Origin of the sequence: Pseudosulfitobacter pseudonitzschiae, from assembly GCF_900129395.1 — a bacterium.
In the GTDB taxonomy this organism is placed as follows: domain Bacteria; phylum Pseudomonadota; class Alphaproteobacteria; order Rhodobacterales; family Rhodobacteraceae; genus Pseudosulfitobacter; species Pseudosulfitobacter pseudonitzschiae.
Genome location: NZ_FQVP01000003.1, coordinates 329,251 through 383,318, shown reverse-complemented (window position 1 = coordinate 383,318; position 54,068 = coordinate 329,251). Strand labels below are relative to the sequence as shown.

Here is a 54,068-nt window from a genome sequence, read left to right as displayed (position 1 = left end):
GCTGAAAAAGGCAGCACTTCAATGCTGCCCAAAACGGGACGCATACCAGCCAGCAGGTCGGGCAGGCGTGCCATGCGGTGAACAAAATGAGCGAATCCGCGATACCGCAGGCGTTTGGCCGCGACCTGAACCCAATCCTCCAGTGCCGTATCCTCGCCCAAGGCCCCCTCGCGGCCCACATAAGGCGATGGACGGCTGGCGCTGCGATCAAAGAACGGCGGGTTGGCAATCACATGGTCAAAGCTGCGCTCTTTCAGCGGCATCGGCAGGCGGGTCAGGTCGGCACATGTCACCTCAAGCCCATTGCGCCGGGCGAGATCCGCATAATAGGGCTGTCGTTCGACGCCGTGCAGGTCCAGCCCCGGCACCCGCGCCCCCAGACACAAGGCCGCTGCGCCCGCGCCACAGCCCAGATCCAGAACCGATTGCCCCGATTGCGCCGGAACGCTGGCCGCCAGCAGAACCGGGTCCAGCCCCGCACGATAGCCGGTGCGCGGCTGCCACAGCATCACCTGCCCGCCCAAAAAGGCGTCATGGGTCAGCTCGGCGCCTTCGCTCACAGGCCCAGCGGAATTTCGTTGTCGCGCATCACCCGGGTGGCCGCGTCATGATCATCGGCCCGCACCATCAAACGGCGCGGGAAAATCCCAATACCGCCTTCGAGTACGCTCATGTTTACGTCCAATTCAAAGCAGTCTATATCCTCGCCCGACAGTAGGGCCGAGGCAAAGGCGATGATCGTCGGGTCGTTGCTGCGCAAAAGTTCTTTCATGATCACGGATGTAAGAGAAGGTGGCCCTTAATGTACAGGGGCCAATGGGGGCAAGATGGACAGCACCGCACCGATGTTAAAGCCGCATGACCGGCTGGCCGCACGGCTGGCAGACGACATGGACGCGGTCAATACGCTGATCCGCACCAAGATGGCCTCGGAACACGCGCCGCGCATCCCCGAGGTGACCGCGCATCTGGTCGGTGCAGGCGGCAAGCGACTGCGCCCGATGCTGACGTTGGCGTCGGCACATTTGTGTGGCTACACAGGACCCTACCACGTGCATCTGGCCGCCACGGTTGAATTCATCCACACCGCCACGCTGTTGCATGACGATGTTGTCGACGAAAGCGAACAGCGGCGCGGCCGTCCCACCGCCAACTTGCTGTGGGACAACACGTCCAGCGTTCTGGTCGGGGATTATCTGTTCGCACGGTCCTTTCAGTTGATGACCGAATGCGGCTCGATGGAAGTCATGCGCATCCTGTCCAACGCCGCTGCCACCATCGCCGAGGGCGAGGTGCTGCAACTGACCGCGGCACAGGATCTGGCAACGGACGAAGCCGTCTATCTGCAAGTCGTACGCGGCAAGACAGCGGCGCTGTTTTCGGCGGCGATGGAGGTGGGCGGCGTCATTGCCGATGCCGACGCCGCGACGGTCAAGGCGCTTTTTGATTACGGTGACGCACTGGGTGTGGCGTTCCAGATCGTTGACGACCTGCTGGACTATCAGGGCCAGTCCGAAGCGACCGGCAAGAACATCGGCGACGATTTCCGCGAACGCAAGCTGACCCTGCCCGTGATCAAGGCCGTGGCCAAGGCCAGTGCCGACGAACGGGCCTTTTGGGTGCGGACCATCGAAAAGGGCAAGCAGGACGCGGGCGATCTGGATCATGCGCTGGCCTTGCTGAACAAGCACGGCACCCTGGCCGAAACACGCGTCGACGCGATCGGCTGGGCGGAACGGGCCAAGGCGTCGCTGGCCCCCCTGCCCGATCATGACATCAAGGATATGCTGGTTGATCTGGCAGACTTCGTGGTCGACCGGATCAGTTGAGGGGGCGTGGTGCAGCCTGGGCCCGCATCGACCCCAACGCACCGTCGCGCACCCACCAGCCCGGTCGCGCCGATGACAGGATCGCTGCCGCCTCTGCAGCGTCCTGTGCCGTGGCGAACACGCCGAAACAGGTTGCACCCGACCCGGACATCCGCGCCAGCAAACAACGCGGCAAAGCCGCCAGCGCCTGACAGGTCTGGGTGATCTGTGGTTCCAGCGCCTCGGCCGCCGCTTGCAGATCGTTGCGCTGCGTCCCCAGCCAGTCGCACAGGGCCGCAGCATCCGCGAACACGGGCAGCACGTCAGGCATCGGCGCATTGTCCTTGCGCGCCAGAGCCCTGAATATCTGCGGTGTGGACACGGCCACACGCGGATTGGCCAGCACCACGTGCAAGGCGGGCAATCCTGCCAGCGGTGTCACAGCCTCGCCTATGCCTTGCATCCGCGCCGCACCCGAAGGGACGCACACGGGAATATCCGCGCCTAGCTGCAACAACTGTGCTGCATCTGCGTCACGCCCTGCCATCTGGCAAAGGCCCCGCCAGACCGCCGCCGCATCGGCAGAACCGCCGCCGATGCCCGAAGCGACCGGCAGGTCCTTGGTCAGGGTCAGCGCCGCCGCCAGATCAGGAAACAGCCGCGCCACCCGCAGCACAAGGTTGTCGTCACCCGCAGGCACCTCGCCGCCCTCGGGACCATCCACGCGCAATGACCAGGCATCAGCAGGGTGCAGTTGAACCACGTCGCCCACATCGGCAAACACCACCAGCGAATCCAGCAGGTGATAGCCATCCGCCCGCTGCCCCGTCACATGAAGTGTCAGGTTGATCTTGGCAGGGGCAAAGACCCGCAGGCCCGCCATCGCCACAGGTTCAGCGGTCAAGGATCAACGGCCACTTTCAGGGGCGGCGCGCCCTCTTCGGCCAGCACCTTGTCCAGGCCGACCTCAAGCTTGCGGCGGATCCGGGCGGGATCGGCTTCACTGTTCTCCTCGGTGGCATCGACAAAGGACAGCGCCCGTCGCCACTGGAACCGCGCTTCGCGCTTGCGGCCCACGGCCCACAACGTGTCACCCAGGTGATCGTTGACAACCGCGTCAACCGGCTCAAGCTGGGCCGCGCGTTCCATGTGAACAATCGCCTCTTCGTAGCGTCCAAGCCGGTAAAGCACCCATCCGAGGCTGTCGATGATATAGCCACTGTCCGGGCTGGCCGCGACCGCCTGTTCGATCATCTCCAGGGCTTCGTCCAGATTGACCTGCTGCTCGACCATCGAATAGCCAAGATAATTCAGCACCTGCGGCTGACCGGGGTTCAACGCCAGCGCGTGACGGAAATCCGCCTCGGCCTCTTTCCACTGACCCAGACGTTCGTGTGCGATGGCGCGGGCATACAGCAGGAACCATTCGGCCCGCGCCCCCTCTGCCGTCAGTTCAAGCGCACGGTCATAGGCGGCAATGGATTCGGCAAACTGGTCCTGCTGGCGCAACACGTCGCCCAACGTGGAAAAGACCACCGGCAGATCGGGATAGCTGCGCGTCAGTTGCTCCAGCACTTCGATCGCCGCATCCGGCTTGTCCGCGCGGCGCAAGGCCGCGGCGCGCCCCAGTTCGGCGGCGTGAAAGGCCGGATCACTGGCGGGCACTTCCTTGTAGACAGCGATGGCCAGATCGTATTGGTCCAGTTCTTCCAGAAGCTCTGCATTCAACAGCAGCGCGTCCACATGGTTGGGACGCAGGTAGCGGGCCAGACGACCATAAAGCAACGTATAGTCCGCCGACGCCTCGCTGCGCAGCGCACCGGCCAGCGAATAGAACACTTCTGCCAACCCGTCGCGGGCCGAAGTGACATGGGTAAACGGCAGGGTTTCCCCCGCCTCAAGGGCCGTGATCACCCGTTCAAGCTCGGGGTCCAGGCTTCCGCCAAATGCCTCTTGCAGGCTCGCCACCGCATCGGCGTTGCGATCCAGCTGGCTCAGCACTTCGGCACGCGCCATGGCGCCACGTCGGGTGCGGACCATGGTGCCACTGTCGGTGCCCGAGAAAATCGCCTCAGCAGCCTCATATTCACCGCTCATCGCCAACGCCATCGCCTTGTGATAGAGCGCAAAGCCCTTCAGGCCCTGCTCGCGCGAAACCTTGTCAAAGCCCGCAAGCCCCGCTTTCAAATCTCCCGCGCCCACATGGGCCCAACCTGTCAGCAGACCATCGACCAGCGGCCCGATGCCTTGGGTGTCCATATCACGGTCCAGCAGCGCGTCGTAATCCTCGCGCTGCGCCATGTCGGCAATGATTGCCATATGCGCCGCCTGACTGCGCAGGCCCGCTTCTTCCATCTTCAGGGCGATCGGCAGCGCCTGTAACACGTCGCCCAGCAGCAAATGCGCCAGCGTCGCGTCCTCCATCAGGGCGGCGTTATCGGTGTCGTGCAACAGCGCGGTATCGTAATAGCGTGCCGCCATACCAAAATCGTTCAGATACGAAGCTTGCCGCGCCGCCAGATAGGGGCCTGCAACATCCTGCGCGGCCAGCGGCGTCGCCAGCGTCCAGATCAGGGCTGTGGCTGCGGTGCTTTTCAGAATGGTTCGGATCACGCGACTGCCTCGTCTGATTTCGTTTGGAATAAGGCTATCAGGTCTGCACGCGGGCGCAATGGGCCTGCGCGCGGGGTGGTAAACAAAGCTGTGAGTTACGGCGGCTAATTGCACAAGATGCGCGCAGGGTCATGGAGTCTCTTGTCAGATCACGGGAAATCTGAATACTTAGGAAAATGGCTAAGTATGATTCACACCTCGACCAGATATTCGCGGCCTTGGCCGATCCCACGCGGCGCGCCATCATGGACCGCCTGTCGCGCGGGCCTGCCACCACCAGCGAACTGGCCGCCCCGCATGACATGGCGATGCCGTCGCTGCTGGGACATCTGGCCAAGCTTGAAGGTGCCGGGCTGATCACCTCGACCAAGTCGGGGCGGACCCGCACCTATACGCGCACGGACGCCGCGTTCATGCCGGTGCAGAACTGGCTGGGCCAACAGTCCGACCTGTGGACCCGCCGCCTTGACCAACTGGAAGATTACGCAAGACAACTCGCAAAGGACCGCGCCAATGGAACTTGACCCCCAAACCGACCTGACCTTTACACGCAAAATCGACGTGTCCCCCGCCCTGCTTTGGGAATGCTGGACCACGCCGGAACACATCAAGGCCTTTTTCGTCCCCAAACCCCACAAGGTCACAGCCTGCGAGATCGACCTGAGGACCGGCGGGCGGTTCAACACCACATTTGAGGTTGAGGGCAACACGATGGAGAACAACGGCGTTTTTCTCGAATTGATCCCACAGCGCAAACTGGTGTTCACCGACACCTACAGCGAAGGCTGGAAACCCAACCCAGATCCATTCATGACCGCCATCGTCGAATTCGAAGACGACGGCGCAGGCGGCACGATCTACACAGCCACAGCACGCCACCGCTCTGCAGAAAGCCGCCAGAACCACGAAGATATGGGCTTTTTCGACGGCTGGGGCACCGTGGTCGACCAACTTGCGGCCTATGCCAAAACCCTCTGAACGCAAAAAGGCGGGCCTGCGCCCGCCTTTTTCTCACGCCACCAGGGGCATCACATGTTCGGGTAGTTCGGCCCGTCCCCGCCCTGCGGCGTGGTCCAGTTGATGTTCTGGCTGGGATCCTTGATGTCGCATGTCTTGCAGTGCACGCAGTTCTGGAAGTTGATGACAAAGCGCGGGTCCTTGCCGTCCTCTGTCACAAACTCGTACACACCGGCAGGGCAATAGCGCGCCGACGGACCGGCATAAACCGGCAGGTTCCGCTCGACCGGAATGCTTGGATCTTTCAGCTTCAGGTGCGCAGGCTGGCTTTCCTCGTGGTTGGTAAAGCTGAAGGCCACGTTGGTCAGACGGTCAAAGGACAGCTTGCCGTCCGGCTTGGGATAGCTGATTTCCTTGTGCTTTTCCGCAGGCTCGGTCGCATCCGCGTCGGACTTGCCGTGCCCCAGCGTGCCCAGCAACGAAAAGCCCAGCGTGTTGCACCACATGTCGAACCCGCCCAGCGCCAGCGATGCGGTCAGCCCGTATTTCGACCACAATGGCTTGACGTTGCGGACCTTTTTCAGATCCTTGCCGATGGCGCCGTTGCGCACCTCGTCCTCATATGCGGTCAACTCGTCGCCCGAGCGGTCCGCCTTGATCGCTTCAAACGCAGCCTCGGCCGCTGCCTTGCCGGACAGCATCGCATTGTGGTTGCCCTTGATACGCGGCACGTTGACCATGCCCACCGAACAGCCCAGCAGCGCCACACCCGGTGCCACCATCTTGGGCATCGACTGATAGCCGCCTTCGGTGATCGCCCGCGCGCCATAAGCCACGCGCTTGCCGCCTTTCAGCAGCTCGGCCACCATCGGGTGATGCTTGAACTGCTGGAACTCCATGTAGGGGAACACATAGGGGTTCTTGTAACCCAGGTGGACCACGAACCCGACATAGACCTGATTGTTATCAAGGTGATAGATGAACGAACCGCCACCCGCCTTGCTGCCCAACGGCCAGCCCATCGTGTGGGTGACGGTGCCTTCCTTGTGCTTGGCCGGGTCGATCTCCCAGATCTCTTTCATGCCAAGACCGAATTTCTGCGGTTCCTTGCCGGCCGACAGGTCGTATTTCGCGATGACCTCTTTCGACAGAGATCCGCGTACGCCCTCGCCCAGGAACACGTATTTGCCGTGCAACTCCATGCCCGGCTCATAGCTGTCCCCCTTGGTGCCATCGGCGGAAATGCCGAACTCACCTGCAACCACGCCCTTGACTTCGCCGTTTTCGCCGTAGACCAGTTCGGAACAGGCCATGCCGGGGAACACTTCGACACCCAGCGCTTCGGCCTGCTCGGCCATCCAGCGGCAGACGTTGCCCATCGACACGATATAGTTGCCGTGGTTGTTCATCAGCGGCGGCATGGGAAAGTTCGGGATACGGACCTGGCCCGCTTCACCCAGCATGTAAAAGTTGTCTTCCTTGACAGGGATCGTGACCGGCGCGCCCTTTTCTTTCCAGTCAGGGATCAGCGCATCCAGCCCGCAAGGGTCCAGCACCGCACCCGACAGGATATGCGCGCCCACTTCCGAGCCTTTTTCCAGCACGACCACGTTCAGATCGGCGTCCAGTTGTTTCAGACGGATCGCCGCCGAAAGACCCGCAGGCCCGGCCCCGACGATGACCACATCATATTCCATCGCTTCGCGTTCTGTATCGGCCATGCTCGGCGGCTCCTTGTGCAAAAGCGCGTGCAAACACCGCAACGCGCAACAATCTTTCGCGCTTGGCTAAACCACAGAGGCGGTCATTGCAATGGAAACACGTCGTCAACACGCCTCGGCTGCGACGGTTTTTCGCAGGACAGCGGCATGTGGGCAAAGCCTTCAGTCTGTCGGTCGATCACCCATCAAATACCGTGGCCCGGTGCCCTTCTCTCGCGCGCGGTCACCGGGGTTGTACAACGCACAGCTGTCCAGGCTCAGACAGCCGCACCCAATGCAACTGTCCAGCGTGTCGCGCATCCGCTCAAGCGTGTCGATCCGTTCATCCAGCGCCGCGCGAAAGCCTGTGCTGATACGGGCCCAGTCCGCCTTGGTCGGCACGCGGCCCTTGGGCAGAAGGTCCAGTTCGGCGCGAATCTGCGGCAGGGTAAAGCCGAACTGCTGCGCGATCATCACGAATGACAGCCGCCTGATATCCGCCCGCTCGAACCGCCGCTGTCCGCCTGCATTGCGCCAGGGGTCAATCAGCCCCTGTGCCTCATAATACCGGATCGCCGACACCGCCAAACCGGTCCGCGCCGCCAGATCACCAATGCTCAATCCATCTTTTGCCATGCTCAAAAAATCCCTTGACCTAAAGTTAAGTTTAGCAATTACGGTAGCAAAACACGGACCAAATCAAAAGGAAAATCCACCATGCCCGCCCACCTTGAACATGCCAATTTCACCGTCTCCGATCCTGCCGCCACCGCCGAGTGGATGTGCGACCTGTTCGGCTGGCACATCCGCTGGAAGGGCGACGCGATTGCAGGCGGTCACAGCATCCATGTTGGCACAGACGCGCATTATCTGGCGCTCTACAGCCCCGACGCGCCACAAAAGGCAAAGGAATCCAGCTATACCACCGTGGGCGGGCTGAACCACATTGCCGTCACCACCGACGACCTCGACGCGCTGGAAACCCGGATCAAGGCGCGCGGCTTTGTCACCAAGAACCACGCCGACTATGAACCGGGCCGTCGCTTTTACTTCCACGATTCCGACGGCATCGAATACGAGGTGGTGCAATATGACTGATCCTGCCATTCATCTTGCCAGGTAAACTCCGGGGGAACGCCGCAAGGCGTGGGGGTAGCGCCCCCCTCCAAAACCCGCGCATCAAGCCCGGCGGATCGGCGACATTCGTCCCCTCGACCACAGGCGGCCCTTGCAATCCCCCGCCGCAATAGGTCAGTTAGCATGCAACATTGACCGGCGGCCTCTTTGGCCGCCCAAATCTGCTGGACGTGACCTATGGAAAAGATCCCGATGACCCGCAAGGGTCACCAAGCCCTTGAGACCGAACTCAAGCACCTGAAATCCGTCGAGCGCCCTGCCATCATCAAGGCTATCGCCGAAGCGCGCGAACATGGCGACCTGTCGGAAAACGCCGAATACCATTCCGCCAAGGAAAAGCAGTCTTTCATCGAGGGACGCATCAAGGAGCTGGAAGGCGTTATTTCGCTGGCTGATGTGATCGACCCAACCAAGATGAAAGGCGCCATCAAGTTTGGCGCGACCGTCACCCTGGTCGACGAGGACACCGACGAAGAGAAAACCTATCAGATCGTGGGCGAATACGAGGCCAACATCGAGGCAGGCCTGCTGAACATCAAATCTCCCATCGCCCGCGCCCTGATCGGCAAGGAAGAAGGTGACAGCGTCGAGGTACACACCCCCGGCGGCGGCAAATCCTATGAAGTGCTGAAAATCGCGTTCATCTGATCGGAACTCCAGACATGGCCGACACGTCGCCCAGCGCAAACGCATCCAATCAGAGCCCGTCCCGCCCCGGGTCGCCGACATTGGCGCGCCCGACGCCGCTGGGTATCTATGACCGCCCGCGCTCCGAGGGCATCTCGGGAATCGAGATCGCCGCCATTGCCCTGTCTGCCATCTGGCTGCTGGGGTCGGCGGTCTTCTTTCTCAGCATGCCATCGGCGCCCGAGGGACAGGAGAGCGGCAACAGCGGACTGATGTTCCTGATGACCATGCTGGCCATCTTCATGCCGGTGGGCATGATCTGGGTCGCAGCCACGGCTGCCAAGGCCAGCCGCGTCATGCGCGAGGAAAGCCAGCGGTTGCAGGCGGCGATCGATGCCATCCGCCAGGCCTATATCGCTCAGCAGCACAGCCGCGATAAGTCGATTGAACCTTCCGTCGCGCGCAAGCTGGATGAAATCGCGGCGGCCGCCAAGAAAACCGAAACCACGTTGGCCACCTTCCACACCCGCCGCGACGCGGTGCAACCAGCCCGGCACACGCCCCCGCCCATGGCGCCGCAGGCTGCCGACGACCAGCCCAAGCTGGCCCTTGGCACCACGTCAGAAGAAACCGCGCCCCCCCTCGCGCGCGAGGATTTCATCCGCGCCCTGAATTTCCCTGAAACCGCCGAGGATGCCGCGGGCTTTTCCGCCCTCCGCCGCGCGCTCAAGGACCGGCCTACGGCCCAGATGATCCAGGCGGCCCAGGACATTCTGACCCTGCTCAGCCAGGACGGCATCTATATGGACGACCTGCGCCCCGACCGTGCCCGCCCCGAGATCTGGCGCAGCTTTGCCCAGGGCGCACGTGGCCGCAGTGTTGCCGCGCTGGGTGGCGTGCGGGACCGCTCTTCGCTGGCGCTCACTGCCGGGCGGATGAAACAGGACCCGATCTTCCGCGATGCCGCGCACCATTTCCTGCGCCGTTTCGACCGCAGCTTTGCCGCATTCGAGGCCGAAGCCGATGACGCCGATATCTCGGCGCTGGCCGACACCCGCACTGCGCGTGCTTTCATGCTGCTGGGCCGTGTGGCAGGGACGTTTGACTGACCAGCGGGACACCTATGTCCCGCGCAACCGCGCCGCGTGCGCATCAATCACGCCCACCAGATGATCCGCCACCACCCGCACCCGCTGTGAGGCCATCAGATCGCTGTGCATCACCAGCCAGATGTCCTGATCCACGCCCAATTCCACCGGCAGCCGTTCCAACCCTGCCTCCTGCGCCAGAAAATGCGGCAGCACGGCCAGTCCCAGCCCCGCCCTTGCCGCGCTCAGCTGTGAGGCGAGCGTAGACGTCACGACCACAGGCGCAGTGTCGCGAAAGCTGCGCGCCAGCCATTGTGCCGCCGGCAGGTCGCCAAAGCGGTCCGCCCAGCCGATATAGCTGTCCGCCTCGAACCCCACGCCCCCGCCGCGCTGCGCCATGTAGTCCACCGCGCCATACAGTCCAAAGCCCAGCGTTCCGATCCGCCGCACCGTCAGGTGCCCGCGTGTGGGCCGCACCATGCGCACCGCCAGATCCGCGTCCCGCTTGTGCAGGTTGACCGAGGCGACGTCCGTCGACACCTCGACCGTCAGCCCCGGATGCGCCGCCAGCAGCGAGGCCAGTGACGGAATCAGCAGCGGATTAGCCAGATTTTCCGCCGTCGCCAACCGCACGTGCCCGCGCACGCCGCGCCCCGCTTGAGCTGCACTTTGGAACCCTTCCATGGCCGCCTCCAACGCCTCGGCGCGGGGCATCAATGCGGTGCCCTCATCGGTCAACTGGTATCCGGTCTGTGCCCGCGCGAACAACGGCACACCCAGCGCCGCCTCCAGCCGTTCGATTCGCCGCGAAACAGTGGCCACGCCCGCGCCAAGGGACGCCGCCGCCCCAGTCAGCGTCCCGGTCCGCGCCACAGCCAAAAAGGCGGGCGTGTCGTTCCAGTTCAATGCATCTTCCATTTTTCGAAAACAGCCTTCTGATATTCTCTATATTTTTTCGAAATCAGAATACGCATCTTGTCCTCATTCCTCAACCGAAAGGACACGATATGCACCGCCGACATCTGACACCCGAATTTTCCGTCTCGGCCCTTGGCCTTGGCTGCATGGGGATGAGCGAATTTTACGGCCCCCGTGATGACACGCAATCGCTGGCCGTCCTGAACCGCGCCGCCGATCTGGGGGTTACGTTCTTCGACACCGCAGATACGTACGGCCCCCACCACAACGAGGAACTGTTGGGCCAATTCCTGCGCACCCGCAAACCACAGGCCGAGATTGCCACCAAGTTCGGCATCGTCCGCAACGCGGGCGAATACCGTCGCGAGATCGACAACAGCCCGGACTATGTGCGCCGTGCCTGCGAGGCCTCGCTAAAACGGCTGGGGGTCGAGCGGATCGACCTCTATTATGTCCACCGCATCAATCCCGCCCTGCCCATCGAAGAGGTGATGCACGCGCTGTCAGACCTGGTGGCGCAGGGCAAGATCGCCCACATCGGCCTGTGCGAGGTCAGCGCCCCCACCCTGCGCCGCGCTCATGCGGTGCATCCCGTGACGGCGGTGCAAACAGAATACTCCCTATGGACCCGCGAGGTTGAAGCAGAGGTTCTGCCCACCTGCGCGGAACTGGGCATTGGCTTCGTGCCTTACTCGCCGTTGGGGCGCGGGTTCCTGACGGGCGCGTTCGACAAGGAAACCACCTTTGGCAGCGGCGACTCCCGCGCGCACCTGCCGCGGTTTTCTGCTGACAACATGGCCAGCAACACCCGCATCGTCGACTGTGTCCGTCAATTGGCCACCGCCAAAGGCTGCACTCCTGCGCAGATCGCGCTGGCCTGGCTGCTGTCCAAGGGCGACCACATCGTGCCGATCCCCGGCACCAAACGGTTGAAATATCTCGAAGAGAACATAGCCGCCACCGACATCACCCTGAACACAGAGGAACAGACAACCCTCAATCGCGCCATCGCCGCACTGGACGTGGCGGGCGACCGCTATACCGCAGAAGGCATGAAAGGAGTGAACGCATGAGCACCCCCCGCACCGACCGGACCATCGCATTGCTTGAAACCCTGGAGAAAGGGGCGGCGGCCAAGGTGCAAGCCAACCTGAACAGCATGGCCCCTGACCTCTTCGACACGCTTCTGGGCTTCGGCCTGGTCGACGTGCTGGACCGCCCCGGCATCGACCTGCGCACCCGCGAGATGTTGACGGTGGCGGCGCTGACCGCGATGGGAACTGCGCCCGAGCAGCTTGAATTCCACATCCGCGCCGCCCTGAACACCGGCGTCACGCGAGAAGAAATCGTGGAAATCCTGTTGCAGATTGCGGTCTATGCCGGTGTGCCTGCCTGCATCAACGGCGTGGCGGCAGCGCGCAAGGCCTTTGAAGCCCACGGCATCTGATCACAGCCCGAAACCACCCCAGGGGATAAAGCGCACCGGATCACCGCGTTTGACCACCAGCGGGCCGTCGGGCAATTCCACCAGCCCCTCGGCCCAGCTCAGCCCGCTGATCCGGCCCGACCCTTCGGACCGGAACACCTCGGCCACGCCGTCCCGCATCCGGGCGCGCAAATATTCGCGGCGGCCCGGTTTCTTGGACTTTTCGAATCCCGCAGGCACCGTAAAGCCCTGCGGTTCCTGCCAACCGGACCCGGCCAGCAACGCCAGCGCAGGGGCGGCGAACACCAGCGTGCAAACCATCGCCGCCACCGGATTGCCCGGCAGCCCAAAGACTGGCGTGCCCTTCCACATCCCCAAGGCCAGGGGCCGCCCCGGCTTGACCGCAATGCGCCACAGCGCCAGCGCCCCCGCCTCGCGCAGCAGGGCCGACACGTGGTCCTCATCCCCCGCCGACGCACCACCGCTGGTCAGGATCGCGTCGACCTGCGCACCGTCCAAAGCCGCCGCCAGCGCGGCGCGGTCGTCTCGCACTCGGCCAAGGTCCACGGCCTGATGGCCCAGCCGCTTCAACAGCCCCAGCAACATCGGCCGATTGGCGTCGTAAATCTGTGTTTCGCCCGCATCCGTGCCCGCCTCGGCCAATTCGTCGCCCGTGGACAGCACACCAACCCGCAGGGGCGCGAATACCGGCACCGCACCGACACCCACCGCCGCCAAAAGCGCCAGATCGGCTGGGGTCAGCCGCCGCCCTTGCGGCAGCACCTCGTCGCCTGCAGCCACATCCTCGCCCGCGCGACGGCTGTTCGCGCCCGCCTTGACCGGCCCGTTGAACGCGATACGCCGCCCATCAACGGTCACGTCCTCTTGCAGCACCACGGTGTCCACGCCCGCAGGCAAGGCTGCCCCGGTCAGCACCCGCACAGCATGGCCCGCAGGAACCGCGCCGTCGAAATCACCGCCCGCCGCTGCACGCCCCGCAACCAGCGGCAATACATGAACGCCGGCCGCGCGGCCTCCGGCAAAGCCGTACCCGTCCACGGCGGTATTCGGACGCGGCGGGTTGGACCGCTGTGCCGTGACAGGGGCGGACAGCACACGACCCAGCGCGTGCTGGACGGCAACCGTTTCCACCTGTGCGACCGGCGTCAGCCGCTCTTGCAGCAAGGCCAAAGCCGCGTCCACCGGCGTCCAGTTCACACCGGGTGGCAAGGCAAAGCAGTCGTTGGACAGGGGCGGCGGCTGGGGGGCATCTACGCGCAGTGCACCGCGCAAGGCGTCCTCATGCCCCAGCCCCAAAATCCAGCCCTCTGCCGCATCGCCGTCAGCCAGCATCGCGGTCAACCGATCCGCTTTCAGCGCCGACAACACCTGCGCCAGAACCCGCACCTGTGCAGCATCCTTGATCTCGTCCGGCTGCGTCCGCGCCGCAATCTCGGGCGCAATCAGCGAGGGCCAGACCTCGACCAGCGCAATGCCTGCGTCCAACGGTTGAAACGGCCAGACCGCCAGATCATCCTCGAACCGCCGCCGCAACCGCGCCAGCACCGGCAAGCCCATCAGCGCCTGCGACCCCACCGACCCGGCGCCGCTGAGCTGCCAGACGGAAAAGGCCCCCTTCGCCAGCACCTCGGCGCGGCGACGCTCGGCAAAGGGGTTGGCGTAACCTGCCTTGGTGCGCGGCAACCCGTCCACGTCGCGTTTCAACCCATTGCCCCAGAACGGCCCCTTGCCGCCCAGCGACAGGTTGATCGCACCGGCCACGTCAAATCGGTTGTTGCCCTTGGGCGCATCCTCGATCCGTTCCGCGACCCAGTCCCACAAGGCCAGCGGATCATCCGTGCCCGCCGCAGCGCGCGCAAAGCCCTGCGGATAGCCAAAGGGGAAATCGAATCCGACCATCACCCGACGGCCCGCCGCCCGCTCGGCCAGCACCGTATCGCCAATCCAGCCCTCGGCCATCTGACGGTTGCGCAGATATACTGGTGCCTCTGCCACGCCCCGGCGCGCCACACAGGCCCAGATCGCATCGGCCCTGGGCGTCGGGCCACGGTCGTTGCCCCCGGACCAGTCCACCACGATCACTGTGTCGAACATCACAGACCCACCTGCGCCAGTATGAAATCGGCAATCGCTACCGTGTCGTCCAGATCGAACACAGGCACGCCCACATCCACCGCGCTGTCGCTGGCCACCGCCCGCACCGTCGGATCGTCGGGCGCGATCAGCGGATTGCCGGTCTCGGCCCTGTGTGCTTCGACCTTGGGGTGGGCGTCGCGCTTATACCCTTCGACCAGCACCAGATCGACCGGCGAAAGTTTTTTCAACAGCTCCGACAGCGGCAACTCATCCGCGCCGCGCATCTCGTGCATCAACGCAAAACGGTTGCGCGAGGCCAGCAGCACCTCGGATGCCCCCGCCACACGGTGCCGGTGGCTGTCCTTTCCAGGGTGATCCACGTCAAAGGAATGATGCGCATGTTTGACCGTGCTGACGGTGAACCCGCGCCCCGTGATCTCTGTCACCAGCCGTTCCATCAACCCTGTCTTGCCCGCGTTCTTCCAGCCGACAACGCCAAAAATCCTCATAGCATCGCCTCTGCTGCCGCCAGATCCTCGGGCGTGTTGACGTTGAAAAACGGATCGCCCGCGTCTGGAAACTCGGCCAGCCGCCCGTCGTGGGCGTCGGTCCAGATCACCACCTTGCGCAGTCCGCCGTTCAAGGCGGCGCGCAGGTCATCGCGCAGGGCCACGGGCCACAACCCGAACGTCGGGTGCCGGATCAGCCCACCCGTCATCGACCGCGTATCCGCATCGCCGCGCGGCGTCGCGGCCAACGCCAGCGGGTTGGCCATCCCTTCGGAGGCCCGCAGCAGACGCGGCACCAGATCGCAAGGAAAGAACGGCGTATCGCCAGCCACGGTCACAATTGCATCGGCCCCCTGACCGGCGGCCCAGTCCAGCCCGGCCAGCACGCCCGCCAACGGCCCTGCAAACCCGTCCACGCTGTCGGCCACAACCGGCAAGCCAAAGCCCGCAAACCGCGCCGCATCGCCATTGGCATTCAGCGCCAGCCCCGCCACCTGCGGCTCCAGCCGCGCGATCACCCGCGCCAACAGGGTCTGTCCGCCCAACGGCAACAGCGCCTTGTCACCGCCGCCCATCCGCGTGGCCAGACCACCGGCAAGGATCACGCCCAAGGGTTGCTTCATCCTTCGCCCCCCTTGCGGCCCGACTTGCGCGGTTCGTCCTGCACGGCAGCAGGATCAGCATCACGGATCAGACGATCCTCGCCCGCAAGACAGACAAACCGCTGCCCGCGCATCCGACCGATCAGGGTCAGCCCGACCTGCTGGGCAATCTCGACGCCCCAGGCGGTGAACCCCGAACGCGACGCAAGCACCGGAATGCCCATCATCGCGGTCTTGATCACCATTTCGGACGTTAAACGCCCTGTTGTGTACAAGATTTTGTCGTCGGCGCTCACGCCCTCGTCCAGCATCCAGCCCGCGATCTTGTCCACCGCGTTGTGGCGGCCCACGTCTTCCATATAGACCAGCGGACGGTCCTGATGGCACAGCACCGTCCCGTGGATCGCCCCTGCCTCAAGATACAGCGAGGGCGTGCGGTTGATCGCGGCACTTAGCGCATACAGCCAAGAAGTGCGCACGGGCGTGGCAGGCAGCACGACATCGTCCAGCCCCTCCATCATGTCACCAAAGACGGTGCCCACGGCGCAACCGCTGGTGCGGGTCTTTTTCTTCAGCTTGTCCTCGTGGTTGGTCTGACGCGCCGTGCGCACCACCACCACCTGCAACTCGTCATCGTAATCCACGCCGGTGACAACATCATCATCGCCCAGCATCCGCTGGTTGCGCAGAAAACCCAGCGCCAGATATTCGGGGTAATCGCCGATGGTCATGGCGGTGACGATTTCCTGCGCGTTCAGATAAATCGTCAGGGGCCGCTCCTCGACCACAGACAGATCAACCTGCGCGCCCGTATGGTCCCGCCCGGTCACGCTGCGGGTCAGTCCGGCACGTGCGGGCATGGGCGCTATCAGATAGCTGCCTGAATTGTCTTGCGTCGCCAATTGCATCCCCTGTCTTTGCCCGCTACCTCTAGACCAACACTAAGGTTTCACAATGTCCACCACCACACCGAAAACGGCCTTTTGGCGCGGCGTCCGCGACAGCGCCCCCTTTACACTTGTTGCAGGTCCCTTTGCCCTGCTCTTTGGCGTGATCGCCACCGAGGCGGGGCTGAACCTGTTCGAGGTCATGACCTTTTCGCTGGCCGTGATCGCAGGAGCAGCACAGTTCACCGCGCTGCAACTGATGCAGGAAAATGCACCCACCGTTGTCGTCATCATCTCGGCGCTGGCGGTGAACCTGCGGGTGGCAATGTATTCCGCCGCCCTCACCCCCTATCTGGGCCGCGCGCCGATGTGGCAACGGGTTTTTGCGGCCTATCTGCTGGTCGATCAAAGCTATGCGCTGAGCCATCAGAAGTTCGAGGCCGAGCCTGCGATGACCGTGTCCGAGCGGATGGGCTATTACATGGGCACCTGCATATTGGTGATGTCGGTCTGGTATGGTGCGAGCCTGGCTGGCGCGATCATCGGCAGCGCGCTGCCGCCACAGATCCCGATTGATTTCGCCCTGCCGATTGCATTCCTGGCCATGGTCGCCCCGGCCCTGCGCACCCTGCCCCATGTCATCGCGGCCTTTACGGCTGTCGTCGTCAGCCTGTTTGCCGCCTCTGTGCCGTGGTCGCTGGGGCTGATCATCGCGGGCGCCGCCGGCATGATCGCGGGCGCACAGGCCGAACTGTGGATGGAGCGCCGCACATGAGCACCCTGACCCTGTGGATTGTCATCATATCGCTGGGCGTGGGCAGCTTTCTGCTGCGCTTTTCGTTTCTGGGACTGGTCGGTGACCGTCCCCTGCCACCCTGGCTGCTGCGCCACCTGCGCTATACCGCGGTGGCAATCCTGCCTGCGATGGTAACGCCGCTGGTGGCCTTCTCGAACGAAGCAGGCACCGGACCCGAACCGGGCCGGCTGGTTGCGGCGCTTGTGGCTGTGGCGGTGGGTGCAAAAACCAAGAACGTGCTGGCGGCGATCGGGTCCGGTGCCGCGGTGCTGACGCTGTATATCCTGATCATGGGATAAGCGGCGGGCGGCTTTGTCACCGCCGTGCTGTGCGACGTCAGACGAAATTGACCTTTGCGCCATCGACTGACTAGAGACGCGAGCACCGGAGCGTCACGCAGATCGCAGCGAAGGGCAGGAAAGAGCCCTTTCCGCAATCCCCCGCGCGGGATCAAGGCCGCAGGCCGCCGCACAGCAAACCTTTGGCCCAAACCGTATTGAAGGACCGGTTTGGGCCAATATTGCGTGGCGCGGCGCGTTGATAGGATTCAGAAAACCTGGTGCATCGAGTCAATGGTGCGCGACGTTCGCCACCTGCCGCCAAGATCAAAGCTGGATATTGGCCACGCCGTCGACGATATCGCCTTCGTCGTTCTCGTAATATTTGTCAGTCACGACGCCCGGAAGCGCACCGAACTGATCCATCAGCTTGGCCGGGAACCACGTCGATTTGATGCCCTGGAACCCGGGGACCTGCGTCAGGATATCCGTGGTTGCCTGCGCACAGCGGGCGTCACCGACGTTGCCATAGCCACGCACCAGTTGCAGCACCCGTTCGGCCTGTTCGGCGGTCACGGGGACCGTCTGGCTGACCACATGATAGGTGCTGCGCGCATGGGCGCTTTTGTAGCTTTGCAGAACCGCAGGCGTGATCCCGTACAGAACGTCACCTTTTTCCGGCACGCGCGGATGCTTGTACGATCCAGCCGGGTCAAAGATCACCCGTTGCGAACCGTTCACCACCAATGCCGAATGCCCACCGCTGCCCGAGCGGTTGTTGACCACGGTCAACAGCGTCAATGACGGTGCCGAAGGGTCGCGATAGGCGCTGGCGGCAATCACTTCGGCTGGCGAATCGTTCACCGGCTTGATGGCACAGCCCGCCAGCCCTGCAATCAGCGACAGGGCAATCAGGATCGAACGCATGGGGTCAGTCTCCGGTGGTCTTGGCCAAGGGGTTCAAAGGCTCAGGAAATGAAAATCGCCATCAGAACCAGCACCGCGAGAATCACGATGACGCTCCATTTGGTCCATGCCATGAAGCCGTTAAACGTGTCTTCTTGCACCTTGATGTCCATCTCGCCGTGTTTATGGTCTGCCATCGGTCAGGCTCCTGTTTGTCTGGGTTGATCCACTTTGGCCGCTGGTTACTGCATTTGCGTGGCCCTGTCACGGTGTCAATGGCGCGCAGGGTGCATTCCCCTCAGCCCTGTTCCGTGCCTTCGTCCAGCGCCTGGGCCAGCCGGAAGCCGATGCGATTGGGGGCCTCTTGCTCGACGGCCTTGGGCAGGGCGCGCAACAGGACATTCAGCTGGGTTACATGCTGGATCAGTTGTGTGCGGGCCCCTGTGGGATCAGAGCCGTAAAAGGTAATCACGTCCGGGTCAAAGTACCCCATTCCCTCGATCCGCAGAACACCGGCGTCACCACCCGCAAAGCCCATGGCGACCTCGTGTTCGTTGTCCAGTTGCTGCTCGAAGTTCTTGATATAAAGCGCCAGCCGCTCATAGGCCCATTGCGCGGGGCTTTTCTGGCTGGCCGGTTTTCCGGTGATGCCCTTGGGGACCGGCTGGTCCTTGGCGTTCGCGGCATCAGGGTTGCTATGCACCTCATAGAGGCGAGGCATCACATCGGCCTCGATCGCCTCGGCGGTCGTCTTGATCTCGTCGTCCATCGTCACCCCTTACGCCTTTTGAAAGACCCAAGCCCCGTCGTCACGCAACGTGCGCGTGGCCAGTCCCGTCTGGTGAAGGTGCGACAAATGCGCAAAGGCTTCAACCATCGCAAGCCCGTATTCGCCCTCGCCGATCTTGCGCTTGAACAAAGGCGCATAGCATTCGGTGGCCGATTTGGGTGTGTCGATATACTCCAGCAGCCGTTTCAACGCGCCGTGGTGATTGTCGATCAACTGGCGCATCCGCGTGGGCAGTCCGGTAAAGGGCAACTTGTGCCCACCCAGAACCAGATGATCCGGCCGCGCCAACGGCTCCAGCCGCGCGCAAGCCTCCAGCCATTCGCCAATCGGGTCGGCCATGGGTTCGGTCGCGTGCACGCCCACATTTGGGCTGATCGACGACAGGATCTGGTCGCCTGACAGCACAAGGTTGTCGTCACGGCTCCAGAAGGTCGCATGTTCCGGCGCATGGCCGTTGCCCATGTGAATATCCCAGGTGCGCCCGCCGATGCGGATCGTCTGACCCTGCTGGATACGGGTATAACCCAGCGGGATGGGAGCGACGATATCGGCAAAGTTGAACGGCCGCTCACCCGCGCGTTTCTGGTACAGGTCCGGGTCCATCCCCGCGCTGCGATAAAACGCCAGCGTTTCGGGCAAGGGGGTCTCCTGAACATCCAGAACCAGCATCCGCGCCATCAGCCAAGCGGTCCGCGTTGTCACGACTTCGGCTCCGAACTCACTTTGGAACCAGCCCGCCAGCCCGATATGGTCCGGGTGGTGATGCGTGACGATCACGCGGCCCACAGGCTTGCCCCCCAAGGGACCGGCCATCATTTCCTGCCACAGCCTGCGGGTCTTGCCATTGTCTAAGCCGGTGTCGATCACCGTCCAGCTGTCGCCGTCATCCAATGCATAGATATTGACGTGATCCAGCTTCATCGGCAGCGGCAGACGAAACCACAACACGCCTTCGGCCACTTCGACGGCGGTGCCGTGTTCGGGCGGCTCGGGCCACGGATATCTCAGCCCCTGGGGCGCACCATCTGCCATCAGGCGGCCAACTCGTCAGCGCTCAGCGCCATCAGCGCCTTGGCACCCGCCTGGGCGTAAACCAGCAACCCTTCATGCTCGGGCAGCAAACGCTGGATGTAGAATCGCGCCAGCTTTTCGCGTGGCCCGCCGACTGCATCGGCCAGCGCCGCCTTCAGGTGCAAATGACCGCCCAGCACCCGCGCAAAGGCGCGCAGGTAAGGGACCGCACCGGCAAAGCGGTCTTCCATGTCCTTTTGCGACACCAGCCATTCGGTCGCCTCGCGCAGGTTCTCCGACGCCTGCCACACCGCCTCGCCCATACGGGGGAAGCGTTCGCGGGCCGCCTCGGCCTGTTCCTCGATCGCATCGATCAGCGCGTGGGCCGCCTCGCCGCCATCCATCATCTTGCGCGCGACAAGGTCCATCGCCTGAATGCCGTTGGTGCCCTCGTAAATCGAGGTCACGCGCACATCGCGGCAGAACTGCGCCGCGCCGGTTTCCTCGATAAAGCCCATGCCGCCGTGCACCTGCACGCCCTGTTGGGCCACATCGATCCCCACATCGGTGCCAAAAGCCTTGGCAATTGGCGTCAGGAACGCCGCGCGTGCCTTCCATTCAGGCGCGCCCGTGGCGGTGTGCATGTCGATCGCCACGGCGCAGGACAGCGCAATGGCGCGGGCGGCGAACACGTCCGCTTTCATCGACGCCAGCATCCGGCGCACGTCGGCGTGGTCGACGATGCTGCCAGTCGGGCCTTGGGTCTTGCCCTGCTTGCGGTCCAGCGCATAGGCCAGCGCATGCTGGAACGCGCCTTCGGCGATGCCGACGCCCTGCGTGCCGACGCCAAGCCGTGCGTTGTTCATCATGGTGAACATCGCCGCCATGCCACCCTGTTCGGGGCCGACCAGCCAGCCTTGGGCACCGTCATATTGCATCACGCAGGTGGGCGAGCCGTGCAGGCCCAGCTTGTGCTCCAGGCTGACCACCTTCAGGCTGTTGGCCTTGCCGGGGTTGCCGTCCGCGTCTGGGATATACTTGGGCACCAGGAACAGGCTGATCCCCTTGGTGCCCGCAGGTGCGCCCGGCAGACGCGCCAGCACCAGATGGCAGACATTGGCGGCAAAGTCGTTGTCGCCCCAGGTGATATAGATCTTTTGGCCCGTGATGCTGAACGACCCGTCGCCGTTGTCCTCGGCCTTGGTCGACAGCGCGCCCACGTCCGATCCCGCTTGCGGCTCGGTCAGGTTCATGGTGCCGGTCCACTCACCGCTGATCAGCTTGGGCAGATAGGTTTCCTTGAGCGCGTCGCTGGCGTGATGCTCCAGCGCTTCGATCTGGCCCTGCCCCATCAATGGCGCCAGTTGCAGCGCCAGACAGGACGCGCTCATCATATCGTTCACGGCGGTGTTCAGCGCCATCGGCAATCCCATGCCGCCATGCTCGGGGTCCGCGGTGATCCCGATCCAGCCGCCATCGGCAATCGCCTTGAACCCTTCGGCAAAGCCGGGGGAGGTCCGCACAACTCCGTTTTCCAGGTGCGCAGGCTTGAGATCACCATTGCGTTGCAGCGGTGCCATCACCTCTTCGCACATTTTCCCGGCCTCGGTCAGGATCGCGGCGGTCACATCGCTGCTGGCCTCCTCGAACCGTTCGGTGGCGCGCACCTGGTCCAATCCGACCACGTGATCAAACAAGAAGGTGAAATCATCAACAGGGGCGCGATAGGGCATGTGCAAACTCCTCAGAATTACGCCGCACCCTTGGCAATGCCCAGCGCGGTCATTAATGCGGGCGACGGGGGCAGCTTTGCGCGGTAACATGGGCTTTCCCGCCCCTCTAAGGCAACATCAACGCGGCGTCACGCACGGATCACATGAACCAGACCAAAACCCTCCACCTGCACCCCGATGCCGACGGCATCGCCCGCGCCGCCGCCCTGCTGGCTGAGGGCGCGCAAGTCGCCTTTCCGACAGAGACAGTGTACGGGCTGGGCGCAGACGCGCGCAACGGGCAGGCAGTGGCAGGCATCTATGCCGCGAAGGGCCGCCCCAGCTTCAACCCGCTGATCGTGCATGTGCCGGATGTGGACACGGCCCGCGCGCTGGTGGAGTGGACCGACACCGCCGACCGGCTGGCCTCCGCCTTCTGGCCCGGTGCCCTGACACTTGTGCTGCCGCTGGCGCGCGGTCACGGCCTGTCGTCGCTGGTCACCGCGGGGTTGGAGACCGTGGCCGTACGCGTGCCGCAGCATCCCACGGCACAGGCGCTGCTGAACGCCGCCCAGATGCCCGTCGCCGCCCCCTCGGCCAATGTGTCGGGCCGCATCAGCCCCACAACCGCGCAACATGTCCTCGACGGCCTGTCGGGCCGCATCGCCGCCGTGCTGGACGACGGCCCCTGCCCCGTGGGCGTGGAAAGCACGATCCTGTCGCTGGCAGGCACGCCCACGCTGCTGCGCCCCGGCGGCCTGCCGGCCGAGGCCATCGAGGCAGCCCTTGGCACCCCGGTCAGCCGCGATGCGGGCGACGCGATCACCGCCCCGGGCCAACTCGCCTCGCATTACGCCCCCGGTGCGACGGTGCGCCTGAACGCCACCAGCGCACAGGCGGGCGAGGTCCTGCTGGGCTTTGGCAAGATCAAGGGTGACTTGACATTAAGCGCCTCGGGTGACCTCGCCGAGGCCGCCGCCACATTGTTCGACGCGTTGCACCAGCTTGACCGCACCGGCAAACCCATCGCTGTCGCCCCGATCCCGGCCACAGGCCTGGGGGCTGCCATCAACGACCGGCTCAAACGCGCCGCCGCGCCGCGCTGAGATCCTTCATCTTGCTGGACAAACTCCGGGGGAGCGCCACAAGGCGCGGGGGCAGAGCCCCCTAAACCACTGTCCCGAAGTGCGCGGACACCTGCGCCTCGAACGCCGACGGCGCATCCGTGTCCCCGGCCAGATACCGCTGCAAATGAAAGCGGAATGCCGCATCCAGTATCAGGTACACGGCCTGCGCCCGCGCCTGATCCGCAGGCTGGCCCAGCCGGTCCAGCAACCGCACCACCAGCGCGATCATCGCCGCCTCGATCTCGAAGACCACTTCTTCGAAAGCCGGATCGAACATCGCCTGTGACCGTACGTCATACCACAGCCTGTGCGTTTCGGCATCGCGGCGGATCGACAGGGCAAGCCGCTTGATGAACCGCGCGAGCAGTGCGTCCGGCGCATCGCCGGTCCGCACGATGTCGTCCATCTGCGCCACGAACCCCACCTTGTAGCGCCGCACACAAAAGCCGATCAGGTCGACCTTGTCCTCGAAATAATAATGCAGCGTCCCCACGGCGACACCCGACATCGCGGCAATGTCGCGCAGGCTGGTGCGCGCATAGCCAAGCTGTTTCAGCGCGGTGATCGCGTGATCGGCCAGTTCCTGTTTTTTGCGCGCCCGCTTTGCGGATTTTGCATCGGCTTGCTGGCTCAGACGTTCAATTTTATCAATCTTGGTCAATATCTTGCCCCGTAGGTCCGGTCAGCCCCGCAAGGCGTTGATAAAAATTCCCGGCAACTTAAACCAGCTTGGCCGGTGTTGAAAGCGGGTCAGCAACCGGCCGACCACATGCTGACGGCGGTTGGTCACGAACCACGGCGGGCGCGGCAGCAGCGTCATACCACCCGAAAGCAGGTTGCGTGGAAAGGGCCGCCACGGCGCACGGATCACCACCCGCTCGGGCGCGTCGAACATGAACGTGTTGTGCACAAATCCGATCCCGCTCGACACGTCCTGCAGGGTGTGCCCGGGAAACGCGCCCCAAGGGCAAGCCGTCGACAGAAACGCCAGCCCGGTCCACGCATTGATCGCGATGGTGCCATAGTGCAGGTCAGCGATGATTTCCTCGAACCGTTTGCGCCTGATCTGCCGGATCGTGGCGGGGTGGATCAGGATGTTGGCCCCCAGTGTACCGCTGAGTGTTTCATTGGCATAGCGCACCGCTGCGACCAGATAGGCCGCCGGATCGTTGCCCCCGATCTCGTGCGTGGACAAGGCAGGGGCAAAGACCTCGTTGCGCGCAAACCAGCCATCCGCATCCGCAGGCGCGACGATACAGGCGGGGGCTGCGCCACGGTCGAACCGGTCGGCCTGCAGTGCATGATCGGCAAAATCTTGCATCCGTCCCTCGGCCCCCGGATAATAGGCCTGCCGTGCATCCAGCCCGGCCATCACCGCGCGCAGCTTGTCCAAAAGCCTGTCCTTCTGCGGCCAGTCGGCGGGCAGGATCAGCATCTGGCAGGCCACACAGTTGAAACCCGAGTTGTGAAGTTTCTGCGTCGCAAGATGCTCGGCCTGAAACTGCAGGTCAGCCTCGCTCCAGTGGCCCGGCACCACAATCGTCGGACAGACCGCGCCCAGTTCCGAGGTGATCGGCTTGTCGATCTTCGGCGTTCCGGCCCGCTTGTTCTCCACGGCTTCCTGACCCACGCCCCAGACGATCATGTCGTGCGAGGCAGCGGCACCGGTGATGTGGATTTCCTCAACCAGCGGATGGTTGCACAGATAGCCGCCCACCTCGGCCCCGCCGCGCACGATGCGCAGCGCGTCGCGGTCGATCAACGGCTTCAGCGCGGCCTCAAGGTATTCGGTCAGATAATCGTTCACCGGGTTCATCTTGAGGACAACCACCTGATGTTCGGCAAACAGCTTTTGAAAGGCATCCAGCGGCGCGATGGACGCGATATTGCCTGCGCCCAGCACCAGCGCCAGCTTGCCCTGCCTCTGCGCGGGCGGCGTGTCATAGGCCTGCGCCGTGTGTTGCGGCAGGCTCTGCGCTGTGACGTCGGGCTGCATCCAGACATCCGCCGTCACACCCGACAAAAGCAACCGGTCCCAGATCGAATGCGGCACCACGCGCACCGACAGTTGCCCGTTCGCCGTCTGTCGCGTCGGCAAATGGGACAGAAACGCCTTGCCCTCCATCTGCGACAGCGTCTGCATCAAGCCGTTGCACGCCGACATCACGGCATAAGGCCCCGAGAGCCATTCCTCGCCCACCAGCGGAGAGCCTGACGGGATCAGCTTGTGCCGCGCTGCCGTTTCGGCCCAACCTTCGGACACCTCCATCAAGCGATCCTTGATCTCGGACAGGATTTCAATGCGTTCGGCAATGGGGGTCTGGGCCCAAGCGTCCTTTCCCCGGGACAACGCGCCAAGTGCGGTGTCAATGACGCTGAAATCGGGAATGATGTCCTGTGCTATCTGGTTCATGTTCCCCCGTCCTCCATCAGGACGTCGCCGTAGGTTTCACGCAGCTTGTTTTTCAGCACCTTGCCGGTGGCGCCCAGCGGCAGCTCCTCGACAAAGATCACCCGGTCCGGCACCTGCCAGCTTGCAACCTTGCCATCGTATGCGGCCAGAACCTCCGCCTCGGTCGGATTGGCGCCCACAACCGGCACGGCCAGCACCACTGGGCGCTCGTCCCATTTCTTGTGCCGCGCAGCGATAGCGGCAGCGTTGGCGATCTGCGGGTGTGCGATGGCGATGTTCTCAAGCTCGACCGTCGAAATCCATTCGCCACCCGATTTGATGATATCCTTGGAACGGTCGCGGATGATCATGAACCCATCTGCATCCAGCGTTGCCACATCGCCGGTGTCGAACCAGCCGTCCTCGGTCAGCGCGGTCTTGTCCTGACCGAAGTAGCTTTCAACGATCCAAAGCCCCCTGATCTGCAATTCACCCTGCGTCTTGCCATCGCGCGGCAATTCCTTACCGTCTTCGTCCACAATCCTCAGTTCCACACCATAGGGCGGCCGCCCCTGCCCCTCGCGCAGGCGCGCCTGGGCGTCGACACTCAGCCCTGTGTGCTTTTGCAAAAGCTGGTTCAACGTCCCCAGCGGCGAGGTTTCGGTCATCCCCCAGGCGTGGATCAGTTCCACGTCGTATTTGTCACGGAATGCCGCGATCATGGAGGGCGGCAAGGCCGATCCGCCCACCACTGTACGGGTCATTGACGCGGCCTTCAGGCCGGTCTTTTCCAGCCCCGCCAGCAATCCCATCCAGATTGTCGGCACGCCAAGTGACAGGGTGACCTGCTCGGCGTCGATCAGCCGGGCCAGGCTTTCACCGTCCAGTTGCGGCCCCGGCAAGACCAGCTTTGCACCGGTGTGTGCCGCCACATAGGGCACGCCCCAGGCGTTGACGTGGAACATCGGCACCACCGGCATGACCACGTCACGCGCGGCAATCGCCATCCCGTCCGGCTGGTTGCCCGCAATCGAATGCAGCACCGTTGACCGATGCGTATATTGCACACCCTTGGGGTTGCCCGTCGTCCCGGAGGTATAGCACAGCGCGGCAGGTGTGTTTTCGTCCAGCACCGGCCAATCGTATCCGGCATCGCCTGTTTCCAGAAGTTCATCGAAAAAGAGCAACCCGTCCACCATTCCGGCAGCTTCGTCGTCACGCGGTCCCAACAGGATGAAATGTTTCACCGATTTCAGATGCGTTCCCAGCTTGGCCGCCACCGGCAGGAAAGTCCGGTCCAGGAACATCACCTGATCCTCGGCGTGGTTGATGATATAAATCATCTGCTCGGGCGTCAGGCGCGGGTTCAACGTGTGCGTCACCCGCCCGCTGCCAGCGACGCCAAAATAGATTTCCAGATGGCGTCGGTTGTTCCAGGCAATCGTTCCGCACCGCGCACCCGCGTCCACCCCAAGCTTGTCCAAAGCGTGGGCCAACCTGCGTGCATTTGCCCCCACCGTACCCCAGTTCGATCGGTCCACCGTCCCGTCGGTCTCAACCGACACAACCTCGGTGCCACCGTGATAGGTTTGCGCATGCGCGATCAGCGAAGAGATCGTCAGCGGTTGGCTCATCATTGTTCCGTTCATCGTACTCTCTTTCATTGCGCAGCCACGGCTGCAGTCACATCGCCCTTGATCATATCGGCCGCGCGTTCCGCGATCATGATTGTAGGGGCATTGGTGTTTCCGCCGATCAGGGTCGGCATCACGGAGGCATCGACCACCCGCAGACCGTCAATTCCCCGCACCCGAAGCTGCGGATCAACCACCGCCATGTCGTCGACACCCATCTTGCAGGTGCCCACGGGGTGGTAGATCGTATCGGCACGGGCGCGAATGTGGCTTTCCCATTCGGCGTCGGTCATGTTGTCGGTCACGCCGAACAGTTCCTTGTGACAGTATTTCTTCATCGCCGGCGCTTGCAGGATTTCACGCGCCATCCTGGCCCCCTTGATCAGCCGTTCCAGATCACGCGGATCGGACAGGAATTTCGGGTCGATGCCCGGAGCCGCCATCGGATCGGCGCTTTCCAGAAACACCTCGCCGCGGCCATGGGGGCGCAGCACGCAGACGTGCAGGCTGTAGCCATAGCCCAGGTGCAGCTTGCGCGCGTGGTCGTCCACAATGGAAATGACAAAGTGCAACTGGATGTCGGGCCGGTCCAGCGCCGGATCGGTTTTCAGAAACCCCGCCCCTTCGGCAAAGGGCGTGGCGATCATGCCGGTGCCATCCTTGCGCCATTTCAGGATATGCTTGGTCAGACCGATGGTGCCCGCCAGACCGATGCCGAAATTGTCGGTGTCCTTGGATTTGCAGGCCAGAATGAAATCAAGATGGTCCTGCAGGTTCTTGCCCACGCCGGGCAGGTCGTGCAGCACCGTAATTCCGTGACGGCGGATTTCCTGTTCCGGCCCGATCCCCGACAGCATCAACAACTGCGGCGAGTTGAAAACGCCCCCTGACAGCAGCACCTCGCGGGTCGCGCGCACCTCGTGATCCTGACCCTTTTGCCGGTACGCAACCCCGACCGCGCGCTTGCCTTCCATCACGATCTTGGTGGCATGTGCACCGGTGATTACCGTCAGATTGCTGCGGCTTTTCTGGACAGGGTGCAAATAGGCCGCCGCCGCGGAACACCGCTCGCCATTGCGGGCCTTGTCGTGGAACTGGGTGACTTGGTACAGGCCCACACCCTCGTTGTCGCCGGTGTTGAAATCGTCCACCTCGCGGTGCTGGCATTCGGTCGCCGCATCGACAAAGGCGCGGGTGATCGGACGGGGTGATTTCTGGTTCGACACCTGCAACGGGCCGGATGCGCCGTGATGGTCATCGGCCCCGTTCTCGTTGTTCTCCGACTTTTGGAAATACGGCAGGCACTCGTCCCAGCCCCACCCTTCACAGCCCTGCGCGGCCCAATCGTCATAGTCCGACTTGTGGCCACGCACATATAGCATGGCGTTGATCGCGCTGGATCCGCCCAGCGCCTTGCCGCGCGGCTGATAGCCGCGCCGTCCGTTCAATCCCGGCTGCGGGGTCGTCTGAAAGGCCCAATTGGAAATCTTGCCATGCCCCGGCAGCATCCCGACAACCCCCGCAGGGGCGCGGATCAGGATGTGATCGCCCTGACCGCCTGCCTCAAGCAGACACACGGAAACGTGGCTGTCCTCACTCAACCGCGCGGCAAGCGTCGATCCCGCCGACCCTCCGCCCACGATGACGTAGTCGAACGACTTTTGCGTTGGCATGGTAAAATCCTCCCTCAGTCGGCGCCTCCCAGTGCCGATAAGAAAATTGGACGACTATTTTGGACACCTGTCCAGTAAAATTATTGGAGCGGGATAATGCGTTGATTTTATAGTGTTTATCTCGATGAAGCGGGACCGACTCGGATGTTATCCGCAGATCACAAGAAACATGGAATTCAGCAATTGAACGATTATCCGTTCGGAAAATATCGCGGTGCCGGTCGCATTTGGTCACTTGTCATTGCAACCTATCAGCGACCTATCTGGCCCGCGGCCACGGTTCTAGAAGCAGCACTGGCGATGACCCGAAAGGGTGAAATCGCCCTTTACCGTCGCCACCATATCCAAACACCCAACACCATCAAAACAGCGCCAAGGAAAAAGGTCGGCAGGAAAATCTGCAACGCTTCGAAATCGCTCCAGTTCAACGAGAACCCGCTGCAACCGGTCGGGTTCATACCGCAGCCCAGTCCGTTGAGGTAAATCCAACCGGCAAAGGTCACGCCAAAGACGATCAGGCCGGCGACAAAGACAATCAAAGCTTTCATGGCGCATCAGTGCACGAGCGTTACGCCCCGCGCAACGGTTTTGCCCCCTGCCGCAGGATCAGGCCCGCCCGGCCGTACCCGATAAACCCAGTGGATCGACACCCAGGGATTTCAGCGCACTTTGCCATTTCTCGGTGCTGTTGCCGAACACCAGATCGCTGCGCGCGTCGCAGGTCAGCCAGCCGTTCGCCAGTATCTCCTGCTCCAACTGTCCTGGCCCCCATCCGGCATAGCCCAGCATCATCAGCGACTGCGCCGGACCGGACCCGCGTCCGATGTCCTCAAGGATATCCTGCGTGGCTGTCATGCCAAAACCGTCGCCAATCTTCAGCGTCTGCAACTGCGAGGTATAGTCCCCCGAATGCAGCACAAACCCGCGCGAGGTCTCGACCGGACCACCGAAATGCACTGGCATCCGGCGCACGTCCGGGGTCACCGCGATGTCGAGCTGTTCCAGAACCTCGCCCAGCGCCAGATCCTGCGCAGGCTTGTTCACGATCAGACCCATCGCGCCTTTGGGGGAGTGTTCACACAAAAAGACCACAGAATGATCGAACCGCATGTCCCCCATACCCGGCATCGCCAGCAGCAGCTTGCCCGTCAGTTCCATGCCGTGATCCGTCATTACCATCCCGCTGTTGTCCAAGTGTTCACTACCAGAATGGGCATAGCGTCGCCCACGTGCAAGGGGCAGTTCCCGCATCATACGAAACATCGGCTGATGAAAACGTGACTTGGCAATGTTGTACGCACAGGTCACAAAACAGGCATGTTCCACACCCGCGCATTCCTCGCAGCCTTCGTGCTGGCCCCGCTGATCGCCCTGACCGGCGTGTCCCCTGCCATGGCCCAGGAGTCTCCGATTTCGGGGCGCATCATCCAGGGCTGGACCCTGCCCGATGGGCGCATGGTGGCGGGACTGGATCTGACGTTGCAACCGGGGTGGAAAACCTATTGGCGCGCGCCGGGCGATGCGGGCATTCCGCCGCAATTCGACTGGAGCCGCGCGCGCAACGTGGGCCGCGTCGACATCACATGGCCCACACCGCATGTGTTCCACCAGAACGGAATGCGCTCGATCGGTTACAAGGATCACGTGGTGATCCCCCTGCACATCCAACCCAAGGCACCGGGCCGCTCGGTGCGCTTGCGCGGTGAAATGGACCTGGGTGTATGCTCGGACATCTGCGTGCCGCACCGGCTCGACTTTGACACTACGCTGGATGCAGCTCCTGTCAAACCGGTGCCGACCCTCGCCGCCGCGCTGGCACAGGCGCCGTTTTCCCGCCGCGAAGCCGGTGTCGTGACAGCCACCTGCGCGCTGCGCCCCCTGGATGACGGCATGGAGGTAACCGTGCGCGTTCAGGTTCCCTCGTCGGGCGGCACCGAAGTCGCGGTGATCGAGCCGAACATCCCGGGCGTCTGGACCTCCGAGGCGCAAACCTCACGACAGGGCAACGTCCTGAACGCCACGGCGCAGATGATGCACAACTCAGGCCGTCCCTTTGCCGTCAACCGCAGCGCCATGCGCATCACCATTCTGGGCAGCAAACACGCGGTCGACATTCAGGGCTGCACCGCGGGTTAGCGGCAACGCGCGTACCGGGCGCCAAGGGTTCACGGGTGTTCGCGGCTTTCGAAACCAAGGCGCTCGGCCTCCATCGCTTTGCGCCATTCCGCTCTCAGAATGTCCATGCGGCGCGGAATCTGCGCCTCCAGAACGTCGGCTTCCGTGATCCGCTCGGTCCTGAAGTATCGAAAGCCTGCGCGCAGTTCGCACCAGGCCGCCAGAATCCGACCTTCATCACGATAGCCCAACAGGATCGGCCAGATGACACGCTCTGTCATCGCTCCGTTGCTATCCTTGTACCCAATTCGAACCTTCACCCGGTTGTGTATCGCCCGGCGCATGTCACCGGCTTCGAAGGTTTCCGCAACCGCGGACACGGGTGCAACGCTGGTCGGAGGTGCGACAAAGGACATTTGCGCGTGATCGGGTGACACCGCCGCGATCTTGGCAATCAGTTTCGCGGCGGCGCGGGCGAGTTCAGGCTCACCGCGGGTCTGCACCCATTGCGCGCCCAGAACGGCTGCCGCGATCTCGTTCGGGGTCAGCATCAGGGGCGGCATATGAAACCCCGGCTCCAGCACATAGCCAACACCCGCCTCGCCCTGGATTGGCACGCCCTGCGCAATCAGCGTCGCAACATCGCGATAGACTGTCCGCTTAACCACGCCCAACTCTTCGGCGATACGTGCCGCCGATATTGGTTTCTGCGCGGATCTCATGATCTCGATTATCTCGAACAACCTATCGCCCCGCCTCATTTTCGCTGCCTTTCAAATAACTGCTGCATACCCGGACCATGCTGACACCACGCTGTCAGCATGGTGCCCGTATAGCCATGAAAATCATGTTCGAAAAAGGAGAGTGGCATGGAAATCAAGGGAAGCTGTGTGTGCGGAGCGGTGCAATTCACGATTGTTGGCAGGCCAAGTGCCATGGGGACGTGCCATTGTTCGCGCTGCCGAAAGCTCGGCACATCCACAATTGTTTTCATCAAACGCGATCAGTTCCGCCTGTTGCGTGGCGAAAACGAAATCCGAACCCTCGCACCGACTGAACGCTATGCCTACACGCGGTCTTTCTGCGGGCAGTGCGGAACATCCTTGGGCGAACCGTTGTCCCCCGAGGGCAGCTTTCCGATCAATGCCCAATGTCTTGATGATGATCCGGGCGTACGGAACGAAATGCACGAATTTCTGGACGACAGCCCCCCTTGGGCCGCGAGCGTCCACTTCGAGAAGGTGAAATAAGCCGCAGTGCTGGCTGCCGATCAACGGGCCGTCAGCGCCACCTCAAACCGTCCGCCGCGCGCGCATCAACTGATAGCCCACAGCCGCCAGCACATAGACCACCGCCACGGCCGCCAGCAGCCCCACGACAAACAGCACCAGCGCCGCAGCACCGGGTGATGCCGCCGCAAGCGAAGGCCACAAAGCGGCCACCGCAGGCCACATCACGCCTGTCACCAGAACCGGACCCACCGTCACAGCGCCCCACAGCAGCACCGCCAGCCACAGCGGCACCAGCACCAACCGCAACCCCCGCGCCCGCAGCCCGCGCCGCATCGCGCGGACCTGCCGGGACACGTCATGCTGTGCCGCCATCAGCGCAGGCACCACCAGCAAAACCAAAATCATGCCAAAGCCCAACCCGTACACCAGCGTGATCACGGTAGGTTTCAGGAACTGCGCCTGTTGCGATGTTTCATACAGCAAGGGCGCCATCCCCAGCACCGTGGTCAGCGTGGTCAGCATCACGGGCCGCAACCGGTCGGCAGTTCCGTCGATGATCGACGGGATCAGCCCGCGCTCGGCGGCATATTCGTCGATGGTGGTCACAAGAACGATGGAATCGTTGATGATGATCCCCGTCATCCCCAACAGGCCGACCACCGTGAACATGCTCAGCGGCACGTCCCACAGATGGTGGCCATAGATCACCCCGACCAGCCCGAAGGGAATGACCGCCATCACGACAACAGGCCGCGTCCAGCTGGCAAAGACCCAGGCAAGCACCAGGTAAATCCCGGTCAGACACAGGATCAGCCCGGTCAACGCCTCGCTCAGAAAGGTGTTTTCCTGCTCGCTCAGTCCCGCCAGCCGGAATTCGACCTGCCGTTCCGATGCGATGCGCGGCAGGATATCGGTTTCCAGCGCCCGCCCGATCTCGGCGGCGCGGGCCGGGTCATCCTCGGATATGTCGCCGGTGACCGAGATCAGCCGGATGCCGTTTTCGCGGCGCACCGTGGAAAAGCCGGTGCGGCGGTCGACGCTGACAATGTCGGCCAGCGGTACATAGGTGCCAGCCGGGGTGCGCAGCTGCGTACGCTCCAGAAAATCCGCCGTCAGTTCGTCCTCGGGCAGTTCGACCCGGATCGCGGCACTGCGCGGCCCGTCGGGATAGGTCGCCGCCTCGATCCCGTTCAGCCGGTTGCGCAGCACCTGTCCGAGCGTGTCGATGGTAAAGCCCAGCGCCTGCCCCTGCGCGGTCAGGTCCAGGATCAGCTCTTCCTTGTCATAGGCCAGGTTGTCCTCGACCGCGCTGACCTCGGGGTATTGCAGCACCGCACGCTTCAGATCCTCGGACGCGGCCTTGAGCACATCGGTGCTGGCGCCATAGAATTGCACGTCCAGCGCATCGCCCCCCGGCCCCGAGCGCCAGCCGCGAAAGCTGACGGTTTCGGCCAGCGGATGCGGCACCACCATCTCTTGCAACTCCGAAACAAAGGCCGAGGACGAATAGGGTCGCAGGTCCGCGTCGATCAGCTCGATCGAGATGCCACCCAGCTGGTCGGCGTCCTTGGTATCGGCCCCGGCCAGCGCCCGCCCCGCGTTGCCGCCGATCTCGGCGATCACATAGGCGATGGGATTGCGGCCATAGCGCTCTTCATAGGACTTGCCCAGCGCCTCGGTCGCGCGCTGCATCTCGCGCATCATCTCCAGGCTATCGGCGCGCGTGGCCCCTTCGGCCATGGCAAAGTTGCCGGTCACAGACCCCTGTTCGGGCGAATTGAAGAACCGCCACTGCACGTCACCATTGATGAACAGGGCAACCTGGCTGGCCAGCACCACCAGCGCGCCCGCCAGCACCACGTAGCGGGCAAAGATGACCGCCGCCATGAACGGACGGAACAGCCGGTCACGCAGCCATTCAAAGCCGCGATTCACGATCTTGGACGGCAGGTCGATGCCCGCCGTGCCGATGCGGTGCACCACCGCCGCCTTGGCGCGGCGCGGCAACAGCACAAAGACCGCCGCACAGCCTGCCAGCGTATAGGCCGCAACGCGCAAACCATCCCAGACAATCGAGGCCCAAAGCCCGTCCTCAGGCCGCGTGATCCACGCCCAAAGCAGGATCGCACCACCGCCGATGAACACGGCCCCGGTCAGCAGGCCGACCGCAAGTTTACCGTAGCTGAACTGCGACTGTCCGTCAGGCCGGATCGCATGGGCCATGTGACGCGGCAGGATCAGGAAACACTCGATCAGCGACGCGATCAGCACCACGATCACCGTATAGGGAATGTCGCGGATCAGATCGCCAAAGCGTCCGCCCACGGCCACCAGCCCAAAGAACGCAATCACCGTGGTCAGCGTGGCGGCCACCACTGGCATCGCCATACGCTGCGCCGCCGTTTCCGCCGCCACCACGGGCGATTCTCCGTAATAGCGGGCCCTATGGTCCGCATGTTCGCCCACCACAATCGCGTCATCCACCACGATCCCCAAGGTGATGATCAACCCGAACAGCGAGATCATGTTGATCGTCAGACCGCCCACATACATCAGCGCAATCGCCGCCATCATCGCCACGGGTATCCCCGCCGCGACCCAGATCGCCGTGCGCGCGTTCAGGAACAGGAACAGCAGCGCCACCACCATGCCCAGCCCCATCAGCCCGTTGTCGACCAGAATATCCAGCCGTGCGGAAATCTCCTCGGCGCGGGTGCGGATCAACGTGACACTGACCGCGGGCGGCAGCGTCGCCTCAAGCGCCTCTGCCACCTTCTCGACATCGTGCTGCACCGCGATGGCATCGCCCGTTTCGGTACGGTCCACGCGGATCGACACGGCCGGGTTCGGTCCCACGAAATAGCCGCGCGACCGGTCCAAGCCGCTTTGTTCGACCCGCGCCACGTCGCCCACGGTCAGTTTTGAGCCATCAGGATTGGACCGCAGCACAATGCCGCTGATCTGCTGGGCGCTGCGCTTTTCAGTGCCGGTGCGCACCCGCGCATTGGCCCCCGTCACATCGCCCGCCGGACTGGCGTCCACCTCGGCGGCAATGGCCGTTGCGATGTCGGCCATGCTCACGTCATAGGCCATCAAACGCGCCGAGGGCACTTCGACCAGAACCTGTGGCGCGGCCACGCCGCGAATGGTGGCCCGCGTGACCCCTTCGGCAAACAACCGCGTCACCAGCTCGTCGGCAAACAGGCCCAGCTGTTGCGGCGATACCGGGCCCGTGATCACCACATCCGTCACCCTGTCGCGCCATGCGCCACGGCGCACCGTGGGGTCCTCGGCCTCGTCCGGCAGCGTGGTCACCGCATCCACCGCCGTCTGCACGTCATCCGCCGCGCGGGCCATGTCCCATCCGGGTTCAAACTCCAACGTGATCGACCCGCGCCCCTCGGTCGAGGTGGCGCTGGAGCCTGCCACACCTTCGACGGCCAGCAACACCGGCTCAAGCGGTTGCACGATGCCTGCATCCACGTCCTCGGCCCCGGCACCACTCCAGACGACATTCACGGTGACATTATCGATGATCACATCCGGCAGAGACTGCGCCCGCATGTTCGGCATCGCCACGATCCCCGCCGCCAGCATCAGCACCAGCACCAGATTGGCCAGCGTCCGGTGACGGGTGAAATAGCTTAGAATGCCACCAGCGGCGCGGGGGATTTCGCGGGCCATGCTCAGCCGCCCATCCGGCTCTCTATGCGCGCGACCATCTGCGCGGGCACCTGAGGTTCGGCAAGCTGCGCCAGAACGCGGGCCTTGGCCTCTTGCGGCATCCGGTCGTTGGCCTCGACAAAGGCAACCAGACGCGCGCGGCGTTCGGCGCTCAGCTCAAGCATCTCGGGCACGGCGGGCACGGCCTCTTCGCGGCCGATGCGCAGCGGGGTCACGGCAATGCCTGCGCCCAACAGAGGCGAACGCGCCTCGACCACCTCGCGGCCTTCAAGCCCGTCACCGCGCACCAGAATCGTGTCACCCTGACGGCGCAGCACCGCGACGCGGATCGTTTCCAGCCGGTCTCCCTCGCCCAGCACCAGCACCGTGTCATCTGCGCCCAGCGCCGAGGACGGCAGGCGGATCACATCCTGCAATTCCGGCTCTTGGACCTTGACCGTCACGAAATCACCCGGCTTGAACCCGCGCGCGCCGTCCAGTCGTGCAAAGACCAGCCGCCCGGTCTGCGCCTCGCCCGCCTCGACGCTGGCGCGGCTGATCGTGCCGGTGGCCTGCAAATCAATACCTGCCACGTCCAGCGTCACCTGAACCGGTGCCCGCAGCAATGCGCCCGCATCGTCCAACAGCCGCACATATTGCGCCGTGGATACGCGAAACGACACTTCCAACGCGTCGGGATCAATCAGGTCGGCCAGCTTTTCGTTGGCCGAGACCAGCCGCCCCAGTGTGACGTTGGTCAGGCTCAGCGTGCCGTCAAAAGGTGCGCGCAGCGTTGTGTCAGCCAGCCGCCGCTGCGCCTCGGCCAGCGCAATCTCGGTACGGGCCAACGTGGTGTTGGCCTGATCAATCCGCGCCTCGGCTGACGTCACCGCCTGCCTGCGGGACAACACCGCCTGACGCGCAGCGGATGCGGCCAGTTCCGCCGTTTCCACCGCCGCCGCCGTGCCCACGCCACGGGTTTCCAGATCAACCTGCCGCTGGAATGCTTTTTCACGCAGGTCGGCCTGTTCCTGCGCCGCCACCTGATCGTCGCGGTTCAGATCCAACGTGCGCTGCGCATCGCGCAATTCCGCCTTTGCATCGGCAATGTCCGCCTGCACCCGGTCCAGCGTCGATTGCGCATCTGCCGGATCAAGCTGCACCAGCACATCACCCTCAGCCACCGATCCGCCGTCCTCAAAGCTGTCGGCCATCTCGGTCACGCGCCCCGCAACCGCCGCGCGCAGCTCAAGCGTGCGGCGCGACTGGACCTCGCCAAAGGTGTCCAGCTCGGGCACCACGTCGCCTGCCTCTGCCTGTACCAGCGTCACGGCAAACGTACGTTCGCGTGCAGGCGGGGCCTTGGTCACGCGCGACATGCGCTCCTGCACCGCGCCGCGCACCAGATTGCCTGCGTACAGCAGCAGGACCAGCGTCAGCGCCGTCAGAACCAGACCGATCAGGCTTTGTCTCAGAAACCGCATCCATTCACACCCATAGGCCCCGTTGCATTGTCAGGGGCCTGTTATCATAGCACGAATGCGCGCCACGGAACCCGTCCCCACGACACTGTTACGCAGGCACGGGTCACTTCCGTCGCAGATGTTCGTCCAGACGTGGCATTATTTCGACAAAGTTGCAGGGGCGGTGGCGGAAATCCAGTTGCTTGACCAGAATTTCGTCCCACGCATCCTTGCAGGCACCGGGACTTCCGGGCAGCGCGAACAGGTAAGTCCCGCCCGCCACACCGCCCGTCGCACGGCTTTGCACGGCGCTGGTGCCGATCTTGTTCATGCTGACGATGGTAAAGACCGTGCCAAAGGCGTCGATTTCCTTTTCATAGACATCGCGGTGCGCCTCGACCGTGACATCGCGGCCCGTCAGGCCGGTGCCGCCGGTGCTGATCACCACGTCGATCTGCGGATCGGCACACCATGCGCGCAACTGGTCCGCGATCTCGGCGCGCTCGTCCGCAATGATCTTGCGGTCGGCCAGAACATGCCCCGCCGCCGCGATCCGGTCCACCAGTACGTCGCCGGATCGGTCCTCGGCCAGCGTGCGCGTATCGCTAACGGTCAGCACGGCGATGCGAACGGGGATAAATTCCTTGCTCTCGTCAATCCGGCTCATGCGCTGCGCTCCAACAAGGCCAGCCGCACCGCGAGGGCTGCAAAAATTCCGCTGGTGATATAATCCAGCACCCGGCTGCCCCGCGCCAGACGTGCGCCCAGACCCGAGGCAAAGATGCCCACGGCCCCGTTGATCACGAAGCCGCCCAGCGCCATCACGAGCCCAAGGATCAGGAATTGCGCCAATACCGGAAGCCCGTCAGGATGCACGAACTGGGGCAGGAAAGCCAACACGAACAGGATCACCTTGGGATTGGTCAGGTTCACGATCAATCCGGTGCGAAACGCCTGAATGGCACGCAATCCGCCCGCCTTGCTGCGTTTCGCGTCCCCCCCGCGCAGCAATTGCAGCGCCAGGTACAGCAAATAGGCCACGCCAATCCAGCGGATCACCTCGAAGGCGCCCGGCACCGTGGCCACCACGGCACCCAGTCCCAGCCCCGCAAGACCGGTGTGAATAAACGCGCCCAGCGAAATGCCGGCACTTGCCGCCACCGCCGCCCGTGGCCCGGACCGCAGCCCTTGACCCAGACAAAACATCATATCCGCCCCCGGCGTCAGGTTCAGCGCCAGCGCCGCAGGCAGAAACGCCAGCAAGGTGATCCATTCGGTCATTGTCGGTTCCAATCCGATGTCACGGGGTCACGCCCCAAGGTCAAACCAGTTCACAGTCGGCCCCAGATTGACCACACGCGTGTCGCCAATCTGCCCCTCCTGCCCCCAGCAATCGTGAATATGCCCGCAAAACATCAGCTTGGGCTGGATACGCTCGACCGCCGCGCGGATCGCGGTCGATCCCACGGACAGGCCGCCGCTGGTCACGTCCACCACGCCCTTGGGCGGGGAATGGCAAATCAGCAGGTCGGCCCCATCACAGCCCGCCAGCATCGTGGCGGCAGCGTCCTCGTCCAGATCGCACGACCATTGGCCAAAGGGCGTCGGCGGCACGCCATAGCCCATACCGAACAGCCGCAGCCCGCCGACGTCATGCGCATCGCCATGCAGCACCGTGGCGCGCGGGGCGGCGGCGCGCAATTCATCCACACTTTCGGCGTTGCCCGGCACCAGCACCAGCGGCGCGGCAATCCCATCCAGCAAGGCCATCGCGCCCGCCAGATCATGCCGCATGTTGCAATAATCCCCCGCCCCGATCACCAGATCGGCATCGCCACTGGCCGCCACAAGGTCGGCGGCGCGTGCGCGGGCGTGGTGCAGGTCGGAAAAGGCCAGGATTCTCATGCGTTCAACCGTGCCTGTATGTCCAGAAGGTCGGCCCAGGCCTCGCGCTTGGCCAGCGGATTGCGCAACAAATGGGCGGGCGCAAACATCGGCATCGCAGGCTTGCCACACACCTCTTTCCACGTGCCGCGCATCCGCGTGATACCGGGTTTCCCGATCAGCGCCTGTGCCGCGACATTGCCCATGATCACAACCACATCCGGGTCGGCCAGCACGATGTGACGTTCAAGGAACGGGGCCAACATCGCGATCTCTTCACCGCTGGGCGCGCGGTCCTGCGGTGTCCGCCACGGCAGCGCCAAAGTGGCGTAGACCGGCACATCCGTGCCCCGTCCCATGCCGATAGCCGCAAACATCGCATCCAGCAACGCGCCTTCGGCCCCGACAAACGGCATGCCGGCGCGGTCTTCCTCCCGCGTTGGCACATCCCCCACGATCATCACCCGCGCCGACGGATCACCATCGGCAAAGACCAGGTTGCGCGCGCCTTTTTGCAGTTCGCAATGGCCAAAACCGTCCACCGCCGCGCGCAGCGCGTCAATGTCAGCCGCCTGAGCGGCTGCGGCACGTGCCAACGCTGGCAGATCCACTTGCGTCTCAACAAAGCGCACCGGCCCGCGCTGCGGCGCCTCGGGGGCGGCCGCTTTGGGCCGAGGGGCCGCCGCCGGGGTTTCATAGCGGTTGACAGGCGCATCCATGATGCATTCGTCCACCCCCAGTTCGACCTGCCAGGCCAGCATCGCGGCGGCGTCATGATAGCTCAGTGATTCCATGCGCCCACTCTACGCCGCCCCGCGCCCAGACAAAACGCCTGTTGCACGCCGCCTGCCACGATGCTTGCCGCCCCCCGGCAGCGTCCCTATAAAGCCCGCAGCATCGGAGACGCGCGCATGACCTTCAAACACCGCCACCTGCTGGGCATCGAACCGCTCGCCCCTTCAGATATCACGACACTGCTGGATCTGGCGGATGACTATGTCACCCTGAACCGCACCGCCAAACATTCGGACACGCTGGCGGGGCTGACCCAGATCAACATGTTCTTTGAAAACTCGACCCGCACGCAGGCGTCGTTTGAAATCGCGGGCAAGCGGCTGGGTGCTGACGTGATGAACATGGCGATGCAGGCCAGTTCGATCAAAAAGGGCGAAACCCTGATTGACACCGCGATGACCCTGAACGCCATGCACCCCGACCTGCTGGTGGTGCGCCATCCGCAATCGGGCGCGGTCGACCTGTTGGCGCAAAAGGTCAACTGCGCCGTGCTGAACGCCGGTGACGGCCGCCACGAACACCCCACGCAGGCGCTGCTGGACGCGCTGACCATCCGCCGCGCCAAGGGCCGCCTGCACCGCCTGTCCATCGCCATTTGCGGCGACATCGCTCACAGCCGCGTGGCCCGCAGCAACATCATGCTGCTGGGCAAGATGGAGAACCGCATCCGCCTGATCGCCCCGCCGACCCTGATGCCTTCGGGCATCGAAGAATTTGGCGTCGAAGTCTTTGACGACATGGCCAAAGGGCTGAAAGACGTCGATGTGGTGATGATGTTGCGCTTGCAAAAAGAACGTATGGACGGCGGCTTTATCCCCAGCGAACGTGAGTATTACCACCGTTTTGGACTGGATTCCGAAAAGCTTGCACATGCCAAGCCCGACGCTATCGTCATGCACCCCGGCCCGATGAACCGCGGCGTGGAAATCGACGGCACGCTGGCCGACGACATCAACCGCAGCGTCATTCAGGAACAGGTGGAAATGGGCGTGGCCGTGCGCATGGCCGCGATGGACCTGCTGGCGCAAAACCTGCGCGCCGAACGCGCAGCGGCCTGACACTGGTCCCGCCGCCTGCGCGACATATGTTGAACTGCACCCAGTATAACCCGCAAAGGGCAATCAGATGAGCCTTGCCGAGATACCCCCGATGGAACGTGGCCGCCTGCGCCTGTTCGCCATCAACAAGACCGAAACCGAAGTCCGCGCCATCCTGGACGAAGGCACCCACGGCATTCAGAAACTGCTGGGCGCGAACGACCTGAACCCCGACTATATCGAACTGTTCCGTGTGGCCGATCTGGGCGACCTGGGGCTGGATGACTACCTGCACACCGGCTACGACATCCCCCGCGCCCAGCTTGATCCGCAGGCGGGGCGCCTGCGCGCGCTCGAAGGCTATGTTCTGGTGGTGCTGTCGCTGGCCTTCCGCGATCTGAACGTGACCCTGCCCGACACACCCAACCTGACGCTGATCGGCACCTTCGGCGCACCGCCCGTAGAATGGACCACCACCGAAACCATCACCAGCGCCTCGGCCGATCCCTACAGCGGCCCGCCCAAGGCCAGCAGGCCCGTGTCGGATGCCGCCATGTCAGGCCGCGTGGCCACGGTGGCGCTGCTGGTGATCTTTCTGATCACCGCACTTGTCGTCTGGATCGCGTGACCTTCACCCACACAGTCCATCGCCGGGACCTTGCAGTGATGGCTGGGCGGGTGATGGTGCTGTTCTGGATGGGCGCCGCGATGGCGGCGATTGTCTGGGCGCTGTCCCTGCCGGTCTGGGCCTGGACGGTGCTGGCGGTGGCATGGATCGCACAGGCCACGCGGCCCTATTGGGAAAACGGTGACAATGTGGTCGCGGTACTGCGCCTGACGGACGAATTCCTGATCATCCAGGACCGCCGCACGACAGCAGGCGAATCCCGCGCGGTCGCCCTGCGCGATATCGTCGAGGTCAGTCACATCGGCAGCATCGTCGCCGTGCGGTGTCATGACGATCACCGCGACGGAACCTCGGTGGGGATCAAGGCGGCCTCGACCCTGGCCGACCGCATCCGCGAGGCTGTGGCAACGGCAAAGCAGGCCTGATGTCGAATGCCAGGTCTATTTGACCCAAACCGGACCTTAGGTGTGATATGGGGCAAGGTCAGGTGAGCGGGACGAAGCTACTATGGTTTGTAAGTTAAGCCCGACGGTTCAAATCTATTAGCTCATCAGGTCTCTATTATTTTCTATGCCAAAAAACCCCCACCCGTCCGGAGCGAATCCATATCTTTCCCCAACTATCGTAAATTGCTTTTCGTGAAACCAGATGCGCTCTGCACTCAGAGCGATTGGTCGTGTGGATATTTCAAGCGTACCTTCATCTTCATAAGGTTCCGACTTGTAACCCATATCTTTAATTTCACTCATAAATCCAGACCAATTGGCAGTGTTCTTAATTGGTACGAAATGGAAATCGACGATAGCCATCTCAGGCAGCCTTTGTTTTGATTGAAGGTCATCAAACACCGAGAAGGTTTCTCTTTTTTGGTCTTCTAGATTTTTAGCCACAATGAGTGTTCCTGTTTGCACTGTATTTCGATGGTTTGTGATCAATATAGCAGTACGACTTTGGCCACCGCTAGATTTTTCGGCTCATGCACTTTGGGCTCTTTTAAGACCTACACTGCATTCTGCGCGCAGGCCCGGTGCGTTTTTTTGGATCAGTTGAAGCCGTGAAGGTCGAATTCATCTGACCTTCTACACTCAAGCGCCGCCCCCTCTCCCCTTTCGCAACGGCCCAATCCCCGTTAAAGCCTGTGTGAACACCGGAATGAGGATGCCGCCCTTGACCCTGACCCTCTTTACCAACGCCCGCCTGATCGACCCCGAAGCCGGACAGATCATCGACGGAGGCCTTCTGGTCGAGGATGGCAAGATCACCAACATCCTGACCCAACCCGTTGAGAACCCGAAAACTTATGGCGCTGACAGCATCATCGATTGTGCGGGCAAATACCTGGCCCCCGGCATCATCGACATCGGCGTCAAGGTCTGCGAACCCGGCGAACGGCACAAGGAAAGCTTCCGGTCCGCCGGTGCTGCCGCTGCTGCGGGCGGTGTCACGACCATCGTAACCCGCCCCGACACCGATCCGGCCATCGACAACCCCGAAACGCTGGAATTCGTCATCCGCCGCGCCCGCGAAGCAGCCCCTGTGCATGTGTTGCCCATGGCCGCGCTGACCAAGGGACGGATGGGCCGCGAGATGACCGAAATCAGCTTCCTGCTGGATGCGGGAGCCGTCGCCTTTACCGATTGCGACCACGTGGTAACCGACACCAAGGTGTTCTCGCGCGCGCTGACCTATGCGCGGTCGCTGGGTGCGCTGGTGATCGCGCATGTACAGGAGCCGGGGCTGAGCAAGGGCGCTTGCGTGACTTCGGGCAAGTTCGCCTCGTTGCGCGGCCTTCCGGGGGTGACGCCGATGGCCGAGCGCATGGCACTGGACCGCGACATCGCGCTGATCGAGATGACCGGCGCACGCTATCACGTCGACCAGATCACCACCGCCCGCGCCCTGCCCGCGCTGGCCCGGGCCAAGGCCAACGGGCTGGACATCACCGCAGGCACCTCCGTGCACCACCTGACACTGAACGCGTTGGACGTGGCCGACTATCGCACCTTCTTCAAATTGAAACCACCCCTGCGCGACGAAGACGACCGCGTGGCGGTGGCCGAGGCCGTGGCCTCGGGGCTGATCGACATCATCTCGTCCATGCACACGCCGCAGGACGAAGAAAGCAAACGCCTGCCCTTCGAGGAAGCCGCCAGCGGGGCCGTGGCACTGGAAACCTTCCTGCCCGCCGCGTTGCGGCTGGTACACGCTGGGCTGATCGATCTGCCGCAGCTATGGCGCGCCATGTCACTGAACCCTGCGAAACGTCTGGGCCTGCCTGCGGGCCGTCTGGCTGCGGGTGCGCCTGCCGATCTGGTCCTGTTCGACGCCGATGCGCCCTTTGTCATGGACCGCACAACCCTACGGTCGAAATCCCGCAACACGCCGTTTGACGGCCAGCGGATGCAGGGTAAGGTGCTGGCAACATATGTGGACGGCGCATGTGTCTTTGAAATGGGGTCCTGAATGCCGCTGATCGAAAGCTCTTCCCTGACCCTCTTGCTGTGGGCGCTCATTGGCTACGGATTGGGGTCCATCCCCTTTGGCCTGCTGCTGACGCAACTGCTGGGACTGGGCAACCTGCGCGAGATCGGGTCAGGCAACATCGGGGCCACCAACGTGCTGCGCACCGGCAACAAGACCGCCGCCGCCCTGACCCTGTTGCTGGACGCGGGCAAAGGCGTGGTGGCCGTGTTGCTGGCGCGGGTCTATTCAGGCGAAGACGCCGCCCAATTGGCCGCGTTGATGGCGATGCTGGGCCATTGCTATCCGGTCTGGCTGGGCTTCAAGGGAGGCAAGGGCGTGGCGACCTTCCTGGGGCTGATGTGGGCATTGGCCTGGCCCGTCGGCCTTGGTTGCTGCATCGCATGGGCGGTCGCCGCATCGCTGACACGCATTTCGTCCATGGGCGGGTTGATGGCAGCGGCGGTATCCACATTCCTGCTGGTCCTGACCGGAAACGGCACGATGCTGCTGCTGGGCATCGCGCTGACGCTGCTGGTGTTCTGGCGTCACCGTGCGAACATCACCCGGATCCGCCAGGGCACCGAGCCGAAGATCGGACAAAAATCCTGACTGCCAGCCGCTTGCCCTGAAAGGCCGGTCGAAAACAGGCTTGACGTGACAGTAAATTCTGATATTTCTGTCATTACAGAAATTAATGAGATGTGAAATGCACCTGACCCCCGCCATGCAAGATTTTATCCTCCACTGGGGAGAGATGGGCAACAAATGGGGCACCAACAGGTCCGTGGCGCAAATCCACGCGCTGCTGCACATCTCGCCCGAGCCGCTGACCGCCGAGGATATATGCGAATTGCTGAACCTCGCGCGTTCGAATGTCTCGACCGGGCTGAAAGAGCTGCAAAGCCAAGGGTTGGTCAAGGCCAGTCGCCAGTTGGGTGACCGCCGCGATCATTTCCATTCGATCCGCGATATGTTCGACCTGGTCCAGACCGTGGTGCGCACACGCCGCGAACGGGAATATGCGCCGACGCTGGCCGCGCTGCGCGAGGTCAAGACACAGGCCGCGACCGATGCCACCCCCGCCGCCGTGCAAAAGCGTATCGACGACACGCTGGAGACGATGCAGCTGTTCGACGACTGGTACACCGACATCGACCGCATTCCGCGTGGCGTGCAACTGACCCTGCTCAAGATGGGCGCGCGCATTGCCCGCTTTATCCCCAAGGGGAAATCGAAACCCGAGGTGGAGTGATTTTTTCACGACTGGAGATTTCTGAAATGACAGAAATAACTGTAAAATACGACGGAATTTTCTGGCGCGCAGCCCGCCCAGGGCCCCGTTACCTGATTGATCCGGTGGCATTTTTCATCGCCCTGTTCGGTGCGCCGCTGTTGGTGGCTTTGCTGGGGTTCTGGGCCCTGTTTATCCCGGTCTTTGCGCTGGTGTTCGGCGGGCCGATCTACCTGCTACTGGCCACCCCGGCACTGCTGATCCACTTGCGATTCCGCAAGGGCGACACAAACGGGATCATAACTTTGGCCTTCGCCGTCGTGATTGGCAGTGCAATCGCTGGCTGCGCCTATGGCCTGCTGGTCCCAAACAGCGACTTGGCGGCCATCGTCCTGTTCTACGGCTTTTTCGGGCTGATCCTCGGACCGCTGTGGGGATGGGCTTTTGGGTGGATCTACAACCGGTTGCGCAGCGATTTCAGCCGCGTGCCACATTGAATTCCCGCATCACAAAGGAGACATATGATGCTGATACTTGCCTTGATATACATTGCCATTGCCTTTGGCATGCTGGTTGCACTGGCAGCCATGATCCTGAAAATCGGCAGCTTGTTGGGTGAATGCCCCGCGGCACGGCAAGCCGCCCGCGCGGCGGCAGTGACCATCGCCACCGGCTTTTGCGCCATTGGCGCGGGCGGCGTGGCGTTGATTGGTGGCGCACTGCCTCTTGTCCAATCCGAACCAGCCGCTGGGCTGATGGTGGCGCTGGGACTGGCAGCCTTGTGTCTGGGGTTGGGCTTTACCCATGCCGTCGGCACCCTGCGCGCCGTGGTCAAGGACGCGCCTGCGGGAACTGCCGCCTAAGAGACTGCGGCTGGTCTGTTGACGACAGGCCAGCCAACCGTCACCTTGCCCCCGATAGGAGACCCAAAATGCGACTGATCTGTATGGCCCTTGCCACCGCCGTGATGATCCCTGCCGATGCCGGAGCCCAAGGCGGTCTGGCCCCGCCCCCACCGCTGGTCGGACAGGCCGAACAGTTGTTTCTGACACATTGCCTGCCCAATGCCGATGACCCATCCCGCGCCTTGGACGGCCTGCTGGGCAGCGGCGCGTTCGAGACACACCAGACAGCCGCCGATGGCACCACCACCCTGCACGGCGCAAACGACCAGCTTGTCGCGCAGGTTGTTCAGGGGGGCGCAGGCCATGACAGGTGCGCGGTCCGCGCGGGCAACATCCCAGGTGCCAAGCTGAAAACCGGCCAATCCGCCGCGCGTCTGGCGACCGGACTGAACCTGTCTCTGGGCCGCGAGGCGCCAAGTCTGCACTATCCCGCAGGGGCGCAAATCATGCATATGGGCGCGCACAGCATCCGTGTCGGCCAGCCCGCAGGCACAGCCGACGTGGTCGAGATCAGCCTCACGAAATCCTAATAGGAATACTCGGCAAAGATCCGGTTCAGGTCGCCGTTCCAGTCACCGTTGTAATGGGCCAACAGCTCGTCTGCAGGGGTCTGGCCGGTTTCGACGCTTTCGTGCAGTGCGTTCAGGAAATGCGTCTCGTCAGGGATCAGCCCGCCCGCACCCGGACGCGCACGCGCTTGCAGGCCGGCCTTGGAAATCTCCAGCGACGCGCGGGCGATGTCCATCATCGACACATCGCCGACCTGCGCCTGCAACCCATCGACCGAGGCCGCAACCCGCAGACCTTCACGGGTTTCCGCATCCCAATCCTTGACCAGATCCCAGGCCGCGTCCAACGCGCCCTGGTCGTACATCAGGCCGGTCCAGAACGCAGGCAGCGCGCACAGCCGCCGCCACGGACCGCCGTCCGCGCCACGCATCTCGATGAATTTCTTGATCCGCGCCTCGGGGAAAGCCGTGGTCAGATGGTCAGCCCAGTCGGACAGGGTCGGCTTTTCACCCGGCAGCGCAGGCAGTTGCCCCTTGAGGAAATCGCGGAACGACATGCCCAGCGCATCGATGTACTTGCCATCGCGGTAGACAAAATACATGGGCACGTCCAACGCGTATTGCACCCAGGCCTCGAAACCGAACCCATCCTCAAAGACGAAGGGCAACATGCCCGTGCGCGCCGGGTCCAGATCGCGCCAGACGCGGCTGCGCCATGATTTGTGACCGTTGGGCTTGCCCTCGAAAAACGGCGAGTTGGCGAACAGCGCCACCGCGACCGGCTGCAAGGCCAGCGCCACGCGCAGCTTTTGCACCATGTCCGCCTCGGACCCGAAATCCAGGTTCACCTGCACGGTGCAGGTGCGCCGCATCATCGTGCGGCCCATCGTGCCGACCTTGCCCATATAGGCGTCCATCAGCTTGTAGCGCCCCTTGGGCATCAGCGGCATGTCCTCGTGCATCCACGTCGGCGCCGCGCCCAGACCGATGAAACCGACGCCGATCTCGTCCGAGATGTCCTTGACCTGACGCAGGTGTTCGTTGACCTCGTCACAGGTGCCGTGAATGGTTTCCAGCGGGGCACCGGACAGCTCCAGCGCCCCGCCTGGTTCCAGCGACACGTTCGCACCGTCCAGCTCAAGGCCCGTCAGGTGCCCGCCTTCACGCACTTCGGACCAGCCATAGCGGTCGCGCAAGCCTTCCAGCACGGCCACGATCGACTGTTTGCCCTCGAACGGCAGCGGCTCCAGCGTGTCCTTGATATAACCGAATTTCTCGTGCTCGGTGCCAATGCGCCAGTCTTCCTTGGGCTTGCAGCCGTCGGCCAGGTATTGTGCCAATTGGTCGTGATGTTCGATCGGCCCGCCGCCGGACTGTGGAATAGACATGCGCTAAGGCCTTTCGTGTACGTCGTGAGACTTGGTGTAGGGCAAGGGCAGAAGTGTCAAGGCGCAACAGCCCCCTAATGCAACCGCGCCGCCTGAGGGCGCAGCGGCGTGCGTTCCCAGATGACAACCGCAGCCCTGCTGCTTTCGCTGAGTTCGCTCAGCATCCGTTCGGTGCGCAGGCCCGGCAGGCTGGCAAAGGCGTCGAACAATGCGTCCGATCCGGCCGCGTTGACCGGGATCATCAGCGCAGGCGACCCGCGCTGGTCCAGCCGCCAGTGGGGCGGGTACATGGCACGGTCCAGCGTCAGGCGCTCCATCTCGCGCAGGGCGATGGCACCGCCGGTCAGGGGGCCGAAATAGGTGATCTGCCCCTCGTCCACCTGCACGGCACCGGCACCGCCACCGGGGCCTCGAAAGCGTCCGCGCTGGATGCCGATCAGGATCAGACCGCCCGCGACCAGCACCAGACCGGCGCCCACCAGCGCCAACAGGTCACCCGGCCCCAAAATCCACCACAATCCCAGCACGGCAAGGCCGACACCCACCAGAACCTCGCGCCAGCGCATCACCGCCGCCACCGCCTCGGGTCGAAAGAACCTTACCGCCATGATACACCTGTCTGCATTCTTTTGGCCGCAAATGTTTCGGGGGAGGCCGCAGGCCGGGGGCAGCGCCCCCATTGCGCGCTCATCCCCAATCTCCCAAGGTCCGCTGCCACACCGTCATTGCCGCCACCGCCGCCGTATCGGCGCGCAAGATCCGTGGCCCCAGGGCGATCGGGTGGGCAAAGTCCAACCCGCGCAGCCGTTTGCGTTCGGCGTCGGAAAATCCGCCCTCGGGTCCGATCAGGATCGCCCAGGGTCCGGTCTCGGTCGGCAGGTCGGGTGCGTCGCCCGCCAGCGCCTCGTCGCAAAACAGAATGCGGCGCACGGGGTCCCAGCCGTCCAGCAGGCGGCCCAGCTTTTGCGCCTCGGTCACCTCGGGCACATAGGTGCCACCGCATTGCTCGGCCGCTTCGACCGCATGGGCCTGAAGCCGGTCACGCTGGATGCGGCCGGCATTGGTGAACTCGGTCATCACCGGAAGGATACGCGCAGCGCCCATCTCGGCGGCCTTCTCGACGATAAAATCGGTGCGCGCCTTTTTGATCGGGGCGAACATCAGCCACAGGTCGGGGGGCATCTGCAACGGTTTCGTCTGCGCCACGCAAGCCAGTTCGCCGCTGCGCTTGCCGGCCTGGGTGATGTCCGCACGCCATTCCCCGTCGCGCCCGTTGAACAGCAGAACAGCACCGCCCACGGCCTGTCGCATCACCCCAAAGAGGTAATGCGCCTGATCGCGGTTCAGAGGAACCGTTTGCCCCTGCCCCAAGGGTGCGTCTACATAAAGGCGGATTTTCGCGTCATTCATGGGCAGATACATATGCAAGACAACCCCGCCGTACCAGAGGCAGAGCCTGCAGAAAACGCAAGCGCCCGGGGATCGGTCGCCGATGCGGTCAACGGCAACTGGGTGGACCGCCTCGCACCGGAATGGTCGCGCCCCTATTTGCGGCTGTCGCGGGCCGACCGGCCCATCGGCACCTGGCTGTTGCTGATTCCCTGCTGGTGGGGTCTGGCATTGGCGATCCTGTATGATCAAAGCCCGCGCTGGTCCGACCTGTGGTTGATCGTGGCTTGTGCGCTGGGGGCGTTCCTGATGCGCGGGGCGGGCTGTACGTGGAACGACATCACCGACCGCGACATTGACGGCTCTGTCGAGCGGACACGCTCGCGGCCCATCCCTTCGGGTCAGGTCAGCGTGCGCGGGGCACTGGTTTGGATGTGCATTCAGGCGCTGCTGGCTTTCCTGATCCTGCTGACGTTCAACGCGGCGGCCATACGAATAGGTGTGCTGGCGTTGTTGCCGGTGGCGATCTATCCTTTTGCCAAGCGCTTTACGTGGTGGCCGCAGGTGTTTCTGGGGCTCGCGTTCAACTGGGGCGCGCTGATGATCTGGGTGGCGCACACCGGATCACTGGCCGCCCCCGCGGTGGTTCTGTACCTGGCGGGTATCGCGTGGACGCTGTTCTATGACACCATCTATGCCCATCAGGACACCGAGGATGACGCGCTGATCGGGGTGAAATCCACCGCGCGCCTGTTTGCGGAAAAGTCACCACAATGGCTGCGCCGTTTCCTGATGGCGACGGTCGGGCTGATGGGGCTTGCGGTGATCTTTGCCGCACTGCCCAATGCGTCGGGGCTTGCGCTGGCGATTGCGCTGATCGGGCCGTGGGCGATGGGGTGGCACATGACGTGGCAGTTGCGTGGCTTTGATGCCAACGACGCGGGCAAATGTTTGCGACTGTTTCGGGTCAACCGCGACACCGGCATGATTCCGCTGGTGTTTTTTGCCGCCAGTCTGCTCGCGTGATTGAAACAGGGGGTTGGGCCGCGTAACAAGTTCCCAGACAGCCACAGCCCTTGGAAAACACATGCGTCTTAGCTCGGCTCTGATCATCGCCTCTACCTTTGTCGCGGCCGCCCTGGTCGCCATCGTGGCGGCAAATTTCTCGGTCAAGCTGATCGAGGAGACATCAGAGATCGGGGTTCGGGACGCGCTGGACGACGCAGGCGCCACCTGGGCCGAAGTGCAGGCCGACGGGCTGACCGTCACGCTGTCGGGCATTGCCCCGACCGAGGCCGAACGCTTTGCCGCCCTGACCACGGCGGGCACCGTTGTGGACGCCGCCCGCGTCATCGACGGCATGGAAGCCAAGGCCGTCGCCGCCATCCGCCCGCCCCGTTTCTCCGCCGAGATCCTGCGCAATGATGCGGGCATTTCCATCATCGGCCTGATTCCCGGCAGCACCGACCGCGACACCATCACCGACCGCTTTGCCGCGATGGCCGGCGAGAGCACGCCGGTGGCCGACCTGATCGAAACCGCCGACTATCCCGCCCCCGAAGGCTGGGAAGTCGCGCTGGATTTTGCGCTGGTCGCCATGGAGCAGCTTCCGCGCGCCAAGGTCTCGGTCAGCGCGGGCCGCGTGGCAATCACCGCGATCACCGACAGTGCCAAGGACAAGCTGGCGCTGGAAAAATCCCTGCGGGCGGCGACGCCTCCGGGGTTGCGGCTGTCACTGGACATTGCCGCCCCGCGCCCTGTGATCACGCCCTTTACCCTGCGGTTTCTCATCGACGAGGACGGCGCGCGCTTTGATGCGTGCAGCGCCGACACCGAAAAGGCCCGCACCCGCATCCTGAACGCCGCAGTTGCCGCCGGCATGACCACCACCGGACGCTGCACCGTGGGCATGGGTGTGCCCAGCCCGAACTGGGCGCAGGCAGTCGAGCAATCCATCGCAGCGCTGGCCAAGATCGGCGGCGGTTCGGTCACATTCTCGGACGCGGACGTGACCCTGCTGGCCAATGAGGGCACCGATCAGGGCACATTCGACACCGTGGTGGGCGAGCTGGAAAACGAGCTGCCCGAGGTTTTTGCCTTATATGCCAAGCTGCCCGAGACCCAGGCCCCCGATCAGGGTCCGCCTGAATTCGTGGCGACCCTGTCCCCCGAAGGACAGGTGCAGTTGCGTGGACGGCTGAGCAACGAAAACCTGCGCAACATCGCGGACAGCTATGCCAAATCGCGCTTTGGCTCGGACCGGGTCTATACCGCCGCCCGCGTTGTAGAGGGCCTGCCATCGGATTGGTCCACGCGGGTCCTGGCGGGGTTGGAATCGCTGTCGAACCTGTCAAACGGCGCGGTGACCGTGACCCCTGACAAGCTGACCGTATCGGGCAACACCGGCGATGCCGATGCCAGCACCCGGATCGCCACCCTGCTGGCCGCCAAGCTGGGCGAGGCGGAAGAGTTCGAGATCAATGTGACCTATCAGGAGAAACTGGACCCGCAGGCCGCACTTCCGACACCAGAGGAATGTCTGGCGCAGATCAAGGCGATCACCGATAGCAGCAAGATCAACTTTGAACCCAGCAGCGCCACCATCGACGCCAGCACGCTGTCGACCATGGACGAGATTGCCGAGGTCTTGAAAACCTGCGGCGACCTGCCCCTGGAGATCCAGGGACACACCGACAGCCAGGGCCGCGAAGAGATGAACCTGTCACTGTCGCAGGCCCGTGCCCAGTCGGTCCTGAACGAACTTCGCGCCCGCCGTGTGCGGACCGCGACATTCGAGGCCAAGGGCTATGGCGAAGAGCGCCCGATTCAGGACAACGACACCGAAGAAGGCCGCGAAGCCAACCGTCGCATCGAATTTTGGTTAATTAAACCCCAAGCCAGTGCTCCCGCACCGCAAACAACTCTGGAAAGCCTCGCCGAAAGCGGTGATAACAGCGCCGACGAAGGCGCAGAAGAAAACGACGCGTCAGACGAGCCAGACGGGTCAGGGGACGCGACGGAATGAGCAGAACAGAATTCGTCATAGCGACGGCCATCATCCTATTCGTGGCATTCTGCCTAGGGTGGTTTGCAAACTGGCTGGTGCACCGGTTCAGCCGCGTGGCACAGGGCGATGTGGCCGAACTGGATCGAATGAGCCAGGAACTGCACGAAGCCGAAGAGACGCGCGATCAGGCGATCACCTATCTGCAACAGCGTGAGGCTGAGTTGACCAACCAGCTGAGCCAGACCGAGGCCGAACTGCGCGCCGCAATGGATGGCCTGCGCGACGCCCGCCACGAGGCGGAAGAGATGCGCGCCTATATCGAGAAAAATCAGGCAGGCTAAGAAGCCATCGCAGGAGAGCGCGGCCATCTACCAGCGGCTTAACGCGTCCTCGTCCGTATCCTTTGCCTCGACCCACTCTGATGCCCCGTTGGCGGTGATCTCACGCTTCCAGAAGGGGGCGCGGGACTTCAGGAAATCCATCAGATATTCCGCCGCCTCAAAAGCATCCCGACGGTGCGGTGCGGCGGTGGCGACCATCATGATTGTCTCGCCCGGTGTCAGGCGGCCATAGCGGTGGATTACCAGAACGTCGCCCAAGTGCCAGCGTTCTTGCGCACGGGTGGCAATTTCGGTCAGCGCCGCCTCGGTCATACCGGGGTAATGTTCGATTTCCATCGCCACCAGCGGATCGTCGGGCAGATCGCGCACGACACCGGTAAATGTTACGATCGCGCCCATATCCGTGTGCCCCGCAGCAAAGGCATTCGCTTCAGCCCCCAGGTCAAATGGCGCCTCTTGCACGGTGATCCGCATGGCTCAACCGCCGGTCATCGGTGGAAAAAACGCAACCTCACGCACCCCTGTCAGCGACGCGTCAAAGTCGGACAGTTGCTGGTCCAGCGCCACGCGCAGGGCGCTGAGGTCGGAAAACGCCATGTCATAACGCTCTTCGCGGGCGCGCAGTTCAACCACCAGATCGTTGACGGTGGCGGCCTCGGTCTCGACCTTTTCGCGTGGCAGGCCGATCCGTTCGCGTACCCATGCAAAATACAACACGTCCATCACACGGTCTCCTTCAGATGCGGCAGCGCCTTGCGGAAGTAGTCCCAGCCGGTCATCAGCGTCAGCCCCGCCGCAATCCACAGCAGCCACAGGCCGACTCGTCCCGACCATTCGGCCAGCAACAGTTTCCAGCCCAGCCCGCCGGCCGTCACGCTGTAGTGTTCGAATACCCCCTGCGAGAACAGCACCGCGATGGCGATCATCTGCAAGGTCGTCTTCCACTTGGCCAGCTTGGTCACCGCAAGCGTCCCCGCCACGTCGCCCAGATATTCACGCAAACCGCTGACAAAAACCTCACGGAACAGGATCATCGTCGCGGGCAGGACCAGCGACGCCTTCCAGCTGGAAAAACCGATGATGACCATCAACGCGATCACCACCATCGCCTTGTCCGCGATAGGGTCCAGCATCGCGCCCAGCTTTGTCTGTTGCTTCCACGCGCGGGCCAGATAGCCGTCGAACCAATCGGTAACCGCCGCACTGACGAACAGCACCAGCGCGAACCAATCCGCGTAAAACCGCGGGAAAAACAGGAACATGACCGCAACCATAGGGGCAGCGAGCAGACGCAGGGCGGTCAGGATATTGGGCAGGTTCCAGATCATAT

Annotated in this window: 61 protein-coding genes (1 of these 61 running past the window's edge); 25 read left to right on the top strand and 36 right to left on the bottom strand. The window is 63.3% G+C overall.

Annotation, left to right across the window (positions count from 1 at the left end):
- Together BUC08_RS10020 and BUC08_RS10015 are read right to left on the bottom strand one after the other, a co-directional pair.
- On the bottom strand, positions 1–509 hold the 5' portion of the coding sequence (locus BUC08_RS10020; protein WP_051694173.1) for a tRNA1(Val) (adenine(37)-N6)-methyltransferase. 178 nt of this gene lie to the left of the window's left edge; 509 of the gene's 687 nt are visible here — the first part of the coding sequence; its start codon is at positions 507–509; its stop codon lies off the left edge, out of view.
- Positions 510–556: 47 nt separating this feature from the next.
- A complete protein-coding gene (locus BUC08_RS10015) occupies positions 557–772 on the bottom strand; it encodes a putative signal transducing protein (protein ID WP_037924210.1) in 216 nt (71 codons plus the stop codon).
- Between the two features lie 55 nt (positions 773–827).
- Here BUC08_RS10015 and BUC08_RS10010 point away from each other — a divergent pair, with 55 nt between their 5' ends.
- Entirely contained in the window at positions 828–1,829 is a 1,002-nt protein-coding gene (locus tag BUC08_RS10010; protein WP_037924212.1) for a polyprenyl synthetase family protein, read from the top strand.
- Here the strand turns inward: BUC08_RS10010 and BUC08_RS10005 are convergent.
- Together BUC08_RS10005 and BUC08_RS10000 are read right to left on the bottom strand one after the other, a co-directional pair.
- Positions 1,822–2,691, bottom strand: a complete 870-nt coding sequence (locus BUC08_RS10005) for a 4-(cytidine 5'-diphospho)-2-C-methyl-D-erythritol kinase (RefSeq protein ID WP_037924666.1) — start codon at positions 2,689–2,691, stop codon at positions 1,822–1,824. The genes BUC08_RS10010 and BUC08_RS10005 overlap by 8 nt on opposite strands.
- A 17-nt stretch (positions 2,692–2,708) precedes the next feature.
- Positions 2,709–4,421, bottom strand: a complete 1,713-nt coding sequence (locus BUC08_RS10000) for a tetratricopeptide repeat protein (protein WP_037924215.1) — start codon at positions 4,419–4,421, stop codon at positions 2,709–2,711.
- A 176-nt stretch (positions 4,422–4,597) separates the two neighbouring features.
- Here BUC08_RS10000 and BUC08_RS09995 point away from each other — a divergent pair, with 176 nt between their 5' ends.
- Positions 4,598–4,945: an ArsR/SmtB family transcription factor gene (locus BUC08_RS09995; protein ID WP_037924217.1), complete on the top strand. Its 348-nt coding sequence runs from the start codon at positions 4,598–4,600 to the stop codon at positions 4,943–4,945.
- On the top strand, positions 4,935–5,399 hold the full coding sequence (locus BUC08_RS09990; protein ID WP_037924221.1) for an SRPBCC family protein: 465 nt from the start codon (positions 4,935–4,937) through the stop codon (positions 5,397–5,399). The genes BUC08_RS09995 and BUC08_RS09990 overlap by 11 nt, the downstream gene beginning before the upstream one ends.
- Before the next feature lie 50 nt (positions 5,400–5,449).
- Here the strand turns inward: BUC08_RS09990 and BUC08_RS09985 are convergent, their stop codons facing one another.
- Together BUC08_RS09985 and soxR are read right to left on the bottom strand one after the other, a co-directional pair.
- Positions 5,450–7,099: an electron transfer flavoprotein-ubiquinone oxidoreductase gene (locus tag BUC08_RS09985; protein WP_037924225.1), complete on the bottom strand. Its 1,650-nt coding sequence runs from the start codon at positions 7,097–7,099 to the stop codon at positions 5,450–5,452.
- 162 nt (positions 7,100–7,261) lie between these two features.
- Complete coding sequence (gene soxR / locus BUC08_RS09980) at positions 7,262–7,714, bottom strand: redox-sensitive transcriptional activator SoxR (protein WP_037924227.1); 453 nt, start codon at positions 7,712–7,714, stop codon at positions 7,262–7,264.
- Between the two features lie 81 nt (positions 7,715–7,795).
- Between soxR and BUC08_RS09975 the strand changes: the two genes are divergently transcribed.
- The 3 genes from BUC08_RS09975 (at position 7,796) to BUC08_RS09965 (ending at position 9,951) form a co-directional block, all read left to right on the top strand.
- Complete coding sequence (locus BUC08_RS09975) at positions 7,796–8,176, top strand: VOC family protein (protein WP_037924229.1); 381 nt, start codon at positions 7,796–7,798, stop codon at positions 8,174–8,176.
- A gap of 216 nt (positions 8,177–8,392) precedes the next feature.
- Positions 8,393–8,863, top strand: a complete 471-nt coding sequence (gene greA, locus BUC08_RS09970; protein WP_037924232.1) for a transcription elongation factor GreA — start codon at positions 8,393–8,395, stop codon at positions 8,861–8,863.
- Positions 8,864–8,877: 14 nt separating this feature from the next.
- A complete protein-coding gene (locus tag BUC08_RS09965; RefSeq protein ID WP_037924234.1) occupies positions 8,878–9,951 on the top strand; it encodes a hypothetical protein in 1,074 nt (357 codons plus the stop codon).
- 12 nt (positions 9,952–9,963) lie between these two features.
- Here the strand turns inward: BUC08_RS09965 and BUC08_RS09960 are convergent, their stop codons facing one another.
- A complete protein-coding gene (locus BUC08_RS09960) occupies positions 9,964–10,848 on the bottom strand; it encodes a LysR family transcriptional regulator (protein ID WP_174861638.1) in 885 nt (294 codons plus the stop codon).
- An 89-nt stretch (positions 10,849–10,937) separates the two neighbouring features.
- Here BUC08_RS09960 and BUC08_RS09955 point away from each other — a divergent pair, with 89 nt between their 5' ends.
- Together BUC08_RS09955 and BUC08_RS09950 are read left to right on the top strand one after the other, a co-directional pair.
- The gene (locus BUC08_RS09955; protein ID WP_037924236.1) at positions 10,938–11,921 is read left to right on the top strand and encodes an aldo/keto reductase; all 984 of its coding nucleotides are present in this window, start codon (positions 10,938–10,940) and stop codon (positions 11,919–11,921) included.
- A complete protein-coding gene (locus tag BUC08_RS09950) occupies positions 11,918–12,295 on the top strand; it encodes a carboxymuconolactone decarboxylase family protein (RefSeq protein WP_037924239.1) in 378 nt (125 codons plus the stop codon). Before BUC08_RS09955 ends, BUC08_RS09950 begins: the two co-directional genes overlap by 4 nt.
- Here the strand turns inward: BUC08_RS09950 and BUC08_RS09945 are convergent, their stop codons facing one another.
- Genes BUC08_RS09945 through BUC08_RS09930 form a run of 4 tightly spaced genes read right to left on the bottom strand, consistent with a single transcriptional unit; the run spans position 12,296 to position 16,390 of the window.
- On the bottom strand, positions 12,296–14,389 hold the full coding sequence (locus BUC08_RS09945; protein ID WP_174861637.1) for a molybdopterin-binding protein: 2,094 nt from the start codon (positions 14,387–14,389) through the stop codon (positions 12,296–12,298).
- Entirely contained in the window at positions 14,389–14,880 is a 492-nt protein-coding gene (mobB, locus tag BUC08_RS09940) for a molybdopterin-guanine dinucleotide biosynthesis protein B (protein ID WP_037924243.1), read from the bottom strand. Before mobB ends, BUC08_RS09945 begins: the two co-directional genes overlap by 1 nt.
- Positions 14,877–15,503 carry a molybdenum cofactor guanylyltransferase MobA gene (gene mobA / locus BUC08_RS09935; protein WP_037924245.1) on the bottom strand — a complete coding sequence of 209 codons (627 nt, stop codon included), beginning with the start codon at positions 15,501–15,503 and terminating at the stop codon, positions 14,877–14,879. Before mobA ends, mobB begins: the two co-directional genes overlap by 4 nt.
- Complete coding sequence (locus tag BUC08_RS09930; protein ID WP_037924248.1) at positions 15,500–16,390, bottom strand: formate dehydrogenase accessory sulfurtransferase FdhD; 891 nt, start codon at positions 16,388–16,390, stop codon at positions 15,500–15,502. The genes mobA and BUC08_RS09930 overlap by 4 nt, the downstream gene beginning before the upstream one ends.
- Positions 16,391–16,436: 46 nt before the next feature.
- On the opposite strand from BUC08_RS09930, the gene BUC08_RS09925 reads away from it, so the two are divergent.
- Positions 16,437–17,144: an AzlC family ABC transporter permease gene (locus tag BUC08_RS09925; protein WP_037924251.1), complete on the top strand. Its 708-nt coding sequence runs from the start codon at positions 16,437–16,439 to the stop codon at positions 17,142–17,144.
- Entirely contained in the window at positions 17,141–17,464 is a 324-nt protein-coding gene (locus BUC08_RS09920) for an AzlD domain-containing protein (protein ID WP_037924253.1), read from the top strand. Before BUC08_RS09925 ends, BUC08_RS09920 begins: the two co-directional genes overlap by 4 nt.
- A gap of 306 nt (positions 17,465–17,770) precedes the next feature.
- Here the strand turns inward: BUC08_RS09920 and BUC08_RS09915 are convergent, their stop codons facing one another.
- From BUC08_RS09915 to BUC08_RS09895, 5 genes are all read right to left on the bottom strand, one after another.
- Positions 17,771–18,370 (bottom strand): hypothetical protein, encoded by a 600-nt coding sequence (locus BUC08_RS09915; RefSeq protein ID WP_037924255.1) that lies wholly within the window; start codon positions 18,368–18,370, stop codon positions 17,771–17,773.
- A gap of 41 nt (positions 18,371–18,411) precedes the next feature.
- Positions 18,412–18,546 carry an aa3-type cytochrome c oxidase subunit IV gene (locus BUC08_RS09910; protein WP_037924258.1) on the bottom strand — a complete coding sequence of 45 codons (135 nt, stop codon included), beginning with the start codon at positions 18,544–18,546 and terminating at the stop codon, positions 18,412–18,414.
- A 101-nt stretch (positions 18,547–18,647) separates the two neighbouring features.
- Positions 18,648–19,118: a DUF6173 family protein gene (locus BUC08_RS09905; protein ID WP_037924260.1), complete on the bottom strand. Its 471-nt coding sequence runs from the start codon at positions 19,116–19,118 to the stop codon at positions 18,648–18,650.
- 9 nt (positions 19,119–19,127) lie between these two features.
- Entirely contained in the window at positions 19,128–20,171 is a 1,044-nt protein-coding gene (locus tag BUC08_RS09900) for an MBL fold metallo-hydrolase (RefSeq protein WP_037924262.1), read from the bottom strand.
- On the bottom strand, positions 20,171–21,883 hold the full coding sequence (locus tag BUC08_RS09895; RefSeq protein WP_037924264.1) for an acyl-CoA dehydrogenase: 1,713 nt from the start codon (positions 21,881–21,883) through the stop codon (positions 20,171–20,173). Before BUC08_RS09895 ends, BUC08_RS09900 begins: the two co-directional genes overlap by 1 nt.
- 143 nt (positions 21,884–22,026) lie before the next feature.
- On the opposite strand from BUC08_RS09895, the gene BUC08_RS09890 reads away from it, so the two are divergent.
- Positions 22,027–22,968 (top strand): L-threonylcarbamoyladenylate synthase, encoded by a 942-nt coding sequence (locus BUC08_RS09890; RefSeq protein WP_037924267.1) that lies wholly within the window; start codon positions 22,027–22,029, stop codon positions 22,966–22,968.
- Positions 22,969–23,029: 61 nt separating this feature from the next.
- On the opposite strand, the gene BUC08_RS09885 is transcribed toward BUC08_RS09890, so the two are convergent.
- From BUC08_RS09885 to BUC08_RS09860, 6 genes are all read right to left on the bottom strand, one after another.
- A complete protein-coding gene (locus BUC08_RS09885; protein ID WP_051694128.1) occupies positions 23,030–23,650 on the bottom strand; it encodes a TetR/AcrR family transcriptional regulator in 621 nt (206 codons plus the stop codon).
- A 21-nt stretch (positions 23,651–23,671) separates the two neighbouring features.
- Positions 23,672–25,402, bottom strand: a complete 1,731-nt coding sequence (locus BUC08_RS09880; RefSeq protein ID WP_051694130.1) for an aldehyde dehydrogenase family protein — start codon at positions 25,400–25,402, stop codon at positions 23,672–23,674.
- A complete protein-coding gene (locus tag BUC08_RS09875; protein ID WP_037924269.1) occupies positions 25,399–27,030 on the bottom strand; it encodes a long-chain-fatty-acid--CoA ligase in 1,632 nt (543 codons plus the stop codon). The genes BUC08_RS09880 and BUC08_RS09875 overlap by 4 nt, the downstream gene beginning before the upstream one ends.
- An 11-nt stretch (positions 27,031–27,041) precedes the next feature.
- Entirely contained in the window at positions 27,042–28,688 is a 1,647-nt protein-coding gene (locus BUC08_RS09870) for a GMC family oxidoreductase (protein WP_037924272.1), read from the bottom strand.
- A gap of 326 nt (positions 28,689–29,014) precedes the next feature.
- Positions 29,015–29,236 carry a hypothetical protein gene (locus BUC08_RS09865; RefSeq protein ID WP_037924275.1) on the bottom strand — a complete coding sequence of 74 codons (222 nt, stop codon included), beginning with the start codon at positions 29,234–29,236 and terminating at the stop codon, positions 29,015–29,017.
- A gap of 58 nt (positions 29,237–29,294) precedes the next feature.
- Positions 29,295–29,846 carry a YqgE/AlgH family protein gene (locus BUC08_RS09860; protein ID WP_037924674.1) on the bottom strand — a complete coding sequence of 184 codons (552 nt, stop codon included), beginning with the start codon at positions 29,844–29,846 and terminating at the stop codon, positions 29,295–29,297.
- A gap of 159 nt (positions 29,847–30,005) precedes the next feature.
- Here BUC08_RS09860 and BUC08_RS09855 point away from each other — a divergent pair, with 159 nt between their 5' ends.
- The gene (locus tag BUC08_RS09855) at positions 30,006–30,824 is read left to right on the top strand and encodes a protein-disulfide reductase DsbD domain-containing protein (RefSeq protein ID WP_037924277.1); all 819 of its coding nucleotides are present in this window, start codon (positions 30,006–30,008) and stop codon (positions 30,822–30,824) included.
- Between the two features lie 29 nt (positions 30,825–30,853).
- Here the strand turns inward: BUC08_RS09855 and BUC08_RS09850 are convergent, their stop codons facing one another.
- Complete coding sequence (locus BUC08_RS09850; protein ID WP_037924282.1) at positions 30,854–31,564, bottom strand: helix-turn-helix transcriptional regulator; 711 nt, start codon at positions 31,562–31,564, stop codon at positions 30,854–30,856.
- Between the two features lie 108 nt (positions 31,565–31,672).
- Here BUC08_RS09850 and BUC08_RS09845 point away from each other — a divergent pair, with 108 nt between their 5' ends.
- Positions 31,673–32,053: a GFA family protein gene (locus BUC08_RS09845; protein WP_037924285.1), complete on the top strand. Its 381-nt coding sequence runs from the start codon at positions 31,673–31,675 to the stop codon at positions 32,051–32,053.
- Between the two features lie 42 nt (positions 32,054–32,095).
- Here the strand turns inward: BUC08_RS09845 and BUC08_RS09840 are convergent, their stop codons facing one another.
- The 6 genes from BUC08_RS09840 to BUC08_RS09815 form a co-directional block, all read right to left on the bottom strand.
- Positions 32,096–35,719 (bottom strand): efflux RND transporter permease subunit, encoded by a 3,624-nt coding sequence (locus BUC08_RS09840; protein ID WP_037924287.1) that lies wholly within the window; start codon positions 35,717–35,719, stop codon positions 32,096–32,098.
- A gap of 2 nt (positions 35,720–35,721) precedes the next feature.
- Positions 35,722–37,182 carry an efflux RND transporter periplasmic adaptor subunit gene (locus tag BUC08_RS09835; RefSeq protein ID WP_037924289.1) on the bottom strand — a complete coding sequence of 487 codons (1,461 nt, stop codon included), beginning with the start codon at positions 37,180–37,182 and terminating at the stop codon, positions 35,722–35,724.
- Between the two features lie 103 nt (positions 37,183–37,285).
- Complete coding sequence (gene moaB, locus BUC08_RS09830; protein ID WP_037924291.1) at positions 37,286–37,828, bottom strand: molybdenum cofactor biosynthesis protein B; 543 nt, start codon at positions 37,826–37,828, stop codon at positions 37,286–37,288.
- A complete protein-coding gene (locus tag BUC08_RS09825) occupies positions 37,825–38,442 on the bottom strand; it encodes a LysE family translocator (RefSeq protein WP_037924293.1) in 618 nt (205 codons plus the stop codon). The genes moaB and BUC08_RS09825 overlap by 4 nt, the downstream gene beginning before the upstream one ends.
- A 27-nt stretch (positions 38,443–38,469) precedes the next feature.
- Positions 38,470–39,066 (bottom strand): metallophosphoesterase family protein, encoded by a 597-nt coding sequence (locus tag BUC08_RS09820; RefSeq protein WP_037924295.1) that lies wholly within the window; start codon positions 39,064–39,066, stop codon positions 38,470–38,472.
- The gene (locus tag BUC08_RS09815) at positions 39,063–39,839 is read right to left on the bottom strand and encodes a uracil-DNA glycosylase (protein WP_037924296.1); all 777 of its coding nucleotides are present in this window, start codon (positions 39,837–39,839) and stop codon (positions 39,063–39,065) included. The genes BUC08_RS09820 and BUC08_RS09815 overlap by 4 nt, the downstream gene beginning before the upstream one ends.
- A gap of 117 nt (positions 39,840–39,956) precedes the next feature.
- Here BUC08_RS09815 and BUC08_RS09810 point away from each other — a divergent pair, with 117 nt between their 5' ends.
- The 3 genes from BUC08_RS09810 (at position 39,957) to BUC08_RS09800 (ending at position 41,930) form a co-directional block, all read left to right on the top strand.
- Positions 39,957–40,898, top strand: a complete 942-nt coding sequence (locus BUC08_RS09810; RefSeq protein WP_028958640.1) for an aspartate carbamoyltransferase catalytic subunit — start codon at positions 39,957–39,959, stop codon at positions 40,896–40,898.
- Positions 40,899–40,965: 67 nt separating this feature from the next.
- The gene (locus BUC08_RS09805) at positions 40,966–41,505 is read left to right on the top strand and encodes a hypothetical protein (protein WP_051694132.1); all 540 of its coding nucleotides are present in this window, start codon (positions 40,966–40,968) and stop codon (positions 41,503–41,505) included.
- Positions 41,506–41,543: 38 nt separating this feature from the next.
- Positions 41,544–41,930, top strand: a complete 387-nt coding sequence (locus BUC08_RS09800) for a hypothetical protein (RefSeq protein ID WP_037924298.1) — start codon at positions 41,544–41,546, stop codon at positions 41,928–41,930.
- A 117-nt stretch (positions 41,931–42,047) separates the two neighbouring features.
- On the opposite strand, the gene BUC08_RS09795 is transcribed toward BUC08_RS09800, so the two are convergent.
- Positions 42,048–42,395 carry a ribonuclease E inhibitor RraB gene (locus BUC08_RS09795; RefSeq protein WP_037924300.1) on the bottom strand — a complete coding sequence of 116 codons (348 nt, stop codon included), beginning with the start codon at positions 42,393–42,395 and terminating at the stop codon, positions 42,048–42,050.
- A 277-nt stretch (positions 42,396–42,672) separates the two neighbouring features.
- On the opposite strand from BUC08_RS09795, the gene pyrC reads away from it, so the two are divergent.
- From pyrC to BUC08_RS09765, 6 genes are all read left to right on the top strand, one after another.
- Entirely contained in the window at positions 42,673–43,968 is a 1,296-nt protein-coding gene (gene pyrC, locus BUC08_RS09790; protein ID WP_224769694.1) for a dihydroorotase, read from the top strand.
- Positions 43,969–44,577, top strand: a complete 609-nt coding sequence (gene plsY, locus BUC08_RS09785) for a glycerol-3-phosphate 1-O-acyltransferase PlsY (protein ID WP_037924304.1) — start codon at positions 43,969–43,971, stop codon at positions 44,575–44,577.
- Between the two features lie 97 nt (positions 44,578–44,674).
- Positions 44,675–45,220, top strand: a complete 546-nt coding sequence (locus tag BUC08_RS09780; protein ID WP_037924307.1) for a GbsR/MarR family transcriptional regulator — start codon at positions 44,675–44,677, stop codon at positions 45,218–45,220.
- 26 nt (positions 45,221–45,246) lie between these two features.
- Complete coding sequence (locus BUC08_RS09775) at positions 45,247–45,696, top strand: hypothetical protein (protein WP_143186713.1); 450 nt, start codon at positions 45,247–45,249, stop codon at positions 45,694–45,696.
- Between the two features lie 27 nt (positions 45,697–45,723).
- Positions 45,724–46,062, top strand: coding sequence for a hypothetical protein (locus BUC08_RS09770; protein WP_073194199.1), 339 nt, complete (start codon positions 45,724–45,726; stop codon positions 46,060–46,062).
- Positions 46,063–46,130: 68 nt separating this feature from the next.
- Positions 46,131–46,634 (top strand): hypothetical protein, encoded by a 504-nt coding sequence (locus tag BUC08_RS09765; RefSeq protein WP_037924318.1) that lies wholly within the window; start codon positions 46,131–46,133, stop codon positions 46,632–46,634.
- Here BUC08_RS09765 and BUC08_RS09760 read toward each other — a convergent pair.
- From BUC08_RS09760 to BUC08_RS09750, 3 genes are all read right to left on the bottom strand, one after another.
- Positions 46,631–48,001 (bottom strand): glutamate--cysteine ligase, encoded by a 1,371-nt coding sequence (locus tag BUC08_RS09760; RefSeq protein ID WP_037924320.1) that lies wholly within the window; start codon positions 47,999–48,001, stop codon positions 46,631–46,633. The genes BUC08_RS09765 and BUC08_RS09760 overlap by 4 nt on opposite strands.
- Before the next feature lie 74 nt (positions 48,002–48,075).
- Positions 48,076–48,609, bottom strand: a complete 534-nt coding sequence (locus BUC08_RS09755; RefSeq protein WP_037924322.1) for a hypothetical protein — start codon at positions 48,607–48,609, stop codon at positions 48,076–48,078.
- Between the two features lie 79 nt (positions 48,610–48,688).
- Positions 48,689–49,411 (bottom strand): 16S rRNA (uracil(1498)-N(3))-methyltransferase, encoded by a 723-nt coding sequence (locus BUC08_RS09750; RefSeq protein ID WP_037924678.1) that lies wholly within the window; start codon positions 49,409–49,411, stop codon positions 48,689–48,691.
- 12 nt (positions 49,412–49,423) lie between these two features.
- Between BUC08_RS09750 and ubiA the strand changes: the two genes are divergently transcribed.
- The 3 genes from ubiA to BUC08_RS09735 all read left to right on the top strand — a co-directional run bounded on the left by ubiA (position 49,424) and on the right by BUC08_RS09735 (position 52,738).
- Positions 49,424–50,416 (top strand): 4-hydroxybenzoate octaprenyltransferase, encoded by a 993-nt coding sequence (gene ubiA, locus BUC08_RS09745; protein WP_037924325.1) that lies wholly within the window; start codon positions 49,424–49,426, stop codon positions 50,414–50,416.
- 61 nt (positions 50,417–50,477) lie between these two features.
- Entirely contained in the window at positions 50,478–52,415 is a 1,938-nt protein-coding gene (locus BUC08_RS09740) for an OmpA family protein (RefSeq protein WP_037924329.1), read from the top strand.
- Complete coding sequence (locus tag BUC08_RS09735; protein WP_028958653.1) at positions 52,412–52,738, top strand: hypothetical protein; 327 nt, start codon at positions 52,412–52,414, stop codon at positions 52,736–52,738. Before BUC08_RS09740 ends, BUC08_RS09735 begins: the two co-directional genes overlap by 4 nt.
- Positions 52,739–52,765: 27 nt before the next feature.
- On the opposite strand, the gene BUC08_RS09730 is transcribed toward BUC08_RS09735, so the two are convergent.
- Genes BUC08_RS09730 through pgsA form a run of 3 tightly spaced genes read right to left on the bottom strand, consistent with a single transcriptional unit; the run spans position 52,766 to position 54,066 of the window.
- Positions 52,766–53,212: a molybdenum cofactor biosynthesis protein MoaE gene (locus BUC08_RS09730; RefSeq protein WP_037924332.1), complete on the bottom strand. Its 447-nt coding sequence runs from the start codon at positions 53,210–53,212 to the stop codon at positions 52,766–52,768.
- Between the two features lie 3 nt (positions 53,213–53,215).
- Positions 53,216–53,461, bottom strand: coding sequence for a molybdopterin converting factor subunit 1 (gene moaD, locus BUC08_RS09725; RefSeq protein ID WP_037924334.1), 246 nt, complete (start codon positions 53,459–53,461; stop codon positions 53,216–53,218).
- A complete protein-coding gene (pgsA, locus tag BUC08_RS09720) occupies positions 53,461–54,066 on the bottom strand; it encodes a CDP-diacylglycerol--glycerol-3-phosphate 3-phosphatidyltransferase (RefSeq protein ID WP_037924336.1) in 606 nt (201 codons plus the stop codon). The genes moaD and pgsA overlap by 1 nt, the downstream gene beginning before the upstream one ends.
- Positions 54,067–54,068: the final 2 nt, after the last annotated feature.

Bases quoted from the DNA above. Each gene is read 5' to 3' on its own strand.
- BUC08_RS09855 (WP_037924277.1), top strand. From the start codon at position 30,006: ATGTTCCACACCCGCGCATTCCTCGCAGCCTTCGTGCTGGCCCCGCTG.
- BUC08_RS09750 (WP_037924678.1), bottom strand. From the start codon at position 49,411: ATGAATGACGCGAAAATCCGCCTTTATGTAGACGCACCCTTGGGGCAG.
- BUC08_RS09825 (WP_037924293.1), bottom strand. From the start codon at position 38,442: ATGACCGAATGGATCACCTTGCTGGCGTTTCTGCCTGCGGCGCTGGCG.
- BUC08_RS09810 (WP_028958640.1), top strand. From the start codon at position 39,957: ATGACCTTCAAACACCGCCACCTGCTGGGCATCGAACCGCTCGCCCCT.
- BUC08_RS09900 (WP_037924262.1), bottom strand. From the start codon at position 20,171: ATGGCAGATGGTGCGCCCCAGGGGCTGAGATATCCGTGGCCCGAGCCG.
- BUC08_RS09950 (WP_037924239.1), top strand. From the start codon at position 11,918: ATGAGCACCCCCCGCACCGACCGGACCATCGCATTGCTTGAAACCCTG.
- BUC08_RS09865 (WP_037924275.1), bottom strand. From the start codon at position 29,236: ATGAAAGCTTTGATTGTCTTTGTCGCCGGCCTGATCGTCTTTGGCGTG.
- BUC08_RS10010 (WP_037924212.1), top strand. From the start codon at position 828: ATGGACAGCACCGCACCGATGTTAAAGCCGCATGACCGGCTGGCCGCA.
- BUC08_RS09820 (WP_037924295.1), bottom strand. From the start codon at position 39,066: ATGAGAATCCTGGCCTTTTCCGACCTGCACCACGCCCGCGCACGCGCC.
- BUC08_RS09965 (WP_037924234.1), top strand. From the start codon at position 8,878: ATGGCCGACACGTCGCCCAGCGCAAACGCATCCAATCAGAGCCCGTCC.
- BUC08_RS09840 (WP_037924287.1), bottom strand. From the start codon at position 35,719: ATGGCCCGCGAAATCCCCCGCGCCGCTGGTGGCATTCTAAGCTATTTC.
- mobA (WP_037924245.1), bottom strand. From the start codon at position 15,503: ATGAAGCAACCCTTGGGCGTGATCCTTGCCGGTGGTCTGGCCACGCGG.
- BUC08_RS09765 (WP_037924318.1), top strand. From the start codon at position 46,131: ATGCGACTGATCTGTATGGCCCTTGCCACCGCCGTGATGATCCCTGCC.
- BUC08_RS09985 (WP_037924225.1), bottom strand. From the start codon at position 7,099: ATGGCCGATACAGAACGCGAAGCGATGGAATATGATGTGGTCATCGTC.
- BUC08_RS10005 (WP_037924666.1), bottom strand. From the start codon at position 2,691: ATGGCGGGCCTGCGGGTCTTTGCCCCTGCCAAGATCAACCTGACACTT.
- BUC08_RS09890 (WP_037924267.1), top strand. From the start codon at position 22,027: ATGAACCAGACCAAAACCCTCCACCTGCACCCCGATGCCGACGGCATC.
- BUC08_RS09735 (WP_028958653.1), top strand. From the start codon at position 52,412: ATGAGCAGAACAGAATTCGTCATAGCGACGGCCATCATCCTATTCGTG.
- BUC08_RS09995 (WP_037924217.1), top strand. From the start codon at position 4,598: ATGGCTAAGTATGATTCACACCTCGACCAGATATTCGCGGCCTTGGCC.
- BUC08_RS09845 (WP_037924285.1), top strand. From the start codon at position 31,673: ATGGAAATCAAGGGAAGCTGTGTGTGCGGAGCGGTGCAATTCACGATT.
- BUC08_RS09770 (WP_073194199.1), top strand. From the start codon at position 45,724: ATGCTGATACTTGCCTTGATATACATTGCCATTGCCTTTGGCATGCTG.
- BUC08_RS09910 (WP_037924258.1), bottom strand. From the start codon at position 18,546: ATGGCAGACCATAAACACGGCGAGATGGACATCAAGGTGCAAGAAGAC.
- BUC08_RS09955 (WP_037924236.1), top strand. From the start codon at position 10,938: ATGCACCGCCGACATCTGACACCCGAATTTTCCGTCTCGGCCCTTGGC.
- BUC08_RS09780 (WP_037924307.1), top strand. From the start codon at position 44,675: ATGCACCTGACCCCCGCCATGCAAGATTTTATCCTCCACTGGGGAGAG.
- BUC08_RS09815 (WP_037924296.1), bottom strand. From the start codon at position 39,839: ATGGAATCACTGAGCTATCATGACGCCGCCGCGATGCTGGCCTGGCAG.
- soxR (WP_037924227.1), bottom strand. From the start codon at position 7,714: ATGGCAAAAGATGGATTGAGCATTGGTGATCTGGCGGCGCGGACCGGT.
- BUC08_RS09915 (WP_037924255.1), bottom strand. From the start codon at position 18,370: ATGCGTTCGATCCTGATTGCCCTGTCGCTGATTGCAGGGCTGGCGGGC.
- BUC08_RS09945 (WP_174861637.1), bottom strand. From the start codon at position 14,389: ATGTTCGACACAGTGATCGTGGTGGACTGGTCCGGGGGCAACGACCGT.
- BUC08_RS09860 (WP_037924674.1), bottom strand. From the start codon at position 29,846: ATGGAACTGACGGGCAAGCTGCTGCTGGCGATGCCGGGTATGGGGGAC.
- BUC08_RS09870 (WP_037924272.1), bottom strand. From the start codon at position 28,688: ATGCCAACGCAAAAGTCGTTCGACTACGTCATCGTGGGCGGAGGGTCG.
- BUC08_RS09730 (WP_037924332.1), bottom strand. From the start codon at position 53,212: ATGCGGATCACCGTGCAAGAGGCGCCATTTGACCTGGGGGCTGAAGCG.
- BUC08_RS09960 (WP_174861638.1), bottom strand. From the start codon at position 10,848: ATGGAAGATGCATTGAACTGGAACGACACGCCCGCCTTTTTGGCTGTG.
- BUC08_RS09880 (WP_051694130.1), bottom strand. From the start codon at position 25,402: ATGAACCAGATAGCACAGGACATCATTCCCGATTTCAGCGTCATTGAC.
- BUC08_RS09850 (WP_037924282.1), bottom strand. From the start codon at position 31,564: ATGAGGCGGGGCGATAGGTTGTTCGAGATAATCGAGATCATGAGATCC.
- BUC08_RS09835 (WP_037924289.1), bottom strand. From the start codon at position 37,182: ATGCGGTTTCTGAGACAAAGCCTGATCGGTCTGGTTCTGACGGCGCTG.
- BUC08_RS09905 (WP_037924260.1), bottom strand. From the start codon at position 19,118: ATGGACGACGAGATCAAGACGACCGCCGAGGCGATCGAGGCCGATGTG.
- pgsA (WP_037924336.1), bottom strand. From the start codon at position 54,066: ATGATCTGGAACCTGCCCAATATCCTGACCGCCCTGCGTCTGCTCGCT.
- BUC08_RS10015 (WP_037924210.1), bottom strand. From the start codon at position 772: ATGAAAGAACTTTTGCGCAGCAACGACCCGACGATCATCGCCTTTGCC.
- BUC08_RS09805 (WP_051694132.1), top strand. From the start codon at position 40,966: ATGAGCCTTGCCGAGATACCCCCGATGGAACGTGGCCGCCTGCGCCTG.
- BUC08_RS09800 (WP_037924298.1), top strand. From the start codon at position 41,544: ATGGCTGGGCGGGTGATGGTGCTGTTCTGGATGGGCGCCGCGATGGCG.
- BUC08_RS09775 (WP_143186713.1), top strand. From the start codon at position 45,247: ATGACAGAAATAACTGTAAAATACGACGGAATTTTCTGGCGCGCAGCC.
- BUC08_RS09925 (WP_037924251.1), top strand. From the start codon at position 16,437: ATGTCCACCACCACACCGAAAACGGCCTTTTGGCGCGGCGTCCGCGAC.
- BUC08_RS09760 (WP_037924320.1), bottom strand. From the start codon at position 48,001: ATGTCTATTCCACAGTCCGGCGGCGGGCCGATCGAACATCACGACCAA.
- BUC08_RS09975 (WP_037924229.1), top strand. From the start codon at position 7,796: ATGCCCGCCCACCTTGAACATGCCAATTTCACCGTCTCCGATCCTGCC.
- BUC08_RS09895 (WP_037924264.1), bottom strand. From the start codon at position 21,883: ATGCCCTATCGCGCCCCTGTTGATGATTTCACCTTCTTGTTTGATCAC.
- mobB (WP_037924243.1), bottom strand. From the start codon at position 14,880: ATGAGGATTTTTGGCGTTGTCGGCTGGAAGAACGCGGGCAAGACAGGG.
- BUC08_RS09875 (WP_037924269.1), bottom strand. From the start codon at position 27,030: ATGAACGGAACAATGATGAGCCAACCGCTGACGATCTCTTCGCTGATC.
- BUC08_RS09990 (WP_037924221.1), top strand. From the start codon at position 4,935: ATGGAACTTGACCCCCAAACCGACCTGACCTTTACACGCAAAATCGAC.
- BUC08_RS09755 (WP_037924322.1), bottom strand. From the start codon at position 48,609: ATGGCGGTAAGGTTCTTTCGACCCGAGGCGGTGGCGGCGGTGATGCGC.
- BUC08_RS09930 (WP_037924248.1), bottom strand. From the start codon at position 16,390: ATGCAATTGGCGACGCAAGACAATTCAGGCAGCTATCTGATAGCGCCC.
- BUC08_RS09740 (WP_037924329.1), top strand. From the start codon at position 50,478: ATGCGTCTTAGCTCGGCTCTGATCATCGCCTCTACCTTTGTCGCGGCC.
- BUC08_RS09920 (WP_037924253.1), top strand. From the start codon at position 17,141: ATGAGCACCCTGACCCTGTGGATTGTCATCATATCGCTGGGCGTGGGC.
- plsY (WP_037924304.1), top strand. From the start codon at position 43,969: ATGCCGCTGATCGAAAGCTCTTCCCTGACCCTCTTGCTGTGGGCGCTC.
- greA (WP_037924232.1), top strand. From the start codon at position 8,393: ATGGAAAAGATCCCGATGACCCGCAAGGGTCACCAAGCCCTTGAGACC.
- moaB (WP_037924291.1), bottom strand. From the start codon at position 37,828: ATGAGCCGGATTGACGAGAGCAAGGAATTTATCCCCGTTCGCATCGCC.
- ubiA (WP_037924325.1), top strand. From the start codon at position 49,424: ATGCAAGACAACCCCGCCGTACCAGAGGCAGAGCCTGCAGAAAACGCA.
- moaD (WP_037924334.1), bottom strand. From the start codon at position 53,461: ATGGACGTGTTGTATTTTGCATGGGTACGCGAACGGATCGGCCTGCCA.